At 62.6% G+C, this 56,289-nt stretch carries 52 protein-coding genes and 1 tRNA gene (1 of these 53 only partly in view); 24 read left to right on the forward strand and 29 right to left on the reverse strand.

Annotation, left to right across the window (positions count from 1 at the left end; translation table 11 throughout):
* Window positions 1–1,185 precede the first annotated feature (1,185 nt).
* From GA0061098_RS22410 to GA0061098_RS22420, 3 genes are all read right to left on the reverse strand, one after another.
* A complete protein-coding gene (locus tag GA0061098_RS22410; protein ID WP_245323483.1) occupies window positions 1,186–1,707 on the reverse strand; it encodes a hypothetical protein in 522 nt (173 codons plus the stop codon).
* A gap of 8 nt (window positions 1,708–1,715) precedes the next feature.
* Complete coding sequence (locus GA0061098_RS22415) at window positions 1,716–1,970, reverse strand: hypothetical protein (protein ID WP_430649271.1); 255 nt, start codon at window positions 1,968–1,970, stop codon at window positions 1,716–1,718.
* 147 nt (window positions 1,971–2,117) lie between these two features.
* On the reverse strand, window positions 2,118–2,495 hold the full coding sequence (locus tag GA0061098_RS22420) for a hypothetical protein (RefSeq protein ID WP_091961176.1): 378 nt from the start codon (window positions 2,493–2,495) through the stop codon (window positions 2,118–2,120).
* Between the two features lie 812 nt (window positions 2,496–3,307).
* Here GA0061098_RS22420 and GA0061098_RS22425 point away from each other — a divergent pair.
* From GA0061098_RS22425 to GA0061098_RS22450, 5 genes are all read left to right on the forward strand, one after another.
* Window positions 3,308–3,883 carry a hypothetical protein gene (locus GA0061098_RS22425; RefSeq protein WP_129590910.1) on the forward strand — a complete coding sequence of 192 codons (576 nt, stop codon included), beginning with the start codon at window positions 3,308–3,310 and terminating at the stop codon, window positions 3,881–3,883.
* A 644-nt stretch (window positions 3,884–4,527) separates the two neighbouring features.
* Entirely contained in the window at window positions 4,528–5,103 is a 576-nt protein-coding gene (locus GA0061098_RS22435) for a tyrosine-type recombinase/integrase (protein ID WP_091961185.1), read from the forward strand.
* A gap of 128 nt (window positions 5,104–5,231) precedes the next feature.
* On the forward strand, window positions 5,232–6,185 hold the full coding sequence (locus GA0061098_RS45660) for a hypothetical protein (protein ID WP_091961861.1): 954 nt from the start codon (window positions 5,232–5,234) through the stop codon (window positions 6,183–6,185).
* Between the two features lie 218 nt (window positions 6,186–6,403).
* Complete coding sequence (locus GA0061098_RS22445) at window positions 6,404–6,973, forward strand: hypothetical protein (protein ID WP_129590911.1); 570 nt, start codon at window positions 6,404–6,406, stop codon at window positions 6,971–6,973.
* 120 nt (window positions 6,974–7,093) lie between these two features.
* Complete coding sequence (locus GA0061098_RS22450) at window positions 7,094–7,429, forward strand: DUF3768 domain-containing protein (RefSeq protein WP_091961192.1); 336 nt, start codon at window positions 7,094–7,096, stop codon at window positions 7,427–7,429.
* Window positions 7,430–7,455: 26 nt separating this feature from the next.
* Here GA0061098_RS22450 and GA0061098_RS22455 read toward each other — a convergent pair whose 3' ends face one another.
* A complete protein-coding gene (locus GA0061098_RS22455; protein ID WP_208610671.1) occupies window positions 7,456–7,686 on the reverse strand; it encodes a helix-turn-helix domain-containing protein in 231 nt (76 codons plus the stop codon).
* 101 nt (window positions 7,687–7,787) lie between these two features.
* Between GA0061098_RS22455 and GA0061098_RS22460 the strand changes: the two genes are divergently transcribed.
* From GA0061098_RS22460 to GA0061098_RS22470, 3 genes are all read left to right on the forward strand, one after another.
* A complete protein-coding gene (locus GA0061098_RS22460) occupies window positions 7,788–8,420 on the forward strand; it encodes a DUF4339 domain-containing protein (RefSeq protein ID WP_165637534.1) in 633 nt (210 codons plus the stop codon).
* Between the two features lie 127 nt (window positions 8,421–8,547).
* Window positions 8,548–9,444: a dienelactone hydrolase family protein gene (locus GA0061098_RS22465; RefSeq protein WP_091961203.1), complete on the forward strand. Its 897-nt coding sequence runs from the start codon at window positions 8,548–8,550 to the stop codon at window positions 9,442–9,444.
* A 25-nt stretch (window positions 9,445–9,469) separates the two neighbouring features.
* Window positions 9,470–9,811, forward strand: coding sequence for a hypothetical protein (locus tag GA0061098_RS22470; RefSeq protein WP_091961208.1), 342 nt, complete (start codon window positions 9,470–9,472; stop codon window positions 9,809–9,811).
* 535 nt (window positions 9,812–10,346) lie between these two features.
* Here the strand turns inward: GA0061098_RS22470 and GA0061098_RS22480 are convergent.
* Together GA0061098_RS22480 and GA0061098_RS22485 are read right to left on the reverse strand one after the other, a co-directional pair.
* Window positions 10,347–10,736 (reverse strand): hypothetical protein, encoded by a 390-nt coding sequence (locus tag GA0061098_RS22480; RefSeq protein ID WP_091961215.1) that lies wholly within the window; start codon window positions 10,734–10,736, stop codon window positions 10,347–10,349.
* 141 nt (window positions 10,737–10,877) lie between these two features.
* Window positions 10,878–11,813 (reverse strand): hypothetical protein, encoded by a 936-nt coding sequence (locus GA0061098_RS22485; protein ID WP_129590912.1) that lies wholly within the window; start codon window positions 11,811–11,813, stop codon window positions 10,878–10,880.
* Between the two features lie 299 nt (window positions 11,814–12,112).
* Between GA0061098_RS22485 and GA0061098_RS22490 the strand changes: the two genes are divergently transcribed.
* The 3 genes from GA0061098_RS22490 (at window position 12,113) to GA0061098_RS22505 (ending at window position 16,350) form a co-directional block, all read left to right on the forward strand.
* Entirely contained in the window at window positions 12,113–13,024 is a 912-nt protein-coding gene (locus GA0061098_RS22490) for a hypothetical protein (protein WP_129590913.1), read from the forward strand.
* A gap of 139 nt (window positions 13,025–13,163) precedes the next feature.
* Window positions 13,164–14,771 (forward strand): DUF927 domain-containing protein, encoded by a 1,608-nt coding sequence (locus GA0061098_RS22495; RefSeq protein ID WP_165637535.1) that lies wholly within the window; start codon window positions 13,164–13,166, stop codon window positions 14,769–14,771.
* Between the two features lie 556 nt (window positions 14,772–15,327).
* Complete coding sequence (locus tag GA0061098_RS22505) at window positions 15,328–16,350, forward strand: tyrosine-type recombinase/integrase (protein ID WP_165637536.1); 1,023 nt, start codon at window positions 15,328–15,330, stop codon at window positions 16,348–16,350.
* A gap of 61 nt (window positions 16,351–16,411) precedes the next feature.
* Here the strand turns inward: GA0061098_RS22505 and GA0061098_RS22510 are convergent.
* The 5 genes from GA0061098_RS22510 to GA0061098_RS22535 all read right to left on the reverse strand — a co-directional run bounded on the left by GA0061098_RS22510 (window position 16,412) and on the right by GA0061098_RS22535 (window position 22,127).
* Window positions 16,412–16,487 (reverse strand) — tRNA-Lys (locus GA0061098_RS22510).
* Window positions 16,488–16,644: 157 nt separating this feature from the next.
* The gene (locus tag GA0061098_RS22515; protein WP_104466088.1) at window positions 16,645–17,265 is read right to left on the reverse strand and encodes a Spy/CpxP family protein refolding chaperone; all 621 of its coding nucleotides are present in this window, start codon (window positions 17,263–17,265) and stop codon (window positions 16,645–16,647) included.
* 237 nt (window positions 17,266–17,502) lie between these two features.
* Window positions 17,503–18,507, reverse strand: a complete 1,005-nt coding sequence (locus GA0061098_RS22520) for a TRAP transporter substrate-binding protein (RefSeq protein ID WP_091961235.1) — start codon at window positions 18,505–18,507, stop codon at window positions 17,503–17,505.
* Between the two features lie 241 nt (window positions 18,508–18,748).
* Entirely contained in the window at window positions 18,749–20,311 is a 1,563-nt protein-coding gene (locus GA0061098_RS22525) for a 2-isopropylmalate synthase (protein ID WP_091961239.1), read from the reverse strand.
* 1,552 nt (window positions 20,312–21,863) lie between these two features.
* Window positions 21,864–22,127 (reverse strand): hypothetical protein, encoded by a 264-nt coding sequence (locus GA0061098_RS22535; protein WP_091961871.1) that lies wholly within the window; start codon window positions 22,125–22,127, stop codon window positions 21,864–21,866.
* 297 nt (window positions 22,128–22,424) lie between these two features.
* On the opposite strand from GA0061098_RS22535, the gene GA0061098_RS22540 reads away from it, so the two are divergent.
* The 4 genes from GA0061098_RS22540 (at window position 22,425) to GA0061098_RS22555 (ending at window position 29,212) form a co-directional block, all read left to right on the forward strand.
* Window positions 22,425–23,678: an SMP-30/gluconolactonase/LRE family protein gene (locus GA0061098_RS22540; RefSeq protein ID WP_091961244.1), complete on the forward strand. Its 1,254-nt coding sequence runs from the start codon at window positions 22,425–22,427 to the stop codon at window positions 23,676–23,678.
* Between the two features lie 214 nt (window positions 23,679–23,892).
* Complete coding sequence (locus GA0061098_RS22545) at window positions 23,893–25,077, forward strand: calcium-binding protein (protein ID WP_165637538.1); 1,185 nt, start codon at window positions 23,893–23,895, stop codon at window positions 25,075–25,077.
* A 155-nt stretch (window positions 25,078–25,232) separates the two neighbouring features.
* Complete coding sequence (gene uvrA, locus GA0061098_RS22550; RefSeq protein WP_091961252.1) at window positions 25,233–27,743, forward strand: excinuclease ABC subunit UvrA; 2,511 nt, start codon at window positions 25,233–25,235, stop codon at window positions 27,741–27,743.
* A gap of 158 nt (window positions 27,744–27,901) precedes the next feature.
* Complete coding sequence (locus tag GA0061098_RS22555) at window positions 27,902–29,212, forward strand: ABC transporter substrate-binding protein (protein WP_091961256.1); 1,311 nt, start codon at window positions 27,902–27,904, stop codon at window positions 29,210–29,212.
* Window positions 29,213–29,258: 46 nt separating this feature from the next.
* Here GA0061098_RS22555 and GA0061098_RS22560 read toward each other — a convergent pair whose 3' ends face one another.
* The 8 genes from GA0061098_RS22560 to GA0061098_RS22595 form a co-directional block, all read right to left on the reverse strand.
* A complete protein-coding gene (locus GA0061098_RS22560) occupies window positions 29,259–30,428 on the reverse strand; it encodes a Gfo/Idh/MocA family protein (RefSeq protein WP_091961259.1) in 1,170 nt (389 codons plus the stop codon).
* Window positions 30,429–30,471: 43 nt separating this feature from the next.
* On the reverse strand, window positions 30,472–30,786 hold the full coding sequence (locus GA0061098_RS22565) for a septal ring lytic transglycosylase RlpA family protein (RefSeq protein ID WP_091961261.1): 315 nt from the start codon (window positions 30,784–30,786) through the stop codon (window positions 30,472–30,474).
* A 103-nt stretch (window positions 30,787–30,889) separates the two neighbouring features.
* Window positions 30,890–31,735, reverse strand: a complete 846-nt coding sequence (locus GA0061098_RS22570) for a CmcJ/NvfI family oxidoreductase (protein ID WP_091961265.1) — start codon at window positions 31,733–31,735, stop codon at window positions 30,890–30,892.
* A gap of 284 nt (window positions 31,736–32,019) precedes the next feature.
* On the reverse strand, window positions 32,020–33,120 hold the full coding sequence (locus GA0061098_RS22575) for an LLM class flavin-dependent oxidoreductase (protein ID WP_091961269.1): 1,101 nt from the start codon (window positions 33,118–33,120) through the stop codon (window positions 32,020–32,022).
* A 21-nt stretch (window positions 33,121–33,141) separates the two neighbouring features.
* Window positions 33,142–34,314 carry an acyl-CoA dehydrogenase family protein gene (locus GA0061098_RS22580; RefSeq protein ID WP_091961274.1) on the reverse strand — a complete coding sequence of 391 codons (1,173 nt, stop codon included), beginning with the start codon at window positions 34,312–34,314 and terminating at the stop codon, window positions 33,142–33,144.
* Complete coding sequence (locus GA0061098_RS22585; protein ID WP_091961279.1) at window positions 34,308–35,105, reverse strand: ABC transporter ATP-binding protein; 798 nt, start codon at window positions 35,103–35,105, stop codon at window positions 34,308–34,310. Before GA0061098_RS22585 ends, GA0061098_RS22580 begins: the two co-directional genes overlap by 7 nt.
* Window positions 35,099–36,121 carry an ABC transporter permease gene (locus GA0061098_RS22590; protein WP_091961283.1) on the reverse strand — a complete coding sequence of 341 codons (1,023 nt, stop codon included), beginning with the start codon at window positions 36,119–36,121 and terminating at the stop codon, window positions 35,099–35,101. The genes GA0061098_RS22585 and GA0061098_RS22590 overlap by 7 nt, the downstream gene beginning before the upstream one ends.
* Complete coding sequence (locus GA0061098_RS22595; RefSeq protein WP_091961875.1) at window positions 36,099–37,199, reverse strand: ABC transporter substrate-binding protein; 1,101 nt, start codon at window positions 37,197–37,199, stop codon at window positions 36,099–36,101. The genes GA0061098_RS22590 and GA0061098_RS22595 overlap by 23 nt, the downstream gene beginning before the upstream one ends.
* Window positions 37,200–37,687: 488 nt before the next feature.
* On the opposite strand from GA0061098_RS22595, the gene GA0061098_RS22600 reads away from it, so the two are divergent.
* On the forward strand, window positions 37,688–38,668 hold the full coding sequence (locus GA0061098_RS22600) for an ABC transporter substrate-binding protein (RefSeq protein WP_091961879.1): 981 nt from the start codon (window positions 37,688–37,690) through the stop codon (window positions 38,666–38,668).
* 351 nt (window positions 38,669–39,019) lie between these two features.
* On the opposite strand, the gene GA0061098_RS22605 is transcribed toward GA0061098_RS22600, so the two are convergent.
* Window positions 39,020–39,472: a hypothetical protein gene (locus GA0061098_RS22605; RefSeq protein ID WP_091961288.1), complete on the reverse strand. Its 453-nt coding sequence runs from the start codon at window positions 39,470–39,472 to the stop codon at window positions 39,020–39,022.
* Between the two features lie 372 nt (window positions 39,473–39,844).
* Between GA0061098_RS22605 and glgC the strand changes: the two genes are divergently transcribed.
* Genes glgC through GA0061098_RS22620 form a run of 3 tightly spaced genes read left to right on the forward strand, consistent with a single transcriptional unit; the run spans window position 39,845 to window position 42,857 of the window.
* A complete protein-coding gene (gene glgC / locus GA0061098_RS22610) occupies window positions 39,845–41,107 on the forward strand; it encodes a glucose-1-phosphate adenylyltransferase (protein ID WP_091961292.1) in 1,263 nt (420 codons plus the stop codon).
* Window positions 41,104–42,558 (forward strand): glycogen synthase GlgA, encoded by a 1,455-nt coding sequence (glgA, locus tag GA0061098_RS22615; RefSeq protein ID WP_091961296.1) that lies wholly within the window; start codon window positions 41,104–41,106, stop codon window positions 42,556–42,558. The genes glgC and glgA overlap by 4 nt, the downstream gene beginning before the upstream one ends.
* 38 nt (window positions 42,559–42,596) lie before the next feature.
* Window positions 42,597–42,857, forward strand: a complete 261-nt coding sequence (locus tag GA0061098_RS22620) for a SemiSWEET transporter (protein WP_028145410.1) — start codon at window positions 42,597–42,599, stop codon at window positions 42,855–42,857.
* Between the two features lie 120 nt (window positions 42,858–42,977).
* Here the strand turns inward: GA0061098_RS22620 and GA0061098_RS22625 are convergent, their stop codons facing one another.
* Window positions 42,978–43,772 (reverse strand): DODA-type extradiol aromatic ring-opening family dioxygenase, encoded by a 795-nt coding sequence (locus tag GA0061098_RS22625; RefSeq protein ID WP_091961301.1) that lies wholly within the window; start codon window positions 43,770–43,772, stop codon window positions 42,978–42,980.
* A gap of 148 nt (window positions 43,773–43,920) precedes the next feature.
* On the opposite strand from GA0061098_RS22625, the gene GA0061098_RS22630 reads away from it, so the two are divergent.
* Window positions 43,921–44,100: a hypothetical protein gene (locus GA0061098_RS22630; RefSeq protein ID WP_028145412.1), complete on the forward strand. Its 180-nt coding sequence runs from the start codon at window positions 43,921–43,923 to the stop codon at window positions 44,098–44,100.
* 7 nt (window positions 44,101–44,107) lie between these two features.
* Here GA0061098_RS22630 and GA0061098_RS22635 read toward each other — a convergent pair whose 3' ends face one another.
* Together GA0061098_RS22635 and GA0061098_RS22640 are read right to left on the reverse strand one after the other, a co-directional pair.
* Window positions 44,108–45,595 carry a carboxylesterase/lipase family protein gene (locus tag GA0061098_RS22635; RefSeq protein ID WP_091961305.1) on the reverse strand — a complete coding sequence of 496 codons (1,488 nt, stop codon included), beginning with the start codon at window positions 45,593–45,595 and terminating at the stop codon, window positions 44,108–44,110.
* 81 nt (window positions 45,596–45,676) lie between these two features.
* Window positions 45,677–45,925, reverse strand: a complete 249-nt coding sequence (locus tag GA0061098_RS22640) for a hypothetical protein (RefSeq protein ID WP_091961310.1) — start codon at window positions 45,923–45,925, stop codon at window positions 45,677–45,679.
* A 189-nt stretch (window positions 45,926–46,114) separates the two neighbouring features.
* Between GA0061098_RS22640 and GA0061098_RS22645 the strand changes: the two genes are divergently transcribed.
* Window positions 46,115–48,802, forward strand: coding sequence for a flavin-containing monooxygenase (locus tag GA0061098_RS22645; protein ID WP_091961314.1), 2,688 nt, complete (start codon window positions 46,115–46,117; stop codon window positions 48,800–48,802).
* 86 nt (window positions 48,803–48,888) lie between these two features.
* On the opposite strand, the gene GA0061098_RS22650 is transcribed toward GA0061098_RS22645, so the two are convergent.
* On the reverse strand, window positions 48,889–50,277 hold the full coding sequence (locus tag GA0061098_RS22650) for an MFS transporter (RefSeq protein WP_091961316.1): 1,389 nt from the start codon (window positions 50,275–50,277) through the stop codon (window positions 48,889–48,891).
* A gap of 60 nt (window positions 50,278–50,337) precedes the next feature.
* On the opposite strand from GA0061098_RS22650, the gene GA0061098_RS22655 reads away from it, so the two are divergent.
* From GA0061098_RS22655 to GA0061098_RS22665, 3 genes are all read left to right on the forward strand, one after another.
* Complete coding sequence (locus tag GA0061098_RS22655) at window positions 50,338–51,303, forward strand: LysR substrate-binding domain-containing protein (RefSeq protein ID WP_245323488.1); 966 nt, start codon at window positions 50,338–50,340, stop codon at window positions 51,301–51,303.
* A 139-nt stretch (window positions 51,304–51,442) separates the two neighbouring features.
* Window positions 51,443–51,715, forward strand: coding sequence for a hypothetical protein (locus GA0061098_RS22660; RefSeq protein ID WP_091961319.1), 273 nt, complete (start codon window positions 51,443–51,445; stop codon window positions 51,713–51,715).
* A gap of 86 nt (window positions 51,716–51,801) precedes the next feature.
* Window positions 51,802–52,146: a hypothetical protein gene (locus GA0061098_RS22665; RefSeq protein WP_091961321.1), complete on the forward strand. Its 345-nt coding sequence runs from the start codon at window positions 51,802–51,804 to the stop codon at window positions 52,144–52,146.
* On the opposite strand, the gene GA0061098_RS45125 is transcribed toward GA0061098_RS22665, so the two are convergent.
* The 5 genes from GA0061098_RS45125 to GA0061098_RS22685 form a co-directional block, all read right to left on the reverse strand.
* The gene (locus GA0061098_RS45125) at window positions 52,118–52,273 is read right to left on the reverse strand and encodes a hypothetical protein (protein ID WP_165637539.1); all 156 of its coding nucleotides are present in this window, start codon (window positions 52,271–52,273) and stop codon (window positions 52,118–52,120) included. The genes GA0061098_RS22665 and GA0061098_RS45125 overlap by 29 nt on opposite strands.
* A gap of 104 nt (window positions 52,274–52,377) precedes the next feature.
* Window positions 52,378–52,896 (reverse strand): septal ring lytic transglycosylase RlpA family protein, encoded by a 519-nt coding sequence (locus GA0061098_RS22670; RefSeq protein ID WP_091961324.1) that lies wholly within the window; start codon window positions 52,894–52,896, stop codon window positions 52,378–52,380.
* A 166-nt stretch (window positions 52,897–53,062) separates the two neighbouring features.
* Entirely contained in the window at window positions 53,063–54,226 is a 1,164-nt protein-coding gene (locus GA0061098_RS22675) for a serine hydrolase domain-containing protein (protein WP_091961326.1), read from the reverse strand.
* Window positions 54,227–54,396: 170 nt separating this feature from the next.
* The gene (locus tag GA0061098_RS22680) at window positions 54,397–55,647 is read right to left on the reverse strand and encodes a DUF1501 domain-containing protein (protein ID WP_091961328.1); all 1,251 of its coding nucleotides are present in this window, start codon (window positions 55,645–55,647) and stop codon (window positions 54,397–54,399) included.
* A 2-nt stretch (window positions 55,648–55,649) separates the two neighbouring features.
* Window positions 55,650–56,289 carry the end of a DUF1800 domain-containing protein gene (locus tag GA0061098_RS22685; RefSeq protein WP_091961331.1) on the reverse strand. It continues 833 nt past the right edge of the window, so only the last 640 of its 1,473 coding nucleotides appear in the window; the start codon falls outside the window, past its right edge; the stop codon is at window positions 55,650–55,652.

Here is a 56,289-nt window from a genome sequence, read left to right on the forward strand (position 1 = left end):
TGGATAAAGCCGAAGCCCTTTTGGGTGTTAAACCACTTCACTGTACCTGTGTTCATCAGGTCTTCCTTTCGTATGCGCGCAGGACCTGGCGCACGGAGTTGCGGCCAGTCGTCCGGTTAGTCGATGTTGGACAATGTCTGAAACGTGCGCGCCGTCAGGATCTGAGGCGAAAGCGGAACAGTTGTTCGGCCAGTATCGATACCACAGCCAATACACCAGCAGTTGAGAGACTTCAAGAAGAAAGCCAGCGGTGCATCACACGGTGCTGCACGAATGCGCTGTGACGATGCCGACGAGGTGGCATTACGAGAACCGGCCCATCGCCTAACGCGCGTCGGACGATGGGCCGTTCCGGGTGGATGACGAAAAACCTAGAGGGGTCCAGGTATCGCGCCACAGACCGATATCTCAATCAACGGAGTGCCGAGTCGTTCCTGTCAGAAGCGCCAGACGCAAATTTACACGCCTCTCGGCCTGGTTGGCCTCCGAGAGCTTGTCTCTCACGTAGCTGCGCAACTTCCCCGATCTCTGCCTGCAAGTCGGTTTCCGAGATGCCCTGCTCCTTTGCTGCCGCGACAAGACGGCTGGTAAGCTCGGCCTCGTCCTGAGAGGCTTCAGGAGCCCCGAACTGCTCTGCGGGGTGAACGCTGTTTTCGACCCAGAAGTCGATGAACTCGCGTGTCTTTGCTCACCCTCCCGGCGTCTGTCGACCGCAGGGTAATGTTCACAGACGGATCGAGCAAGACGGCCTTGAATGGACTCGCAGGTCTTTCGGGCAGTGGAGCGATTGTCCAAGATGATCGGAGGTCCTTCAATCCGCTGTTCGATTGGGAGCGCCTATAAGTCCGCTTGTGGCCCGCTGCAGACCAAGCTGCCGGGCTCTTCGGCGGTCAGCTTTTGACCCAAAGCCGACTTCAGCAGCGAAAAGCGGGCGTGTCTCCTGCGGCTTCACCAAGGATACGCAAGGCGCGAAGACGCGTCAGTCTTACGCCTCTCTCTAAGCAAAGATTGGCTCGTCTTTCGGAACGCAAGGTTGCCTCACTTCTAGACGTTGCTTCTCAATTTTAATGTGGACACGGCTGTCCGGCTGCGCCCCACACCGCCATATCTTTGACGTGTCCTCAAAGCTCCCCGGGGGCGTGGCGCGTCCTTTTCCAGGGGACCAACCTCGAGGGATGAAGCCGTTCAGCGAGGCATCGTGGCGCAAATGCTCGACAAGACCAGCGGCGTCGCGACCACCATTGCGCGCTTGGGGTCCTTCATCTGCGCGCAAATCTCCGTGCCGCTCTTGCCGAACCAGATGAAGGCAACAGGGGCAAGTTGCCAGTCGATGCCCGCACGCGGCGGCGACGGCGACGGCTCGTTCGCCTGGGTCGAGGTCATGTGACAGGTCGAGCACGGCACCGCCTCGGCGCCGATGCGGCTTTCGCCGCCGTGGATGTTCATGCCGTGCACTCGCGGCTTGGTCTCGCCCGCCGGCGTCCAGATCGGTATGGCCTTGGCATCGACATGGCAGTTGGTACACCGTGGATGCGTCACCACGGCCTCGATCCGCTTCCAGGCCGCGAGCCCATCGATGCGGCTGACGCTGCCGGGCGGAAGCAGATCCTTGGCCGCCAACTTGACCTCGTCCTTGGCCGCGACGATGCCCGTGACGACGGATACAGCCACGCCGGCGAGGACCAACGCAATGAGAGATATTTTCATGGCCTGACTCACACGAAATCGATGAACTTGTTGAACGGCATCTCACGGATCCGGAGCCCGGTCGCCGCGAAGATCGCATTGAGCGCGGGCGCAGCCGGCGGGACAGGCGGCTCTCCGACGCCCCTGACCTTGGGATCGTTTTCCAGCCCTCGCACTTCGATTAGCGGACATTGGTACATGCGCATCGCTTCGTGGTGATTGTAATTGGTCTGCTGCACCGCGCCCTTGGTGTAGGTGAGTTCGCAATTGATGGCATGCCGCAACTCGCTGCGAGAACGCGCGTGATTGGCGTCCCTTTCGCCGGTGCATTGCTGGATCGGCTGCCTGCCTGATGCAGCACTGGTAAGGTTTGGTCGCAAACGGGGGCAGTTTGTTGACTGATAAGGAGACTCTCATTTTCTTATCAGTCCCTAGCGGCGATTAACGACGCTCCGCAATTTTTCGAGATGGTCTTCGAAAGCTGAAACACTTTCGACCGTATCGAGGCAGCTCAGCGGCTCGTCTTCACTCGCCACCATTCGTGAATACATCTGCAATGCTCGGAGAGCATCGTACACGCTCTTTCTGTCCGCTTTATCGAGCTTTCCTTTTAGCGCGCGCCCTCTCAACTTTCTCAAGAGACTGGTCGCTTCCATACTCATATCGGGGAAGGCAGCGATTTGGTCGGCTAAACCAAACAGCCAATTGGAACTCATCTCGAAATGAACCCTCGCATTTGTGATTTCGAACGCAAGAACCTCGTTTGAGATCGATGCTCGCTGTGAAAGCTTATTTCTGTTGTTTTTCATGGTCGCGTTTTCCTATCTAGATCATTGAGGGGATGCGCATAACGGTTAGGCCGAACACTTTACAGGATCCGAAAACGTACGATTGCGCGGCTGCCGCGCTACCTTGGCTCGAACCTGAAAGCCACTCCTCAAAACACACCGAATTGACTGAAACGATGTGCGGACTCTCAACGCGAACCACGCGCGCTTTGTGCATTTTGAGATCAAAGCTGACGCCCTTCAGTCGCTTCTGATGAACACACCAATCAAAGGAGTCGACCGCAACTGATAAGGAAATTCTGATTTCCTTATCAGTTGAGGCGGCGTGCCCCCCCTTTCCCGAAACATCAATATTCTTCCACCTCGCGCCACCTTATCCGCCGTCGCCATCGAGACGGTCAACGCGCACTCGGCGCAACCGTCAGCTCTCTGAAGGTAACTATAAAGAGGCAGGCTTGACGGCCTGCCCCAGAAGGCTCTCGACGCTCGGCTGAACTATCCGACCGTTAGGGCGCGATCGGTCGTTTCAACGATGTAGTCAAGGAAGAAGACGAAGACTTCGACGATGACGATCTTCATGATGATAATGACGAAGAATGAACTTCGAGGAGTGAAGAGGGCTCCCGTGTCCCCCGTATCCGTAGCAACAAGGGCAACGTTTCGGGCCAAGATAGGGACTGATAAGGAAACAGAATTTCATTATTAGTCTGACCTGTAAGTCTCGTCAGCCCAGTCAACGGATCGATCTAACTTGTAAACGAGTTGTGCTGCGGTCGTCGCACCGAGCTGTGATCTGCCTGTTTCTGGGCAGGCAAGAAATCGAGGAGAGAACTATGAAAGACCAAAATATGGAAATCGAGCTTGATAAATGCGTGCAAGAGCAAAAGGAGATTTTCGGCGTAACGTCCGCTCTTGTAGTTGAGTATCCGGGCACGCGCTCCGGAAGTCGGCTTTGCGACTATAAGCTGACCTTCTACGATCCCGATCAAAAGGAGAAGCAGAAGGAAACGCGTGGGTACCGTGAGATGAGACGAAGTCGAGGAAAGTTCGTTCCGCCAATCGCGAATGGCGCGCTTAGAGACGAATTGATAATATTGGCGGGTGCTGAAATGAGTGCTTCCGATGTTGTGCACACCCTTCGAAACTTTGCGGACCAAATAGAACGGCGCGGCTTATGGATCGGGAAGTACAAAGATGTGCTCCTCCACAATCAGTTCGCCCCAAGTCATACCGAGCTTGACCTGTTGTTTTTCCGCCACGAGCGCCGCAGCCGCTCGCTCTCCTACTTGATCGGAGCCGAGCATGCCGAGCCCCCATTTCACCAAGAGTTCACGCGTACCACTGAAGCTCGAGAATTCGTCTCCTCCAGAATTCGCGTTTGCGTAAACGTCGGCATCGACCCTTTCTGACTCAATACGGTCCTCAAGTACTTCTCCTAAACGGATGGCTCCTTGAGCGCTCGGCTCAGCTTGTCCTCAGCTCGATCCGCCTCCTCTTGAGCCTTAGCGACTGCCTTCCGGGCTCGCGCGACGTTGGCCGTGGCAATGGCAGCAATTGCTTGAGCCTCGGAGAAGTCGTCGTCTAACTCTCGTCTGGTCTTCGACGTAGTTTTGATTGACGTGATTTTTTGCTGCTGTTTGTCTGACGCTTCCATTCGCGCCATTCATTTTTTGAATTCTCACCCATTACAGATCTCCGGAGGTTCAGAGCATCGCCTCTGCCCGAGGCAATGGTCTCGGTCGTGTCCTTTACAAGTTCATTTACCGCCGTTTTTCTGAGTATCCTCCAGCCTCCATCAGAAAGTGACTGAACTGCAACTTACGTTCGCCACGCACTTACGTTCGCCACGCTAGCTACGCGGCAGCGCGCAATCTGTGCACGTTGCGCTGCACGGCTTGCACATGCCAAACCGAAGCCGGCGCTGCACCGCCTGCGAACCGCCAAATCTCAAAGAACTTCCAGTGAAAACCTTATCAGTCAGAGACGTGCGAGATTTCTCCTTGCGCGCAGCGTCGAACTCTTTAGAATCTGACTGCAATTGGTTTTGCGTGAGATGGCTGGCAAGCAAGCGAAGACACTTTCGACTGATCATATCGACGATCTCTTGTTTTTCGCCGCGCGCTCTCGCCACCCGCTTCGCAACCGTCTCATCGTCTTACTGTCGGTCAAGGCAGGTCTTCGCGCCGCCGAGATCGCCAAATTGACATGGACCATGTTGTTGGACCCAAGCGGCGAGGTCGGCAGCACGCTTGAAGTTCGCGACGAGATCGCAAAGAAGCGCAGCGGCCGCTCAATTCCAATTCATCCTGAGCTCCGAGATGCCCTCGTCGAGGCGCGTCGGCTGTGCAAGGGGCAAGGCCCGCTCATTCGATCCGAGCGTGGCGGCGCAATGACACCGATGAGCATCGTTGTCTGGTTTAGCCGCGCTTATGAGGAACTCGGGTTCAAGGGATGCTCGTCGCACTCGGGGCGTCGAACTTTCATTACGCGAGCGGCTCGCTCGGTTCACAAGGCAGGCGGTTCGCTGCGAGATGTTCAACTGCTAGCTGGTCACCGATCCATCCAGACGACCCAGCGCTATATCGACGGCGATAGTGACGCTCAACGGAGGCTAGTATCTCTTATCTAGCAACCAACGTTTCGGGTCTGCGCTCAGCGAGGGCCCCCTCCGGCAAAATGTCAGTCGCGGCGAAAGCCTTCGATCCGCTGGGCCGGGCTGAGAGCTTGATCCGGACCGTTTGCGCGGTCGCTGGCTCGATGTCGTTCCTTGAGGAGATCGACGACGAGGCTCGGCACGCAGGCTTGGTTCGAGCTGTCGCCCTCGCCGACACGCCGCCGATTTTCGATTGGCTCGTTACGACGTTTAGCTTCCAAGGCATCTCCGACCGTGTCGCGCGCGGCTACATCCACAAGCATGGCACCGCGTCCTGGTCGGCGATTGGAGCGAGCGAAAATAACGCTCCCTCTTGCCCGAAGTTGCGCAGCTACTGGCATTTCGAAGGCTGCCGATACGACAAGACCAGTTTTACCTGCGCGGAACCCGATCACATCGATGCGTGCGCCCTGCCCCGGCCACACCTTCGCAACGGCCGACTGAATCAAACCGCGTACTCGCTCTACTTGTTCGTCCGCGACCTCGCCAACGACGATCTGGTGGGCTGGATCGACAGCCAACTGGACGGCGCAAAAGGTACGACCAGGGTCGAGCTGGAAGCGGCGCGTCAGGAAGCCTTGATCGGCCCCCTGCGAAACGTTTACGGCGTCTCCGACAAGATATTGATGATGACGCTCTCGACGCTGCTGATCGGCGCGCGCGAGCAACGGCCGACATGGCTTGAAACCGGTACCGCAATGATCGCGGTAGACACGCTGGTTCATAACTTTTTGCATCGCACGGGCATTTTACAGGACTGCGGTAGCTCTCACGCTTATGGCGCCGCTTGTTATGGCCCGGGTGGCTGTGCGGAGATCATTAGGACCGTAGCCGGCCGGATCGATACGCGCACCTTGAACCCTGCATTCCCGCAGAGGTTCGCCAGGTTCGTGCAGAATGCGATTTGGAGGCTCTGCTCTCTCGACGGTCTCAACTTGTGTAATGGCAACCGAATTGACGACCGTCGAGCCTGCCAAATCGGCTACTGCCACCTGCACCAAAGGTGCGGCCGAATACCGTTAAAACTCACAAAAATAGACGTAAAAACAATTACTTAGATCGCATTTTGGCTCAGATTTCGCTTGAGGCATCATGACGCTTCGCCTATACTCGCTCTACAAGGTCTAACAACGACTTTGCAATTTATAGTGGAGAAATCGGTGATTAAGTTGCCTCGGCGAGCAAATGGCCCGCCACCGTGGCCAAGCCACAACATCGCTAGAACTGCATACAGCGGGGCCTTTTCAGGCCCCGTATGCTTTTGAGGAGGAGAAATATGGGAAAGCAGCCAGAGAAGAAAGCGGCCACCACACCAGACAAGCTCTTTGTCTTCGGTCTTGATGAGGAAGGAAAGCCACGGGGTGCTCGGTTTCCGGAGTTCAACGAAAAAGTCGCTAGCGCTGCGGCGCAAATGAAGCTGGCGTCCGTGCACCCGGCCTCGCCAGCAGTCACCGAGATCGGCATGAAGCTGCCTGTGGGGAGACTATACGCTAGCGGCAAGGCATTCGTGCCACCGATCCGGCGGGACTTGCTGGGCAAGCTCAAAGCCGCGCTCGAATTGCCTGGCGACGGAAGCAAGGTTCAACAGCCCGCGCCGGCGCCATCCTCCGAAAAGGCAAAGGCAGGCGGCGTTGTTGCTGCTGGCCTACCGCGAACGTGGGAGAGCATCGCCGTCGGCCAACTGGTGCTCGTCGAGGACGATGACCCCGGGTTTGGGTGGTGGCCTTGCCTGGTAACCAAGCGGGAGGACCAGGTTTTGACCCTTCAGCTTCGCGACTACCCGGACAAGGGCACCTACGTCCGGCACATCGCCCAGGTGGGACTCGTAAACCCCGGTCCAGAATAAGCTGCACGCCTAGCGCCAAGCCCGGACCACGGCCCGGGCTTCGACCACCTGCCCTGCCTGACGCTCAGCAGACGCGAGCCAGGCCCACCCACCAACCAACAGACATTATGGAGAACAACCATGTCCCCGCACACGGACACGGACCGGATACGCATGCTCAACGACGAGCTTCGTAAGCACCTTCTCGGCGGCGGCGCCGTCATCACGGCCGGTATCGCCGAGCTGGGCCCGGAGGCCGTGGAACGCCTTGTCAAGACGATTGCCGTCTTTGACGACTTTCACCACGCCAACGATCCCCACGAGGAGCATGACTTTGGTGCCTTTGACTTTGACGGCACCGCCGTGATGTTCAAGATCGACTATTTTGATAAGTCGCTGAACTTCCATTCACCTGATCCCGCAGACCCAGCCGCCACCGAGCGGATCATCACGATCATGAGGGCAGACGAGTACTAGGGTCTTAACAATCCCCGACAATACCTTCACTGTTCGCTCACGAGTTTGACGAGCGACACCGACAAAGCTTCAGCAATTTGAGCCATTGCCAAAAGGCTGGGGTTACGCCGCCCTCGCTCAATTCCGCCGATGTAGGTCAAATCCAAGTCGGCTTCGAACGCCAATTTCTCTTGGGTCATTCGGCGCTGCTGACGAATACGCCGGACATTCTTGCCAACAATGACGCGCCAATCCTGCATTGCTGGATGGAGCATCATCGGGCATATAGTCTCTAGGGACTATATTCCCTATTGAGCAAGAATCTGGGATCGAAGCGAGTGCAACTTCCAACACCTTTCCTGGAAAGAGAAACACCAAAGTGACTGAAGATCTCTCTGCACCACCGCCGCTGCCGGATCTTGGAGCCGCCAGCCAGCTAGGGCCAAACGAGTGGCACTACGTTGTAAACGGCGCTAGGCGAGGCCCGACGACCGCGACGACCATCAAGGACCTCTTGAACAAGAAAGAGATCGAGACCGACACTCAGGTTTGGCGAAAGGGTATGCCTGAATGGAAACCCCTCCGAGAGAGCGACCTCGGTGAACTTGTAGCTTCCGAGCCACCTGCCATTTCGTCCAAGCACATTGGCAACGGTTACGTCTGGACATTGGCCCTCTTGCCAATCGTCTTGGGGGTGATCGAGGCCCTGGTGAGCGCAAGCAACCAGGACGCTGCTGCCCGCTCACTAGCTCTCGGTATTCCGTATCACGCGAGCAGGGGACTGCCGTTCCAGCTGCCCGTTGTCATTAACGGTCTTCTGGGCTGGCTGGATGATCGCAGGTTGCAGCAAGCGGGCTATGGCTCTAGGGCAACCCGCATCACAGCCGTGCTGCTCACGCCGGTCTACCTCTTCCTAAGGGCGAAACGTTTGAAGCAGCGCCCCTATTACGCAGTCGCCTGGATCCTGAGCCTGATCGTCGGCTTCCTGATCTACGCGTCGGTTGAAAGCTGACTCCATTGCCAGGCTGGGTTCAGCGCTGAACCCAGCAATCTCACTCCAATACTCGCTACAGTTCTAAACGATCAGCGTGCGCCTCGTTGACATCCCGTCGACGAGGCCAACCTATGGCTCGAAACATATGAAATCCACATTCCCGGTGATGTTGCTTTTGTTCTCCGCTGCGGCATCCGCCGAAGAAGTCAAGATCAAGTGGAAAGGCGACTACGCTCATAATTCGGACAAGCGGTGGTCGAAGGACAACCCCTACGACAGCGGCTTCTCCAAGAACTTCAAGAACGGCACTCCGCAGGAGTTCGGCGAAGTCAAGAAGGACGGCGAGTTGAATGCGTTCATCTACTCGCCAAAGGACATGAAGGGTCCGGTGCCGTTCGTCGTCGTCATGCACGGCTGCGACGGCATGGTCACTTCCGAGAAGGAATGGACGCAACACGTCGCGGCCGAACTCAACAAGGCGGGCATCGGCGTGCTGGTGCTCGACAGCTACACCACTCGGCTGGTGGACGAAAGCTGCGGTCTGCCTGATCAGCACTGGGGTCGCCGTCGCGCTGACGACGCCTACTCCGCGCTAGATTACCTGATCGAGAAGAAGATCGCGACCGAAGTCTACGTTATGGGCTACAGCAACGGCGGCTTGGCGAGCCTGATGGCGATGACCAAGAAGCAGGCCGACCACCCGAAGCGTTTCGCGGCTGGCTTCCCGATTGCGCCGAACTGCTACAGCGTGATCACCAAGTACGGCGACTACTACGCCCCAGTGATCGTATTTGTCGGCGACAAGGACGACGCGAACCCGCCCGCGCCGTGCCACGAGATGATGAAGAAGAAACGTGCAACGCCGATCCAGTTGATCGAGTATAAGGATGCGAACCATGGTTTTGTGCTCAACCAGCCGTCAAAGGTCGGCGCGCATGGCTGGGCTCTCACCTACAACCCGATAGCGGAGAAGGACATGATGCAAACCATTATCGCCGCGATCAAAACTAAGCGATTTGGCACGGGCATCGAATCCAGATGATCCGTGACCCAGCCACAGACTCCAAATGGCCCAGAGATCAGAACCGGCCGGCTTCGACCAAGTCTTTGTCCTTGGTTTAAACCACCGAGGACATCCACGGGGCGCTCGATTCAGTGTCCTGAAGGACAGCATCGTCTCCGCGGCAATGGACATGAATTGCCGCATCCTGATACGACAGCCCGCAGATGTGACCGCACTGGCCAGCAAACTGCCGCTGGGGTACGTGCTCGGCACCGGGAAGACGGTCAGGTTGTTGATTCCGAGAATTGGATTCGATCTTTACAGTCAGATTTTGGAAGTTTCGCGCGTTGCCAGCATTGACGAAGAAACCAGCATCGCCGCCGCTTTTTCGATGACCGTGCATTGAGTTTTTCTACCGGCAAGTTCGCAAAAGACATGACTTGGGAGCGCTCCAACAGCTACGATCGATTGCTAATGTTGAGACAGATATTAATAGAGGGGTCCGTGCGGTGCTTTTCGGCCGTTCTGCCTGACACGGACCGCGAGCAAAAGAGTCGCTGGGTAAGAGCCCTAGAATTCATCTACTCCCAAGATGTCCCGGCGACCAGACTCCGGAAAGTCGCGCGACGGCACGATGGGTTCGTCAGATATGCGCGGGCAGTTGCGCAGGTCGAAAGGAAGCGGAGGCGGTCGCCTCTCGATTGTCCAGTGCGCGATTGGGCCGACGGTAACGCTTCCCCGAAGAAGTAAAACCCAGTGGGAAGTCCGAACGCTCCGCACTGATCGACAACGCCGAGACTATAGCGGCGTTGTCGCTTGTGATGGAACACTACACCAGATACTTGCCTACAAAATCCATCATATTCCCCGCTTCATCGACCACGTCAACGCGGCCGTCTGACCCATCGAACTGACAGAAGCCATCATCTTTCCCGCGGTAGTCAAGCAGTCCCAGTGCTGCGCATCCGGAAGAGACGAAGAACATGATCGATCACCTCGTTGATCACCTTACCGTTTAAATCCAAACGCTTTGAAAATTCTTCGATAAGCGTCGAAATGGCTACCGGCGCTTCGATCCGCTCGATCTCGTCCGGCACTCCATGGTTCTGCACGCCAAAGCTCGTTTCGAGATGACGCGAGGGCCGCCAGCGGCGCACTTTTCTCCCGCCGTACTTTTCGCCTCTTGCGATGTCGTGACCTGCAAGGCACCTCGTGATGAAGTGCATCCTTTGAGGTTTCGGTAAGGTCGCGAACTCGGGATCGTGCATTAGTAAACTGAGATCGAGAGTTCGGGCGATCTCAGCGATAATAGCGTCGAACTTAACGTCCATTGAATTTCTCCTTGTTGGCCGCAACGTCGCGGCTGGACAAGGATGGTTTACAAGTTCGCGCGAGCGCCTCTCTCGCTAGCGTCCTCATCGCCCTCCAGGAGACCCGGCGAGGGCAATTCGTGCGGAGAGTTGGTGGTCAATTCAACGCCGAGCCATACTTATCCGCCCCTTCCTTCTTCGAACTGGACCGGGGATGCAGCTTATGAGCGTCGCGGTCTCATCTTTTGACGCCACACGCTTGGCGGTTTTGAGTAGTCTGGCGCCGTCACCGCCAGCCACGGCGAGCCGGTCCAGGTGCAAGTGTTTCATCGTATGAAAGATCATGATCCTATCGCCATGCCGAAGACCCGACTTTCCCTGCTTGAATTGCTGCAACACGACGCCGTCCGCGTCCGTAATCGGTCGGCCTAGGTCGTCTTCGCGGTCGCGGACTGAAACGCGGTAAGCTTTGCATGGCGATTTCACAATGTAAGCCACACTTTTCGGTAATCGCCCCTGCTTTATTTTGCGAGCGTGAGTGGCATCCAAGCCATCGGCGATGGCCGCGTACCGACCCGCCTCAACCAACTTTCGCAAACGCTTCTTCAGCTCTTTGCGCGCAACACCCCACACCATGGCGTGCAGGTGCCAGAACATGCAGCGCTTGCCCGCGTACCGCACACCATGTTGCAGATTCACGTAATAGGCCGGTTCAATCATTCCAAGATAGGAATACCCTCTTAGACCGAACCTTAGCCGGTTCTTGATGAATTCTAGGTCAGCGTCGGTCAGCCGGTCCTCTGGAGACCGCGCGCAGGCGATGTCCATGAGCGAGACAAAGTAGACATCCTGGTTGTGTGTCGCGCCATCTCCGCCATCGCAGAAGAACCGCGACACCTCCCGGCTGACGGCCTCCCCCCAGGTCCGACGAGAGAAGGAATTGACCGCCAAGAGATCATGTCGGAATTTAGGGCTAGGCAGTTGCCGATCCCCTCGAGAAAGCGTGTGCCGTTTGCGCGACTCCAGAAAAGCCAGCCGCAGGGCTGATCGCTCACGCGATTGCCAATCCTCGATCTTGGTGTTGCTGTAGAAGGTCATAGTCATCTCCAGTGTGGTGTTGGAGATGCTTTACAAGTTGTCGCGTCACGCAGATTTGGTCGTAGACGGTTCAAACAGTCCAATTTGAGGCTGCAGGACGTCTATTGGTCGATTGGTGTGTTCAAGCAGCAAGCAAGATCTAGGACGCCAAAGAATGCCAATTGCCGAGCATTTACTGCTTCGCGCAGGACCACAGGGCGAAGTCCTCACCCGGTGGACCGTGTAGTCCGTGCAATCGGGCGAGGCATCTTGTCCGTTTGGCCAATGGATGTGCAATCTGTGCACAGCCAAAGTCGTCATTGCGAGTTCTACTCGATCTGCGCAATCCTGTTGAGAAACTCGAATCACTGCACGGAATGCACGGTCTCTATCCGCCCATGGCAGCTAAAACCTCGGTTCGCAAATTCGATCCATCCGACGCCATCGCTGTCATTACCGGCTATCGACGGCAACAATTTCCCCTGGAGCGCGAGTTGGCTTTCTTGGGCTTCGTCGCGTGGATGCTGTTTCCGATGAAAGCTCAATTGGTTCAAACAGCGCAGATCATCGGCGCGGCGAATTACTTTATCCATCTTCCGAAGGCACGCCGAGCCAGTCTCGTTCGCGCGAATCCCTATTTTTCCCAGGAGCTGTTCGCAAAAACTCTGTTGACGTTTCCCTTGGGTGACACGTTCAGTATGGAATTTGAATCGGCGTTCAATGAACTCGCGAACATAAACGAATTGATCGAGTTCTTTATGATATGCCCAATTGAGAAAAGGCCATCCTTGCTGAAGGCGCTCCATTTCATTGAAAAGGGAGGATTTGTACCAGCCGATGTTAACGAGAGCGACCGGAATGCATACAAACGATCTCGTTCCACGTTGAAGGTCAGCTGGGTGAACTACGCTATAGCCGGCCCGTTCATCTGGTCCGCAATGCAAACCAATTACGAGTTCATTACCCGCCTTTCCCCGGACCTGAAAACGACAATCGACAGGGTCGAAAAGTTCTTAGCAAAAAAGCACGAGGTCATGGAATTCTTTGAACTGGCTCGCTTCTGTCAGGTCCGACTGATTCCTCGTTTGGACGAGAGGAGCCGATCTCGATTTCGTTTTCTCGAGTTTCCACCCAACGTCACGCTAGTGGACGTCGAGCTTTCGGAACTAGATTCCGCGCAAACAACCATTCTGAAAGACTACAGACCTCCAAAGTTGATTGATAAAGACTAGAGACCACCAAAGTAGGCCAGCAAACTGGCGGCCTAGACCAGCAAACTCCTGGCTCATTACGCTCCCCCCGTCAAACCGGTAGTCTCGGGCCTTCGAAATCGGCCGTGCATCGTGTGCAGGCTTAGCCCAGGAGACTCATTTGCCAACTTTGAAGAAAGTCGCTTTGATTGAGGATCTGTCCGACGGACAGTTCTTTCAGCGATATACGTTCACGAGGGAGGATGACAGCGAGGGAATTGTGGAATTGCGCCCCGCCGAAGCTGACAGGTGGCGGTCGTTTCGTGATCAATTGCGCAATAGGAACGCTCATCCTTCACTGCTGAGTAAATCGACGGTCGAAGCAGCAGTTGCAACAGCTCCAGAAGTGCGGTCCGCTTATGCTGCCGCCACAGGTTGGCGCCCTGGCCGCAGGACCTTTGTGCTGCCAGATCGGGTGATTGGAACCAACACGAAAAACATCTGCGGCCTGCCGCCCAGGATCCATCGACCGCGACCGCGAGGCACACCTATGAGTTGGCTGAAAGCGGTGGGACCACTCGCCACGAAATCGTCGGGCATGATGCTGACCATTTCCTGTTCATTCGCAGCGCCCCTCTTGCGAATTGCTGGCGAGCAGTCATTTGGACTTTGTCTGGCGGGAAAGACCGGAGGAGGGAAAACGACGGCGACCCTGGTCGGTTCTTCAGTTTGCGGACCTGGCCAAATCGACGAGTTGCCCACCTGGAACGCTACACTCGCTGGCCTCGAGCCCGCCCTGCGCTCACACAACGACTGCCTGATGGTCGTCGATGATCTTAACAAGATGCCAGTTGCATCTGACAAGGAGAAACACCACAGCACGAGAAACTTTGCGCACAACCTCGGCACCGGTTCGACGAAACTACGCAGCCCCACATTTGACGAAACCTCGGACAACGGCGAGCAATACCGGGTGATCTCGTTGACATCCGCCGAGACCACCATAGCGCAGCTTTCGGCCAAGTGCGGCGAGCAAAGAGGCGGCGATGCTCGTCGCCTAATCGACGTACCTATTTACTTGGATGGTCTCGATCACATCTTTGATCGAGCGATAAACGCTGACCAGCTCGGCCAAGCGAAATTGCAGCAATTGTTCGCGTCGGTGCACACCGCGTGTGCCAAAGATCACGGTCAGGTCTTCGCACAGTATGTTGGGTTCCTGATCAGGTCTCGGACAGTGCTTCAGGACAAGATCACCAGGCACGTGAACCGGTTCAGAGCGAATGCCGCCGGCAAGGTCGATGGCATCGTTTACGCCGACATTATACGAAAATTCGGTCTGATCTACGCGGGCGGCGCACTTGCCATCGAAGGCATTGGCCTTCCCTGGAAAAGGGCAGAACTCTTGGACGCAATCGCCAAATGCTGCGAAGCAGCTCTCGACACGCTTTCGGCTGAGCAGCGAACCCTCGACGCCGGCTGGAAATCGCTCAAGGTGCGGCTGATGAGCTTACCTAGGGCTTCCACAATCGAGCACAGTGAATATAAATCGATCGATGGGTATGTCGAACCGGAGCGCGATCGATATCGTTGCATAATGAAAACCGACAAATTCAATCGCATTTTCGTCAATGCCCTGCAGCGCAAGCTCGTGCTCGACGAATTAGCCCGACGAAACTGGATTACTCGATCAAGGTCGAACGAAAACCAGGGACAATTCATTTGGCCTGACAGCGTTCGAAGGCGCTCACTCGAAATCAACTGGGCTCGTCGGGCGGGTAGTGCATAAGAGTCAATACGGGCAGCACGGCAAGCAGAATGCTTGCCGATCACGCCTTTGACTTCACTGCCGCTCTGGTGTAATCTACTGTTAACACACGGTTATCCGGTGTTTAGATCCTTTTCTCCCACTCAGTCTTAAGACGAGTTACGTGAAACAATCGCCGTTGGTACCGGCGACTGGCACGTCAAAATGGAGTCGGACTCTGCTGACAACGCGCGCAAAGCTCGTCTGACGGACGAACATTCGCCCGCTTCTGATCGTCGCACATATCGTGGAAGCACCAGTGCGGCTATCCGCTTCTCAAACTCGAACACAACCCAGGGCGTCGACCCGACGCCCTGCCGACCGCTCACGCCTCGGTTGCTGAGCAGGCAGCAAGCAGCTGCCTACTGCAACCTATCGCCGAGCGCTTTTTCCGCTTGGGTGCGATTCGGCAAGCTGCCTTCACCGCTCGCTGGCACAACGCGCTGGGATCTCAAAGCTATCGATATCGCGTTAGACGCAATGAGTGGCCTGCAACCGGAGCAAGAATCATCAGCTTTAGACGAATGGAGAGCAAACCGTGCGCGTCGTTCTTAAGGGAATTCACAGGGTCAAGCGTAAGCTCGCCAATGGTGAAACGAAGGTGCATTTTTACGCGTGGCGCGGTGGCCCCGCTATCGAGGCCAAGCCAGGCTCACCCGAATTCGTTCGAGAGTATAACGACGCACACGCAAGCCTTCGGCAACCACGCGCAGGCACGTTCATGACGATCATCGCACAATACAAGACCGCACCGGAGTTCACGGGCTTAGCGACTTCGACCCGCCGCGCGTACCTCGCCTATATCAAGCTGATCGAAGAGGAGTTCGGTGACCTTCCGGTGGCAGCTCTGGCCGATCGTCGCGTGCGTGGTGAATTTAAGACCTGGCGCGACTCGTTCGCTGACACACCTCGCAAGGCCGACTACGCCTGGACGACGTTGGCGCGTGTCATGTCGTTCGCGAAGGACCGCGGCATCATCGCGACCAACCCATGCGAACGTGGCGGCCGCCTCTACGTAGCAGACCGCAAGGACAAGATCTGGACCGAGCAAGACATTGCTGCGGTTCTCGCGGTCGCCTCCAGCGAGATCCAGCTGGCGTTGATCTTGGCACTCTGGAGCGGGCAACGGCAGGGAGACCTTCTGCGCCTCCCCTGGTCGGCCTACGAGAGCCCCTACATTCGCCTTCGCCAGTCGAAAGGTGGCCGCCGAGTCGCGATGCCCGCTGGCGCCCCCTTGAGGATCCTGCTCGATGGGACGAACCGCCGGGGGCCGCTTATCCTGACGAACACACTGGGCCGCCCCTGGACCTCCGATGGCTTTCGGACGTCATGGGGAAAGGCTTGCGAGCGCGCCGGCATCGAAGGCCTGACCTTTCATGATCTGCGCGGCACAGCGGTGGTTCGCCTTGCTATCGCTGGCGCCAGTGTGCCTCAGATCGCTGCGGTCACCGGTCACTCGTTGAAGGACGTCGAGGCTATTCTCGATGCGCACTATCTCGGTCGCGACATTCAGCTCGCAGAAGCTGCGGTGCTGAAGCTCGAAGCGAGAACAAAACTGTAAACGGTGGTGTAAACGGCGCTGGTTTTGCCGCTTGATCAAACCGCTAAGTGCTTGATTTATATGGTGGGCGCACCAGGGCTCGAACCTGGGACCCGCTGATTAAGAGTCAGCTGCTCTACCAACTGAGCTATGCGCCCGAAAGGCGGTTAGTGCCTTGCGAGGTCGGTCGTTTAGCAAAGCGATCCGGGTCTGGCAAGCGATGCAATGAAGGTTTTTCCACAGTCCCCAGAAAGCGAAAAGCCGCTGGATTCCAGCGGCTTCTCCAGGGTTAATGCCAGCGAAATCCCGCCCCGTTCAGAGCCGGCCCTCGCGATCGCGGCCCTCGCCGCCGTCGCGGTCGAAACGGTCACGATGGAAGTGCTCCATGCTGCGCTCCATCATGCGGTCCATGCCGCGTTCCATGAAGTGGCGGTGCGGGCCGTCTTCGCCGCCGCCGAACGGGCCGCGGTGGCGGGTCAGCACGGCGAGGCGCCGCTTCTGGCCCTCGTCCAGGGTCTTGTAGAGCGGGTCGGCGGCATCGGCGATCTTCTTCAGGGCCGCCGAGGTCGCGCCCATGTCCTCGGCGCGCTGGCGCAGGCGGGCGACCGGATCCTCCGGCCTGTCGGCGTCCTTGTCAGCATTCCTGCCGGCATCGCCGGGACCGGCATTCATCCGCGCATTGGCGCGGTCGATGCGCAGCTTGGCGAATTCGCGCACGGCAGCCTCGACCGGCGGCCACAGCTTCTCCTGGTCGGCGTTGAGCTTCAGCCCGGCATGGACGGCGGCGATCCGCGCGTCGACAAAAGCGGCGCGGTCTTCCGGGTTCATGCGGATGTGGCGGATGTGCTCCATCCACGGGCGATGATATTGGGCATAGACCGCGCCCGAGCCGGCAATGCTGAGCACGGCGATGGCGGCGATGGTGAACTTCTTCATCCGGACCTCCTCTGGAAGGATGTCCATGAAGATGGGCCCGACGCGGCTGACCCGCAACTTACAACTTGGACAGGAAGCGCGCCCTTACCAGGACTGCAACGCCCGATTTTACCTCCAGCCGCAATCTGACATCATTCGCAACAAAAAGGCTTCCGTGCAGGCCGCACGGAAGCCTTCGTTCATCGTTCGGGTCGATCAGTTCGTCGTGCTCAGTTCGTCGAGCTCAATTCGTGGTGCTCAATTCGTGGTGCTCTTGGCTTCCTTGAGGAATTCGTCGATCAGCGGCTGGCCGATGCGGCCTGCGGCGTCCTTGTAGACCGGCTCCATCGCCTTGCGCATCGCCTCGTCCTGCTCGCCGGTGAGCTTGATGATCTCGCTCTTGCCGCTCTTCTTGATCTCGGCGAGCGCGTCGTCGTTTTCCTTCTGCGACTGCGCGTTGCTGAAGTCGGTCGCTTCCTTCATCGCCTTGGTGAGCGGGTCGCGGATGTCGGCCGGCAGATCGTCCCAGAACTTCTTGTTCACGATCACGACGTACCCGATGTAGCCGTGATTGGTCTCGGTGATGTACTTCTGCACCTCGTGCATCTTCTGGGTATAGATGTTCGACCAGGTGTTCTCCTGGCCGTCGACCACGCCGGTCTGGAGCGCCTGGTAGACTTCAGAGAACGCCATCACCTGCGGCAGCGAGCTGAGCGCCTTGAACTGCGCCTGCAGCACGCGCGAGGACTGGATGCGGAACTTGACGCCCTGATAGTCGGCAGGCGTGATCAGCTTCTTGTTGGCGCTCATCTGCTTGAAGCCGTTGTCCCAATAGGCAAGGCCGGTGATGCCCTTGGCGTCCAGCAGCTTGAGCAGCCGCGTGCCGAGCGGTCCTTCCGTCACCTTCCGCAGCGTCTTCAGGTCGGGCAGGATGTAGGGCAGATCGAACACTTCGAACTCGCGAATGCCGAGCGGTCCGAACTTGGAGTTCGACGGCGCCAGCATCTGCACGCTGCCAAGCTGGAGCGCCTCGAGCTCTTCCTTGTCCTTGTACAGCGTCGAGTTCGGGTAGACCTCGACCTTGACCTTGCCGCCGGTGTACTTCTCGGCGAGCTCCTTGAACTTCTCCGCCCCCTTGCCCTTCGGCGTGTCGGTGGCGACGACGTGGCTGAACTTGATGATGATCGGCGATTGGGCCGATGCCGGCCCGGCAAATCCGAGTGCCAGTGCCGCGATGGACGCGGCTATCGCGAAGGTGCGCATAATCTCTCCCTGTTATTATCTAAGCCGCCCGGCGCGCGGGCGGCCAATCCTTATGCCGACAGCATCAATAGCGGCTGAGAGACGCAGCCGCTATTGGCCCTTAGCAGGGCAGGTATTCATCATAAATGCCGTCATTCCGGGGCGATGCGAAGCATCGAACCCCGGTGCGCAACTGCGCACCTGAGAATCTCGAGATTCCGGGTCGCCTCTTTGAGGCGCCCGGAATGACAAACTACGCTTGTCAGCTCGCCGCCGCCGTCGTCACGGTGTCGCGCTGGCGCTTCATGACGATCTTGTTGAGCGCGCCGAGATAGGCTTTGGCGGAAGCCACCAGCGTGTCCGGATCCGCCGCGCGTGCCGTCATCGCGCGTCCCTCCTGCGACAGCCGCACCGACACTTCGGCCTGCGCGTCCGTGCCTTCGGTCACCGCGTGGACCTGATACAGTTCCAGCTTGGCCTCGTGCGGGACCAGGCGCTTGATGCAGTTGAACACCGCGTCCACCGGACCGTTGCCCTCGGCCTCCTCGATCTTGATCTGGCCGTCGACGTCCAGCTTCATGGTCGCGCGCTGCGGACCATGGGTGCCGGCGATCACGGTCAGCGAGGTCAGCTTGATGCGGTCGTGCGAGGCCGCCATCTCCTCGTCGACCAGCGCCTCGATGTCCTCGTCGTAGATGTCCTTCTTGCGGTCGGCCAGCGCCTTCATCCGCGTGAACGCGTCTTCCAGCTGATTCGGGCCGAGCTTGTAGCCCATCTCCTCCAGCTTGTGCACGAAGGCGTGCCGGCCGGAATGCTTGCCGAGCACCAGCGAGGACTGCTTCAGGCCAACCATCTCGGGCCGCATGATCTCGTAGGTGGATGCGTCCTTCAGCACGCCGTCCTGGTGGATGCCGCTCTCATGCGCGAACGCGTTCCGGCCGACGATCGCCTTGTTGTACTGCACCGGGAACGAGGTCGCCGCCGAGACCACCTTCGAGGCCCGGGTGAGCTGCGTGGTGTCGATCTTGTTCCAGTACGGGAATTTGTCGTTGCGCACGTTGATCGCCATCACGATCTCTTCGAGCGCAGCATTGCCGGCACGCTCGCCGATGCCGTTGATGGTGCACTCGACCTGGCGCGCGCCGCCGACGACGCCGGCCAGCGAGTTCGCGACCGCCATGCCGAGGTCGTTATGGCAGTGCACGGAGAATACAGCCTTGTCCGAGTTCGGCACGCGTTCGATCAGCGTCTTCATGAAGTGGGTGTATTCCTCCGGCACCGTGTAGCCGACGGTATCGGGGATATTCACCGTGGTCGCACCGGCCTTGATGACGGCCTCGACGATGCGGCACAGGTAGTCCATCTCGCTGCGGGTGCCGTCCTCTGCCGACCATTCGACGTCGTCGATCTGGTTGCGGGCGCGGGCGACCATGGCGACCGAGGTCTCGAGCACTTCTTCCGGCGTCTTGTTCAACTTCACCCGCATGTGCAGCGGCGAGGTCGCGATCACGGTGTGGACGCGGCCGCGCTTGGCGAACTTCACCGCTTCGGCGCAGCGATCGATGTCGGCCGGATGGGCGCGGGACAGGCCGGCGATGACGGCATTCTTGGAGCGGCGGGCGATCTCGCTCACCGCTTCGAAGTCACCTTGCGAGGTGATCGGGAAGCCGGCTTCGATGACGTCGACGCCCATATCGTCCAGCAACTCGGCGACCTCGAGCTTCTCCTCGAAGGTCATGGTGGCGCCGGGGCACTGCTCGCCGTCGCGCAAGGTGGTGTCGAAAATGATGACGCGGTCCTTGTCGGACTTGTTCGCGGTGGCCATTGCAAATTTCCTTTTGAGCTTTTGCGCCGTCAGTCTGCTGGGCGCTTGAGGTGTCCGGTGATCTCGACCAACCCCTGAGCGCCCAGGCGCGTCGCGCCCAGCCGGCCCTCAGGGGCAAGTAAGAAGGAGGCCGCCAATAAGGAGGGTGGGCAGCAGCGCGGCCGGGATCGTGGCGGCGGCCAGAGCCACCTCCCCCGAAATCCCATCGATTTGGCCGCGAATCAGCATTGCCAGACCCTTTTGAGCCCCAAATCCTCGGGCAAAACCGTTGACGGTTGGTTGCCGGGAGGCTCAGTGACCCGTTTCTAGACGAGAAATAGCAGCAACTGCAACGCCAAAAGATGGTCAGGGGGCCTGACCTGGTTGGCGCGCTGGCCTGGTTGGGCAAGGCTCCGTGTCCCGGACGCGCTGCAACGCAAAGCGTCGCAGCGCAGAGCCGGGGCCCAGGGGCGGCACGGCACGCGGCGAGATGGCCCCGGATCTGCAGCGCAGCGTCGAAACGGACGATGCTTCGCATCGCCGGGAACGCTGCGCAGCGTCCGGGGCGCGAGCGCGGTGTAGGGCGCGCGCTTTCTCCACGTCGTCATTGCGATGCTCCAGTGCACATCCCAGCGGCGGTGCCGTAGGGTGGGCAAAGGCGCATAGCGCCGTGCCCACGATCTCTCTCCATGAGCGACAAGGCGTGGGCACGCTGCGCTTTGCCCACCCTACGAGACTAGTTTGTGGCACGCAGCTCAATCGCACACGCAGCTTTGCGTCCTCGCGGCGCGTTTCGCCCGAGCTTTGCTTCGTCTCGCTACCCTCTCATCCAAGAGGGCGCAGGGAAGACCGGGTGCCGGCTCGCACCCGCGGTCCGCTGCGCGAAACGCACGCGCAAAGGAGACCGCACAGCAGCATACGGGTGTGGCCGATCACTCGGCCTTCCCTGCGCAATGGTTGGACGGCTTATGCCGTGATCTCCCGGGAGCCGAACTTTCCTTCTGGCCTCCCTCGCCCCGCGAATTGGATGATGCAGTCCGCCCGGTTGGGCTCGCTCGCACCTTCGCAGACAGCTTAACCGTAGCAACGACGGCCAGGACCACACGGTTTTGCCGTACGCACGGCCCGCCATTTCGCCGCAGTTTTTCCAGCCCTGTCGACGGAGCCGGAAACTTGCAGACGAGACGAAGCCTAGCAGCGCCGCTCATCCGCACGAAGCCTCGGGCTCACAGGGACTACCCGCCCTGCCCGTACCTCTCGTGCCGACGCTGCCGCGTCCACCGCAAGCCCGGCTCGCGATGCGTGACGACACATGATCGCCCCTCTTGGATGAGCCGGGATGGGCGACGCATACGCCGAAACCGAATTTCGATAAAGTAGAATATTTTTGCGAGCGTGGATTGACAGAGCGCGACACAGGCACGATCGCGTAGCCCGGATGGAGCCAACGGGTCGGCGCGAAGCGCCGCCCGATGACAGGCTCCGCGTAATCCGGGACAGTGCAAAATGCCGGGCGATCGGCCCCGGATTTCGCTTCGCTTCATCCGGGCTACTGGCACTTCCGAACTTCGCCCTATCCCGCGCGGCGGGCGCGGGCCCTGCTTTCCCAGCGGTTCAGCATCTGGCCGAGCTCGCCGGCGACCACGGGGATGGCCGTGATGGCGCTGGGGATCTCGTTGGTGTTGGCGGGCGCCTTGGCGGGAAGCCAATCCGGCTCGGTATATTCGCGCCAGCGGCGGGCTTCGGCGCGTCTTTTGTTGGAGATGAATTCACGCGTGAAATAGCCGGCCGCGAACGCGATTCCCAGCAACACGATCAATACGATGACGCCAGCCACAATCAACTCCGTCCATCGCCCCCGGACGGGTTCTGCGTGGCAATCAGCGCAAAATCAAGGCTTGAACTGCGCCGAACGCGCTGCCTGCCATGCTTTGCCGCAAGCAAATTTTTGTTCAAATCCGCGGAACATTTTCGCGCCTTGCAAACGGCGCAAGACGGACGCGAAGTGCATTCGAATATGACAGGATTGAGACCCGCGCAATCCGATTCCCCCCTCGCAACCGGCGCCGGACCGCATTAACCTCCAGTTGCTCGGCCGGATCAACCGGCCAGCGAACATCATTGGGAGGACGCGATGACACGCCAAGAGGCTCGTGACCACACGGCTCGTGACCACGAGCAGCGTGACCAGGATGCTGCGCTTTCACGACGAACACTTGTCCGGGGGCTTGCGCTCGGCGCTGCGGCGACCGTGACGGGGGCCGGCTCCGCGCTGGCCCAGACCGGACCCGCCGCACCGCCGACCACCATCACCACCCCGCCGCGCGATTTCGGCCCGCACGGCGCGCCGACCACCTATTTCTGGGACCCCGACATCATCGCGGTCGATCCCTCCTTCAACGATCTCGCGCAGCCCAACACCGCGATCAAGCGTCTCTACACCGGCCTGCTGTGGGCCGAGGGTCCGGCGTGGAGCGCGCAAGGAAGGTATCTGCTCTGGAGCGACATTCCCAACAACCGGCAGATGCGCTGGAGCGAGGATGACGGCCGCGTCAGCGTGTTTCGCACGCCGTCCAACAATTCCAACGGCAACTCCTTCGACTTCCAGGGCCGCCAGCTCTCCTGCGAGCATTTGACCCGCCGGGTGACGCGCTACGAGCATGACGGCACCGCCACCGTGCTCGCGGACTCCTATCAAGGCAAGAAGCTGAACTCGCCGAACGACATCGCCGCGCATCCCGACGGCAGCTACTGGTTCACCGATCCACCCTATGGCGGTCAGCTCTATGAAGGCGAGCCGGATGCGGCGGGCGGCCCGAGCAATGCAGGCGGCAAGCTCAATCCGCGGATCGGACAGCCGGCCGGCTTCCAGCCGGGCAAGCGCGAGCTGCCGACCAATTGCTATCGCATCGACCCCTCCGGCCGCATCGACCTCGTCGTTACCGAAGACCAGGTGCCCGATCCGAACGGACTGTGCTTCTCGCCGGATTACAAGAAGCTCTACGTCGCCTCCACCGGCAAGGGCCCGGGCGATACGGGTCCGGGCGGCAAGGGCGAGATCTTCGTGTTCGACGTCGGCAGCGACAACAAGCTGTCGAATCCCAAGAAGTTCAGCGATTGCGTGATCGACGGCGTGAAGTGCGGGCCGGACGGCGTGCGCTGCGACGTCAACGGCAATGTCTGGGCCTCGAGCAATGCCGGCCGCGCCGTCGGCTATAACGGCGTGACGGTATGGTCACCGGAGGGCAAGCTGCTCGGCCGCATCCGCCTGCCGGAAGTCTGCGGCAACATCACCTTCGGCGGCCCCAAGCGCAACCGCCTGTTCATGGCCGCGAGCCAGTCGCTCTACGCGGTGTTCACGGCGACGCAAGGCGCGGGGCCCGGCTGAGCCGCACATCCGTGATCAAGCGCGCCGGCGTGAAGCGCCGGCGCGAACTTTCCTTTTGTGACAGCACCACGACACGTTGGTCGCAGTTACCCGGTCGTCGGGCAAATCTCCGCCATCAATTCAACGAAGATAGGTCGCGCAGCAGAACCGCGGCGCGGCGTGGAAGCATGACACTCTCTCCGGCCGCGCTCGAGCATGAATTGGGAGTTGAACGATGCGCCGTATGCCAAACGACACGATCATCGTCAGCGTTGGAAGCCAGGAGCTCGTGATCGCGTTCGGAGACCCCGGTTTACCGGTCGACGGCCATGGCGGTAACGACATCATGATCGCAACAGTCGATGACGGGCCCAGCAGCCTGCTGTTTGTCGGTGACGAGTCGATCCTGGAGGGCCAATCGCATGGCGGCAACGACCTTCTCGTCGCCACCGTTCAGGGTCGCTTGCCCTATACGACCTTTGACGGCGACGCGCAGATCATGTCCGGCCAAGCCCGCGGCGGCAACGACGTGCTGCATGTCGAGGCCTCGAATGCGATCTATGCGAGCGTCTATCTCTCGGGCGACGCCGAAATCGCCATGACTGGGGATACCAAGGGCGGCAACGACCTCATCACGGCAGAGATGGGCGACAGATCGTATGGTGCGTTCAGCGGCGATTCCGGATCGCTCATGAGCGGCAACTCCCAAGGCGGCAACGACATCGTCAGCGTGGTCCAGGCCGGCTTCTCTGGCAACGCGTCGATATCTGGTGATGCCTTGGTGACCATGAGCGGCGATGCACGCGGCGGCCGGGACATCCTCATCTATACACTCGGCGTCGATGCGCGGTCCGGCGGCGCATCACTGCTCGGCGATAGCGGCTACATGAGCGACAATGCCCGTGGCGGGGACGACATCCTGATCGCGGCCGTCGACGGCAATCCCGATTCGACCTCCATCGCGCTCGTCGGCGATGCTTCGCTGATGTCCGGCAACGCACAGGGTGGCAATGATATTCTCTACGGGAGCGATCGCGGCGATTGGCTGTATGGCGATGCACGCATCTACACTCCCGCCGTGGGCGGCTCGATCACCGGCGGCAGGGATCTGCTGAACGGCGGAGGCGGCAACGATCAGCTCTGGGGCGGACCGAGCAACGATCTGTTCGTGTTCGGGGCAGGCTCGGGCCAGGACGTGATCAACGATTTCGATCAGGGCAACAAGGCGGCGGGCAGCACGACACCCGAGTACGACGTGATCGACGTGAGGGCCTATGGCTTTGCGGACTGGGCCGCGCTGAAGAGCCTGATCAGCGACGACAGCGCCGGCAATGCGGTGATCCAGCTGACGGCCAACGACACCATCACGCTGGACGGCATCCATGCCGCCGATCTCAACGCCAGGGATTTCATCGTCTGAGGCGCGGCTTGCCGCCGCAACCCAAATCCTCGCAAGGCCCCTCGCCGTCATCGCGGCCGGCCTTGGCTTTGTGCAGAACGCCACTAGGCCCACTGGCCTCGAAGGACCCATCCTGCGATCTTGCCGTTAATTCCGACGCGGCCTGGAGAAGCAAGATGGACGATCGACCAAGACGACCCGACGGCCTGATGCAGGACGACGGCTTCGTGCGGGTGCGCGGCGCGCGCGAGCACAATCTCAGGAACGTCGACGTTCGCATTCCACGCAACGCCCTCGTCGTGTTCACGGGCGTGTCGGGGTCCGGGAAATCCTCGCTCGCCTTTGGAACGATCTACGCCGAGGCGCAGCGGCGCTATCTGGAATCGGTGTCGCCCTATGCGCGGCGCCTCTTCCACCAGATGCAGATCCCTGAAGTCGACGACATCGAGGGCCTGCCGCCCGCCGTGGCACTTCAGCAGCAGCGCGGCGCGCCGACGACGAGGTCGTCAGTCGGCAGCGTGACCACCATCTCGAACCTGCTGAGGATGCTCTATTCCCGCGCCGGCGATTACCCGCGGGGACAGCCGATGCTCTATGCGGAGGCGTTCTCGCCGAACACGCCGGAGGGGGCCTGTCCGACCTGCCACGGCATCGGCCGGATGCTCGACGTCACCGAGAAATCGATGGTGCCCGACGACACCAAGACGATCCGCGAGCGCGCCGTCGCGGCCTGGCCGAGTGCCTGGCAAGGGCAGAACCTCCGGGACATCCTGACGACGCTGGGCTACGACGTGGACAAGCCGTGGCACGAGCTGCCGAAAAAGGACCGCGACTGGATCCTGTTCACCGAGGAGCAGCCGACCGTTCCTGTTTATGCCGGCTACGACGCCGCCGAGGTCAAACGGGCGCTGCGCCGCAAGGAGGAGCCGAGCTACCAAGGCACGTTCACCGGCGCCAAGCGCTACGTGATGCAGACCTACGCCAAGTCCGAGAGCGCGATGATGAAGCGCCGCGTCGCGCAATTCATGATCACCCAGGATTGTCCGACCTGCCACGGCACCCGGCTCAAGCCCGAGGCACTCAAGGTCAGGTTCGCCGGGCTCAATATCGCCGAGATGTCGCATTTACAGCTCAAGCAATTGCAGGAAGTGGTCAAGCCGTTCGCAAAGACTTCGACGGACAAGACGGAGAAGACCGTCGTCGCCAAGCGTATCTGCGAGGATCTGTCGGCGCGGCTCGCCGTCCTGCTCGATCTCGGCCTTGGCTATCTCGCCTGCGAGCGCAGCACGCCGACGCTGTCACCGGGCGAATTGCAACGGCTGCGCCTTGCGACGCAGGTCCGCTCGAACCTGTTCGGCGTCGTCTACGTGCTCGACGAGCCGTCAGCAGGCCTGCATCCCGCCGACACCGAGGCGCTGCTGCGGGCGCTGGACCGGCTGAAGCACGCCGGCAACTCGATCTTCGTGGTCGAGCACGAGATCGAGGTGATCAGCCACGCCGACTGGCTGGTGGATGTCGGCCCCGACGCCGGCGACGGCGGCGGGCTCATCCTCTACAGCGGGCCGCCGGAAGGGCTCGGTGACATCGAGCAATCGCGAACCGCGCATTACCTCGGACGTCCGCGCAAGAAGCTGCCGACGGCGCGCCGCGAGCCGAAGGGCCATCTGAAGCTCAGGGGCGTATCCCGCAACAACCTTCGTGGTCTCGACGTCGATATTCCGCTCGGAATCCTCACCAGCATCACCGGCGTGTCCGGCTCCGGCAAATCGAGCCTGATCAGCCAGTTCCTCGTCGAGGCCGTCGCCGCGCATCTCGGCCATACGCTTGCCGCTGACGCCGATGACGACAGCTTGGCCCCGACGGTCGAGACGTTGGGCGGCAGGATCGTTGCCGGCCTTGACCAGGTCAATCGCCTCGTCGTCGTCGATCAGAAGCCGATCGGCCGCACGCCGCGGTCCAATCTTGCGACCTATACCGGCCTGTTCGACCATGTCCGAAAACTGTTCGCGGCAACGCCGCAGGCAAAGTCCCGCCGCTACGATGCCGGACGCTTCTCGTTCAATGTCGCGAAAGGACGATGCGCGACCTGCGAGGGCGAAGGCTTCGTCTGTGTCGAGCTGCTGTTCCTGCCCAGCGTCTACGCCCCCTGCCCGACCTGCAAGGGCGCCCGCTACAACGACAAGACGCTCGAGGTGACAATCCGCGGAAAATCCATCGCGGATGTGCTGGCGATGCGCGTCGACGAGGCCTTTGAGTTCTTCGAGGGCGATGCCGCGCTGAACCGGTCGCTGTCGGTGGTCCGCGAGGTCGGCCTCGGCTATATCCGCCTCGGCCAGTCCGCCACCGAATTATCCGGTGGCGAAGCCCAGCGCATCAAGCTGGCGACCGAGCTGATGCGTCCGCAACGGGGCCATACGCTCTATGTGCTGGACGAGCCGACCACCGGGCTGCATCCACGGGACGTCGAGCGGCTGATCGCCCAGCTCGAGCGGATCGTGGACGCCGGCAACAGCGTGGTCGTGGTCGAGCACGACATGGACGTCGTCTCGCACAGCGACTGGATCATCGATCTCGGCCCCGGTGCCGGCGACGAGGGCGGCCGCATCGTCGCATCGGGAACGCCGGATCAGGTTGCCAAGGCCAGCGGCAAGACCGCGCATTATCTCTCGCGGCGCTTGAAGCAGTAGCGCTCGGTCTCGCCAAGCCTCACCGTCATTTCGCAATTGCGTTCTATGGCGCAGCTGACAGACCCGACTTTCGCCATGTTGACTTTCCGCCGTCCCGCTCCCCATACTTCGCAAAAAAATAACAACCAGTCATAAGAACGGTTTTGAGGGAGGATAGGATGCCGACTTCACGCAGGCAGCTGCTGAAGGGTACGGCGGCTGCCGCCGCCACACTCAGCCTCGATTGGACGCGGGCCCAGGCGCAGGCCGAGAATTTGCGCATCGGCCTGATCTACGACCTCACCGGCCCGTTCGCCGCCGGCGGCTCGGTCGCCTCCTCGGTCGGCGCACAGATCGCCATCGACCTCGTCAACGAGAAGGGCGGCATCGGCGGCAAGACCAAGATCGTGCCGGTCGCGGCGGACTCCCAGAGCAAGGCCGACGTCGCCATCAACGAGGCCGAGCGGCTGATCAGCCAGGAAAAGATCGACATCATCAACGGCGTCTATTCCAGTGCGCATGCGGTGCCGATGGCGGCGAAGGTCGAGCAGCAGAAGAAGATCCTCTGGATCACGACCGCGGTCTCGACCGCCGTGTTCAAGGACAAGAATTTGCAATACGTGTTTCGCGCGCAGATCCATTCCGACCAGTACGGCCAGGCCTTTGCCGGCTTCATCGCCGAGCATGCGAAAGCCAAGCTCGGCATGGAGGCGAAGGACGTCAAGGTCGCGCTGATCCACGAGGACGGCCCCTATGGCGTCGGCGTCGCCGCTGCCGACGAGGCCTATGCCAAGCAGGCCGGCATCCAGGTCGTGCTGCGCGAAGGCTATTCGGCTTCCGCGCCCGACCTCTCGGTGCTCGTGACGAAGATCAAGCGCGCCAAGGCCGATGTGATCTCGCATGCCGGCTACAACCCCGATATCACCCTGTTCCTGCGCCAGGCCCGCGAAAGCGGCCTGCGCTTCAAGATGCTGTTCGGGGCCGGCGCCGGCTACAGCCAGCTCGACAAGCTGCGCGCGACCTTCGGTCCCGACATCGACAATTTCTGCAACATCGATCCGGTGCCGGCGCAGCTGCTCGATGCGGCGAAACTCGCGCCGGGCATGGGCGAGCTGATCAAGACCATGGTCTCGCGCTACCAGACCAAGACCGGCGCCACCGACGTGCCGCCGCACTGCTCGATGGGCTTCAACCAGACCTGGGTGCTGCTCAACAACGTGCTGCCTGTCGCCAAGGAGAAGTACGGCAGCTTCGAGCCGGAGGCGATCCGCAAGGCCGCGCTCGACGTCGACATTCCCGCCGGCGGCACCATCCAGGGCTATGGCGTCAAATTCTTCCCGCCGGGCACGCCGCTGTCCGGCCAGAACGAACGCTCGACGCCGGTGGTGATGCAGAACGCGGGCGAGCACATCTCGGTGGTGTGGCCGACCAACATCCGCACGCAAGACCCGGTATTCCCGCTGCCGAAGGGATCGACCTACGGGACGTAGGGCGGCTTGCTCCCACCCTCCCTTGGAGGGTGGGAGGAAGCATGCTCTACAACACCACCCTCCGCCCCTCCTCCGCGGCCCAATACCCCGCGTAGTTCACCTTGATCGTCTCATAGGCCAGCGCGAGGTCGGACACCGGCTGCCGCCCCGTCGCCACGCATTCCATGAAGTCCTGGATCTCCTGCAGATAGCCGCGCGTCCATTCCTCCTCGAGGCAGACATATTGCCAGCCGGTTTTGCGGTCGACCTTTTCGGTGATGTAGACGCTGGCGAGCTTCTCCTCGGACGTCTGGTAGCTCATCAGATGGTTGTTCGGGGTGATGTTGGCGAACAGCGAGCCGCCTGACGTGTACGTCTCGACCAGATTGCGCACGCCGCCCATGATCATGTCGCCGGAGAACACGGTCGCCTTGGTGCCGTCCGAGAAGGTCGCGGTCAGCGTGCCCCAGTCCTCGACATCGACCGGATTGGCCTTGATGTAGGTGCGCTCCTCCGGCTTGAGGCCGGCTGTGACGTTGCCGACATCGCCGGTGACGCTGGCCACGCGGATACTCTCGCCGCGCGCCTTCGCTTCGACCTGCTTGAGGTAGAGCACGGCGGAGAGCGGATGGCAGCCCATGCGGATCAGCGAGCCGCCTCCGGTCATCGCCCATTGCGCGGCATGGGCCGCGTGCGAGCCGGAATGACTCTCCTCGCCCTTCATAAAGAGGATCTTGTCCTTGGTCGCCTTGATGATCTCCGCGGTCTTGGTCACCGCGGGCGCGTAGATCCAATCCTCGGCATACATGAAGAGTTTTCCGGTGCGCTCGATCGCGGCGCGCGTCTTGTCCATCTCCTCCAGCACGCGCTCATACATCAGCGCCTTCGGCACGTGCTTGCCGATCGGCTGCTTGTCGCCGTCGCGGCCGAAATAGCCGGCGAACGGCTTTTCGCAGATCACGTGCTTGCCGGCCTGCATCGCCGCGACGATCATTTCGGCATGAAGATTGGGCGGCGTGCAGATGTCGATGACGTCGATCTCGCGGTCGGCGATCAACTCGGCAAAGCTGCGATAGACCCGCGGGATGGTGTGACGGCCAGCGAATTCGACGACATGGTCGCCGCGTGCGGCCACCGCCGCGACTTCGACGTCCACGCCATAGACGCGCCGGAACGCATACATGTGCAGCTCCGATACGAAGCCGCAGCCGACGAGTCCGACCCTGATCCCAGCCATAGTGCCCCCTTGCTTTGGGCGGCACTATAGCGCGCTGGCTGGCCTATTCCACGGAGACTCGCACCACGCCGGCACTCATCATGCCGAGCGCGCGGGCGGCCGGCACCGAGAGATCGACGATACGGCCGCGGATGAACGGGCCGCGATCGTTGACGCGACACTGGATCGAGCGGCTGCCATAGGAGACCCTCAGCACGCTGCCAAACGGGCGCGTGCGGTGTGCACAGGTCAGTTCGCCGCCTTTGCCGGCTTTTGCGTAGCCGTAATAGGAGGCGAGCCCGCTTTCGGCATGGGCAACAGAAAATGGTGAAAACGAGAAAGTAGCGAGACAAAACAATAGCGTCGGCTGCGCGCGCACGGCACCGCTCCGGGTTGGCCCAGACCCGTCCCGCAAACGTCAGTTTGTTCCCTTCAGTTCCTGGAACTGCCGGGTCGGATCCCGGCAGTTCCATCACACATTGTTACTGTTTGTGAAAAACCAGCGTGCGCACCTCGATGCTTTCACGCGGCGCGGCATCATCAGGCGTGGTCGGATCGACGAAGGCGGTGTGCGGCCCGAAGCGGGTGCGGCCGTCGGTTGCGGAATCGTAGCACTTCAGCAGCAGCGCCTCGTCCGGTGTCATCTCCGGAAAATAGAACCAGCGATGATCTGGATTGTATTTCACCGAATAGGTCTCGCCGCGGCGGCTGGGATAGATCAGGTCGGACGCCACGAGATCGCCGGGCGCAACCGTGGTGCCGTCGGCCATCGCCAGCGGTGAATCGCGCAAGGGACCGCGGATCGGCCGCCAGAGATTGATCACCTGCACGCGGCCCTTCAGCAGCTCTTCGGCTTCGTCAGGCAGATGCTCGCGCACGCGGTTGGCGCCGGAGACCGCGGTCTGGTCGACATGGACGCGCGTGGCCGGCTGGCGCGGGCCGCCGCCGCGAATGTCGGCGGCGCCTTCGACGCGCTTGCGCACGGTATGGTCGAAGATGACGACGCGGTCCGCCTTGAGCGTCGCGCGCAGGAACGCCTCGACGGCGGGATAGTAGACCGCCCTCACCTCTGCGTCGTCGTAGAAGTCTTTCACCTGGGTTGGATGACGCACCAGCGCAAAGCCCTCACGGTCGAGCGAGAAGTTTTGCGCGATCAGCCGCGCATCGAAGATCGGCACTTGATGCGGCTCCGGCAGCGACGTGCTCTTGGGCTCGCCCGGCGGCGGGTCGAAAGCGTAGGTGCGCGGTTTTCCCGCGGTCGGCGCGAGATAGTTCAGTTCGGCAGTGACGAAGGGAAGCGATTCGATTCTCGTTTCTTGCAGGCCCATGGCCGGTCTCCCGATGTGGTCGTCGGATTGATTTTTGACGGGGTGCGAAGCGGCGCAAGGGAGGCGGTGCAAATAGCAATGGGGATGTTGTCGGCGGCGTGAAGCGCAGAACGAACGTGTCGAGGATGGCTATCGGGCTAGAAGGCGCACCCTCGTTTCACGGATGCTTGAGCGTCCTGTGAGTTCTCGTGCCCCATCTCTCCGAGAGCATCCTGCGTGGCATGGGTCCCGGCTCTGCGGAGCAGCGTTGCACGCTGCACCGCGTCCGGGACACGAGAGGCGGATCATTCCGCGGCCTGGCCGCGAACGGCCTGACGCCTGGCAACCAGCTCGCGCGTCAGCGGGATCAGCTCGCGGCCATACTCGATCGCGTCGATCAAGGGATCGAATCCGCGGATCAGGAAATGGCTGATGCCGAGATCGTAATAATCGCCGAAGACTTCGGCGACCTGCTCGGGCGTACCGACCAGCGCGGTGGTGTTGCTGTTGGCGCCGGTGAGCTTTGCGATCTCGGTCCACAGCCGCTTGTCGATGCGGCTGCCCTGGTCGGCGAGCGCGAGCAGGCGCCGCGCACCGGCGGTGGCGTGGCCATCGGCGGGCTTGCGATAGCCGGTCTTGTCCTGCAGCGCGGTGGCACGCGCCAGAATCTCCTCCGCCTTCTCCCAGGCCAGCTTCTCCGTGGGCGCAATGATCGGGCGCACCGAGAGGCTGAAGCGCGGCGTCGGCCGGCCCTGCCGGACCGCGGCGTTGTGGACGCGCGCGGTCACGTCACGCACCTGCGCGTAGGACTCGCCCCACAGCGCAAAGGTGTCGGCGTGCTTGCCGGCAACATCGATCGCCGCATCCGAGGCCCCGCCGAAATAGACGCGGATGCCTTCGGGGCGATACGGCTTCACCTGCGAGAAGGCGTTCTCGACCTGGTAGTACCTGCCCTTGTAGGTGAACGGCTTCTCGCTGGTCCATTCCAGCTTGAGGATATCGAGAAACTCGGAAGTGCGGGCGTAGCGCTCGTCCTTGTCGTCGAGCGTGTTGCCGTCCTGCCTGAGCTCGGGGGCATTGCCGCCGGTGATGACGTGGAGCGCAACCCTGCCGCGGGAAAACTGGTCGAGCGCTGCGAATTGCCGCGCCAGCAATGTCGGGGCAGTGAAGCCCGGCCGCTGCGCGATCAGCACGTTGAGGCGGGAGGTCACGTTGAGGACGTGCTGCGCCACCTGGAGCGCGTCGGGCGAGGTCGAATGAAATGCCAGCAGCGCGCGATCGAAGCCGGCATTCTCATGCGCCTTCGCCACCGTCTCGATGTGGGTGGGGTTGAGGACCGGTCCCTCGCGGACGACGGTCTCGGACGAATTGTTGTTGCTGATGAAGCCGATGAACTCGATCGACATGATCGTCTCCCTGTTGATCTCTTAGAGCCCGAGCGCAGCGCGGCCGAGGCCGATACGCGTGGAATCGTCCTGCGGCGTGTGCACCCGGCCGCACAGCACGTCGCGATAGTGCCGCTCCAGCGGATTGGTGCGGGACAGGCCGTGATTGCCGGTGAGTGACAGTGCATCCTCGACCACGGCGACGGCGTTGTTTGTGACGGTGAGCTTGATGACGTTAGATTCGGCCGCGGAGAGCGCGACACCGTCGTCGAAATCGCCAGCGAAGGAGGCGATCAGCCGCGCATCGACCGCGAGCCGCGCCTCGATGGCGCCGAGCATCTCCTGCGCGCGGGCCAGGGTCGCGAGCGGCGCGCCGAGGCTGGCGGGCACGCGCTGCTTCAGGAACGTGATCAACCAGTCGCGCGCGGCGCGGGCGACGCCGTCATAGATCGCCGCGACGAAGACCGTGTGGACGGCGGCCTGTGCAACGTCGGGCGCGCGCCAATCCTGGGGCTTGCGCACATCGACCTCGGCATCGAGCGGGATCACGACGTCGTCGAAGATGACGTCATGGCTGCCGCTGGCGCGCAGGCCGTGATGATCCCAGGTCTCGACGATGCGCGTGCCCGGCAGGCCCGCCGGCACCAGGAATTGTCCGACGCGCGGCTCGGCCTCATCCGTCCGCGCCCAGACCAGGTACCATTTCAGGATCGGCGAGCCTGTCGAATAGATTTTGTGGCCGGAGAGGCGCCAGCCGGTCTCGGTACGCCGTGCGATCGTCGACGGCAGGCCGCCGCGGGCGGGTGAGCCGAGCTCGGGCTCGACCCGCAGCGCGTTGACGAGCGCGAGGCCGTCGACGCTCTCACGCGCAAGCTTGCGCGACAGCCGCACCGGCCAGGTCGGGCTGCGCGCCATGACGAGATGGTTGATGTAGTGCATCGAGAGCACAAGCGCGGTCGACGGGTCGGCCTTGCCGATGACGCCGAGGACGCGCGCGGTGTACCTTGCGCCCGCGCCTGCCCCGCCATGGATTGCCGGCACCGTCAGCGACAGCAAGCCCGCTTCGGACAGCTCGCGAAAATTCTCGAAGGGAAAGCTGCCGGTGCGGTCATGCTCGGCTGCGCGTGCTGCGAAACCTTCGGCCAATGCTTCGGCCCGCGCGACGTAGTCGGGCTCGCTCTGGGCCGTGCGCCCTTTGGCTGCGGATGTCACCATGTGGCGTCCAGCCCCAGCAGGCCGAGGATCTGGCGGCGGAGGTCCGCCAAATAGGGATCGCCGCGATGGCGCGGATAGGGCCGATCGACGCGGATGTCGGCCTTCACGCGGGCGGGACGATCGCTGAAGACGATGACGCGGTTGGCGAGCACCAGCGCTTCCTCGGCGTCGTGGGTCACGAGCAGCGTGGTAAAACCCTTGCGCTGCCAGAGTGAGACGAGCTCCGCCTGCATCGTGATGCGGGTCAGCGAGTCGAGCTTGCCGAGCGGCTCGTCGAGGATCAGGATCTTGGGATCGTTGACCAGCGCGCGGGCGAGCGCGACGCGCTGCGCCATGCCGCCGGAGAGCTGGTGCGGATAGGCGTTGCGGAACGAGGCCAGCCCCACGAGATCGAGTGCGTCGTCGACGCGGTGACGCTGACTCTTCAAAATGCCCTGGGCCTCGAGGCCCAGGGCGACGTTGTCCCAGACCGACCGCCAGGGAAACAGCGTCGGATCCTGGAACACGACCACGCGCGAGGGATGCGGGCTTCTGATGCGGCTTTCATCCTCCCGCAATCTTCCCGCCCGGGGTTTGTCGAGGCCGGCGACGAGGCGCAGCAAGGTCGACTTGCCGCAACCGGAGGGACCGAGCAGCGCGACGAATTCGCCCGGCTCCACGGAGATGCTGACATCGCTGAGCACGGGCAGCTCCGTACCGTCGATGTCGAAGGCGTGGCTGACCTGCTCGATGTCGAGCGCGGCGCCGGCCGCCGGATGCGTGACGGCTTCGGCGAGAGCTGCGGTTACCATTTCACAGTCCCCTTCTGCCAGACCAGCAGCCGATCGCGGATTGCAAACAGCAGCGTGATCGCGCCGGAGCAGAGCAGCGACATCACGATCAGTGCCGCATACATGTTGGCGTAGGCGGCCCAGCCCTGCGCCCATTGCAGGTACCAACCGAGCCCGGCCTTGACGCCGATCATCTCGGCGACGACGAGCACGGCGAAGGACGAGCCCAGCCCCATGAACAGTCCGACGAAGACGTGCGGCAGCGCGGCGGGGATCGCGACCTTCAGCACCAGGAAGGACGGCTTGGCGCCCAGCGTGCGCGCGACGTCGTAATAGGCATTGCTGACGCTCGCGACGCCCGACCAGGTCAGCACGGTGACGGGAAAGCCCGTTGCCAGCGCGATGAGGAAGGTCGAGGCGCTCCAGCTCGACGGGAAGGTGAAGAAGGCGATCGGCAGCCAGGCCGTTGCCGGCAACGGGCCGATGAAGCGCAGCACCGGATGCACCCAATAGCCGACCGCGCGCGACCAACCGATCGAGACGCCGGTCAGGAAGCCGACCGTGACCCCGATCAGATAGCCGCCGAGCTGGAGCTTGACCGAGGCGAAGACGCTGTCGAGCAGCTTTGGCAAATCGTCGGTATAGACCTCGATGATAGACTGCGGCGGCGGGAAGAACGGCAGCGGCAGCCAGGCGAACTTTGCCGTCGCGACCTCCCACAGCGTCAGGAAGGCGCCGAGCGCGACCAGCCAGGGCGCGCGCTTGCGCAGGGCCCTGCCCGCCGATCCCAGATAATCGGCACCGACGGTGCCGAACAGCGCGATGGCCGCGATGACGAAGGCGGCGATGCCGAGCGAATGCGTGCGCGACCAGTCGCCGACATCCTCCCACCACAGGCAGGACAGGCCGAAGGCGATCCAGGCGATGCTGGCGAGCACGCCGACGCCGGATTCCCTCGCCCAGTTCGCCAGCAGCGGCGTGCGGGAAAGACGCGGCGCGCCGGAGGCGAGCCCGTCAGACAGCGAATACGTCGACATAGATGCGCTCCGCGAATTTGGCCGTATCGGTGCTCGGCTTGAAGACCTGCACGCTCTTGAGATCGTCGGCATAGGCCTTGAGCTCGCGCTTCAGCACATCGCCGACGGGATGATGATGGTGGGTGTGGTAGCGCACCATGCCCTCGATATCGGCGAGCGTGGCCGCCTTCGGCGCGTAAGGCTGGAACGATTTTGCGGCGGCCGTCGCATTCTGCGAGCTGAACATCGCGGCATCGAGCAGCGCCTGCGTGATGGCGCGCGCGACCTGCGGCTCCTCCCGCACCAGGCTGCCGCGCAGGCCCAGGATGCAGCAGCTCTTTTCGCGAAATTCGCCGTCCAGATTGGAGGCGACTTCCTTGTACTGGGTGTCCTTGAGCCAGAGATAGGCCAGCGGATCGGAGGACAGGAACGCCTGCACCTCGCCCTTCTCCACGGCGACGTTAAGGAGGTTGCCGGGATAGGCGCGCCAGTCGACATCCTTGTTGGGATCGATACCGAGCTTGGCGAGCTGGATCGAGAAAAAGTTCTTGTCGGGACCGGCGAGATCGCCGACCGCGACGATCTTGCCCTTGAGATCGGCGAGCCTGGCGACGCCGGAATCGGCGCGCGACAGTACGCGCATGCAACCGCCGTGGGTGCCGGCGGCGATCTTGACGTCAAAGCCCTGCTCCAGCGGCTTCAGCCAGCGCAGCGCCATGCCGAGGCCGGCATCGCTCTTTCCCGTCGCGATCGCCTCGAGCAACTGGTCAGTCGAGCCGGAATAGTTGACGAGCTCGACGTCGAGATTGTGCTTCTGGAAGAAGCCGTGCTCGATCGCAACAGGCACGGGCGCGAGGCAGACGGCGCCGGCGTTCCACGACAGTTTCAGCTTGCGCGGCGCGCCGGTGAGCGCGGGTGCGTCCGAGGCCGTCCGGCACAGCGGAAATTCCGAGAAGTCGATGCCGGATGCAATCCCGCGCGGCGCAAAAGCCTGCGCGCCCAGCGCGCCGAGTGGCGCGGCGAAAGCTGCCGCAAGCCCCGCCTGGAGCAGATGGCGCCGGTCGAGCCCCCGTCCGCCGCGCTTGTCGTCGCTGTTCATCAGTCCCCACTCCTGCGCTGGCACGACTCCGCTATGTGCGCAACGCTTCACGTTGCGCATGGTCCGTACGGAGCTGCGTTGAGAGAAAATTATTCCGTCGGCGTTTGTCGCGCCGCGTTGATGCGATGCGCAAATCATGCGGCGCACTCGCCGCATCGTCAATGAAATGGAATTTCGAATGTGATGCGAAGCGAGGTCATTCTCTCCATCGGCGCGCGCGAGAACGATGAAACGATTTTCGTGAATGCGGTTGCTCCCGGCGATCGCCACGAGCGCACATCTGCTTAGATCCCGTGCATCTTTCTCTCGCAAGAACGTCGTGTTCTCGCGCGCAAGGATTCAATGAAACGTCCTTGCCCGATGCGCGCGCAATACGGTTGGCCATTTCATTGACTGCACTTCGCGCGGTCATAGACTTGATCGTCTCGCTGCATCGCTCGCTCACGCGTCGTGAGCCAAAGTCACAAGCAAGCAACAAGACAGGCTATATGAGCATCAACTCCCACGATCATTCCATTACCCGCCGGCTCGCCGCATCGCTATTCGCCGCCGCCATCACGCTGTCGACGACTGCCGCGTCGTTCGCCGCGGACACCGTCGTGCTGCGCGTCGGCGACCAGAAGGGCGGCAACCGCTCGCTGCTCGAAATCTCCGGTTATGCGAAGGACCTGCCCTACAGAATCGAATGGTCGGAATTCCCCGCGGCGGCACCGATCCTGGAAGCGCTCAACGCCGGTGCGCTCGACGTCGGCTACACCGGCGATCTCTCTTTCCTCTCGGTCTACGCCGCCGGCGCGCCGATCAAGGCGATCGGCGGCACCAGGTCGGATGCGAAGACGCAAGCCATCCTGGTGCGTCAGGACTCGCCGATCAAATCGGCCGCCGACCTTAGGGGTAAACGCCTCGCCGGCACCCGCGGCGGCTGGGGCCAGTTCCTGATCGACGCGACGCTGGAGAAGGCGCAGATCAAGCTCGAGGATGCGACCTTCGCGCCGCTCGGCCCCGTCGATGCCAAGATCGCGCTGGTCGCCGGCTCGATCGACGCCTGGGCGGTGTGGGAGCCCTACGTCTCGTTCGCCACGCTGAAGGACAGGGCTCGCGTGATCGCCGACGGCGAGGGCCTGACGCCGACCATCACCTTCATCGTCGCCTCCGACAACGCCATCGCCACCAAGCGCGCGGCGGTGCAGGACTTGGTGCAGCGGCTGAACAAGGCGCGGCTGTGGTCGCTGGATCACGTTTCCGAATATGCCAGGAACACCGCCGAGCTGACCAAATTGCCGGAAGACGTGCTGCTGTCAGCCTATACCGCGCAGCGTACCAGCCCGATCGTGATCGACGAGAACGTGGTGAAGGAGGTGCAGGAAGCCTCCGACCGCTCGACGCGTTACGGCATCCTGCCCAAGAAGCTCGACGTCAGCAAAGCCGTCGACCGCAGCTTCACGGCTGCGGCGGCGGGATCGAATTGACTCCCCAATGGATGAACTCAACGCCCCAACAAAGGTGCGTTCCCTCCCCCCTTGTGGGGGAGGGTTAGGGAGGGGGGTAGCCCAAGAAGAGGTGCGAGTGATGACGCACAGAGGACGGGCGCGACGGAGAGAATCCCCGTGTGGCACCCCCTCCCTGCCCCTCCCCCACAAGGGGGGAGGGAACGGAGAGAGCGCAGCTATTGTCCGAACTCAATTCGACTTCGATCCTTCGCGCTCTAAACGCTGGCAGGCCTCGCTTCAAGCCCGGCCCGCTGCATCTCGCCGCGATCGTGCTCATGCATTTCGCCTGCATGAGCCTGATCGTGTGGCTCTCGCTCTAGCTTCGCGCGATCACCAATATCCGCGATAATAAGGCCGGTAGTACGCGCGAGGCCGGTAATAGCCATAGCGGTAGCCGTAGTACGGACGGGGACGGTAATAGGAACGATATCCATAACCGTAACCCGGACCATAGGCGTAACCCGGTCCATAGCCGCCATAATAGGCAGGCGCATAGCCATAGCCGCCGTAATACGGGCCGCCGCCGTAATAGCCGTAGCCATAAGGCGCGCTGCTGGCGATGGCGCCGCCGATGATCGCGCCGGCCGCAAGGCCGCCAAGACCCCAGCCCCAGCCCCCGCCCCAGCCTCGGCCGCGCCAATGCACCTGCGCGACATCGTCACCAACAGCGGCCTTCATGGTCGCGACGTTGGTCGGCAGCGGGGCCGCTGCCGCCTGTTGAATTTGGCCGGCCATGACCACGCCGGCGACCGAACAGGCAATTGCCGTTTTCCAGATCCTCATCGACTTGCTCCCTGTCTGACGTCTTGCTTGGAAAAGGATCGCAGCAGCATGATCGGGCATCTTTGCGCCAAGTCAAAGCCCGGATTTTCAAAGCCCGGATTTGCGTGCGGCGCACAAGCCTCGTCCAAGCATCGTCCATGCCTCGCTACGAGCCGGCTGCCGGCATGCAAGGCGGACCAACGAGCCCGCTCTGCCCGACGTGACACCGGCGCGATGCCGGAGCCCCGCGGCCAAGCATTAAGCTTCTCGCCTGCGCAACCAACAACCTACTTCACGATTGACTATTCGTACCGCTACTATCGGTTCCAATGGCGCGAGGCTTCTCGCGACAAATAGCCTCGGCCTGCGCCGGGTGTGAGTGGGAGGAATGACATGAGTGCCGCGAGACCCGAGCCGCTTGCCCGTCAGGCGCTGGCGTTCGTCCTGGCTGGCGGACGCGGCAGCCGGCTCCTGGAGCTGACCGATCGCCGCGCCAAGCCGGCCGTCTATTTCGGCGGCAAGTCCCGCATCATCGATTTCGCGCTGTCGAATGCCGTCAATTCGGGCATCCGCCGCATCGCAGTCGCCACCCAGTACAAGGCGCACAGCCTGATCCGGCACCTTCAGATGGGCTGGAACTTCTTCCGCCCCGAGCGAAACGAGAGCTTCGACATCCTCCCCGCGAGCCAGCGGGTCTCCGAGAACATGTGGTATGTCGGCACGGCGGATGCGGTCTACCAGAACATCGACATCATCGAATCCCACGCCTGCCGCTTCATCGTGGTGCTGGCCGGCGACCACATCTACAAGATGGACTACGAGGTGATGCTGCGCCAGCACGTCGACAGCGGCGCCGACGTCACCGTCGGTTGCCTGGAGATGCCGCGGACGGAATCCTCGGGCTTCGGCATCATGCATATCGACGAGAACGGCTGGATTCAGGAGTTCCTGGAGAAGCCGAAGGATCCGCCGCCGATGCCGGGCAAGCCGGACGTCTCGCTCGCCAGCATGGGCATCTACGTGTTCGACGCGAAGTTCCTGTTCGAGGAGCTCAAGCGCGACGCCGATGACCCGAACTCGAACCACGATTTCGGCAAGGACATCATTCCCTACCTCGTCAAGAACGGCCGCGCGATGGCGCACCAATATTCCACCTCCTGCGTGCGTTCCGGCAGCGACCCCCGCGCCTATTGGCGCGACGTCGGCACGGTCGATGCTTATTGGGCCGCCAATATCGACCTCACTGACGTCGTGCCCGAGCTCGATTTGTTCGACAGCTCCTGGCCGATCTGGTCCTATGCGGAGATCACGCCGCCGGCGAAATTCGTTCATGACGAGGAGAGCCGGCGCGGCCAGGCCGTGAGCTCGCTGGTCTCGGGCGGCTGCATCATCTCCGGCGCCTCGCTGCGCCGATCGCTGCTGTTCACCGGCGTGCGCATCAACTCCTATGCCAATGTCGAGAACGCCGTGATCATGCCCTATGTCAGTGTCGGCCGCGGCGCTCGCCTGAAGAACGTCGTGATCGACCGCGGCGTCGAGATTCCGGAAGGACTCGTGATCGGCGAGGACCCGGCGTTCGATGCCAAGCGCTTTCGCACCACCGAGCAGGGGATTTCGCTCGTCACTCAGCCGATGATCGACAGGCTCAATACATGAGGCCTGTTCGCGTCCTCGCGGTCGCTTCTGAAGTCTATCCCATCGTCAAGACCGGCGGCCTCGCGGATGTCGCCGGCGCGCTGCCGATCGCGCTGAAGGCGCATGGCGTCGAGATGCGCACCTTGATGCCGGGCTATCCCGACGTGACGCGGATCGTATCGAACGCGGAGGAGATCCGGAGCTGGCCGGATTATTTCGGCGGGCCGGGCCGGCTACTCGCCGGCTCCCATGACGGGCTCGACCTGTTCGTGCTCGACGTGCCGCATCTCTATGCGCGGCCGGGCAATCCCTATGTCACCACCGAGGGCGTCGACTGGCCGGACAATGGCGTGCGCTTCGCCGCACTGTCGCGCATCGCCGCCGATATCGGCCACGGCCTCGTCCCCGCCTTCGTGCCCGATGTCGTGCACGCCCATGACTGGCAGGCCGGGCTCGCGCCGGCCTATCTGCACTATGACAATCGCCCGCGACCCGGCACCGTGATGACCATCCACAACATGGCCTATCAGGGCAAGTTCGCTCCCGAGCTGATCGGTGCGATCGGCCTGCCCTGGCACGCGTTCAACGTCAACGAAATCGAATATTTCGGCGGCATCAGCTTTTTGAAGGCGGGCCTGCAATACGCCGATCGTATCTCGACAGTGTCGCCGACCTACGCGCAGGAAATCCAGAGCGACGAAGGCGGCATGGGGTTCGGCGGCCTGCTGCGCGCACGCGCGAACGTGCTGAGCGGCATCCTCAACGGCATCGACATCTCGGTTTGGAATCCGCAGGACGATGCGCACATCGCCTACCGCTACGGCGCCGAGGACCTGACGTTCCGGGCCGCGAACAAGGCGGTGCTTCAGCAGCAGTTCAATCTCGATTCCTCCGACGAAGCGCCGCTGCTCGGCGTCATCAGCCGGCTGTCCTGGCAGAAGGGGCTCGATCTGCTGCTCGAGGCCATTCCGACCATTCTGGCCGAAGGCATGCAGCTCGCGCTGCTCGGCAGCGGCGACCGCGATCTCCAGGATCGCTATCAGGCCGCAGCCCGCGCCAATCCCGGTCGGATCGGCGTCGTGATCGGCTATGACGAGATCCTGGCGCACCTGCTGCAGGCCGGCTCGGACGCGCTGATCGTGCCCTCGCGCTTCGAGCCGTGCGGCCTGACCCAGCTCTGCGCACTTCGCTACGGCGCCGTTCCGATCGTCTCACGCGTCGGCGGGCTCGAGGACACCATCGTCGATATCAGCGAGGCCGACGCCGCCAACCGCGATGCCACCGGTTTCAAGTTCGCACCCGTGACGGCGGAGGCCCTCGCCGGCACGCTGCGCAAGGCCAACACCGCCTTCCACGACAAGCCGACCTGGCGCCAACTGCAACGACACGGCCTTGCGACCGACGTCTCCTGGCGCAACCGCGCCGGCGACTATGCCGCGCTCTATCGCGGGCTCATGGCGGAGCGCGCCTGAGGCAATGACCATCGTCGAATCCATGCTATAGAGCCGGCATGGACCCGTTCGTGATCAAGCTGATCGGCTTTGCCGCCGCCACCTGCACCACCGTGGCCTATGCGCCGCAAGCCATCAAGGTGTGGAAGACCCGCTCCACCGGCGACATCTCGCTCGGCATGTTCCTGGTCATGGTGCTGGGCCTCGCGCTCTGGCTGATCTACGGCCTGCTCTCGGGCGATGCGCCACTGGTCGCCGCCAACGCCATCACCATGCTGCTCGCCGGCGGCATTTTGTTCATGAAGCTGAAATACGGGTGAGCTTGCGCGATGCGTAGGGCGGATTAGCTCCCGGCTGCGCGAAGCGCAGTCGCGGGCGTAATCCGCCACCTTCATTGCCGCACGACGGCGGATTACGCTTCGCTAATCCGCCCTACGGAATCAACAGAATACGTAGGACGCCATCGCGACGCCTGCGACCTCGTCGACGAAGACGCGCTTGCCGATATCGCTGCCGGCGGCGCCGGCGGCCACCATCAGCGGCAGCAGATGGTCCTCGCGCGGATGCGCCAGGCGCGCGCTCGGTGCGTTCTCCCAATCGACCAGCATCGCGTTGCGGCGGGCCGGATCGGGGTTGCTGATCGCCTCGTTCAGATAGGCCTCGAAATCAACCGAGACCGGCTTGGACTCCGGCCGGTTGAAGCCGCGCATGTTGTGATAGGTCAGCCCGCTGCCGACGATCAGAATGCCTTCATCGCGCAGCGAGGCAATCGCCTCGCCGACCCTGACGTGCTCGGCCGCATCGTATGCAGACTTCAGCGACAGCAGCACGATCGGCATGTCGGCGTTCGGATACATCAGGCCGAGCGGCACGAAGGTGCCGTGGTCAAAACCCTGGTTGGGATCCTCCCGGCATTCCAGGCCGGCGCGCGTGAGCAGCGCCTTCACCTCGGTCGCGAGCTCGGGCCGGCCCGGCGCCGGATATTTGAGGTGATAGGTATGCTCGGGGAAACCGTAATAGTCGTACACCATCGGCGGCTGCGCCGAGGTCGAGACGGTGAAGGCATCGGCCTCCCAATGGCCGGTGATGACGAGCACGGCCTTCGGCCTCTCCGGGAGAAGCTGCGGCAACCGGCCGAACTCTTCGGCGGTTCTGGCATATTGCACCCGCCGGTCCTCCATGAAGGGCCAGGGGCCGCCGCCATGCGACAGGAACAGGGTCGGAAATCGCGTCATGGGGCTCGTCTCATCGGCACTCTGCGCGTGCCCGCGCGTTCGGCGGCGAGCATAGGCAAACCGGCATGGTTAGCAAGTCGTTAACGATTTGCCGCCCAAAATCCCGGCGTGGCCGAAGCAGTCGGCCTGAAGACAAGTGAGACGTGAGATGAAGAAGTTTGCGCTGGGGGACGTCGTCAACAGTGACAAGGGCCGCCGCGGCATCGTTCGCGCCGCCTTCAAGTCGCGCGAAGGCCAGCAGTTCTACGCCGTCGAGAAGGACGGCGCGATGGACTATCTGGAGGAAGGCCGGCTGACGCCGGCGCCCCGCGTCGAGCTCGCCGCTTAAGTCCAGCTCATTTTTTACTCTCGCCTGCGATCCGGTCGAGACGCTCCGACCAGGGTTCGTCTCCGCTCGCGATGTGATCGTTCGCGATCAGCAGCAGGCGATCGCGGCCAGCGACGGAATCCCAATGCGGCAGACCGGGACCGTTGGGATCGCCGCTTCTGGCGAAGTTGATCCAATAGGACCGCATGCGGCTCGCGGCCTCGCGATCAGCCCGCGAGAAGATGCCCGCTCCCGGCACGCCTTCTGCGCCGAAGATGAATTGCAGCTCGCGCCCGTGCCCAGGCCCAGGATTGACGCGACGCGCCTCGGGCAAATAGGCGAAGCGATAGCGAAAGGTCGCCGCGCCGCTTGCGGCATGCAGGCGCGCCAGCAGTCTTGCGGGCTCGGAAAAAACTTTGTCGGTGTAGAATCTTGCCGCAATATCCGAAGGCCTGGCGAGAGAAGGCTTGGCGAGATCGGGATAGAGCTTGCGCAGCTCATCGCTTGTGAGGCCTGACGCTTCAAGCTCCTCCTTGGCATCGAACTCGCCGTCGAAACCCGTCTCGTCGTCGTTCGAGCCGATGATGAGGGGAATGCGGCTTTGATGTCCGGCCGCAAAACCTGCAGCGATATTCTCGGTCACCAGAGCTCCATCCATCATCGGCGCGAAGCCGAACCGCGATTGCTCCAGCAGACGGCTCTCGGCGGCAAGCAGGCGTCGCGGTTCAGCTGCGCGCAAATCCGCCTGCGGTCCGAGCGCTGCCACGAATTGCCGGCCCATCGCCTGCGCGTCCTGCGCCGAGCGCAGAGGCGCGCGACCGGGCACCGATTGCAGAATGGCCTTTTGGAACAGACCACGCGACTGCGCAGACAGCATCAGCAGCGCGATCGATGTCGCGCCTGCGTCGCTGCCAAACAAGGTGACGTTGTGCGGATCACCGCCGAAGGCTGCGATGTTGTCATGAACCCAATGCAGCGCGGCGATCTGGTCCATCAGGCCGTAATTGCCGGAACCGCCGTCCGTCAGCGCGGGATCAGCGAGCCAGCCGAGCGCGCCGAGGCGATAATTTGCGGTCACCACGATGAGGCCAGCCTGCGCCAGCCTGGCACCGTCGAACAGCCGCTCATTCGCGGTGCCACTGATGAATCCGCCGCCATGGATAAACATCATCACCGGCAGCGGGCCGTCGACCCCGAAGGGGCGGAACACGTTCAGCGTCAGGCAATCCTCGCTCGCATCAGGCAAGGACGGCTGAAGGCACGGCGCGCCGTAATCGTAGGCGGTGTGCATCTCCGAACTTTCGGGCGTCGGCTGCGGCGGTCGCCAGCGCAATGCACCGACCGGCGGCGCCGCATAGGCCAGTCCCTTGAACGAGGCCACCTCACCTTCGACGGCGCCGAGAATCTGTCCTTCACGCGTCAGCGCGAATGGAAACTGTCCGACCGGCTGCGCCACGGCCGAGCCGGCGCAACACAGGACAATGGAGGCCGCAAGAAGCGCGAGCAGGGATCGCATCTTCGGTGCATCTCGATACGCGGAACGGTTTCCTGCAGGTTACGTCCGCCGCCATCGGCGGGGCAAGCCTGCCGGCTCGCACTAACCGCGCTTTGCGAGAATCTCCGCCAGCGCGTGCCGCGCGACGATGCCCAGCTCGCCGAGCGTGGAGTGCCCGGCCCGCGCCGCTTCGATCAGGCGTTCGGCGATGAACCTGCGGCTGTCGTGATCGCCGCCATGCGGCAATTGCCTACACGTCTGCTCCAGGACGACGTCCATGTTCGCTTTGGTCCGCTCACTCAACTCTGTCATGACGTCCGGCCGGTACGCGTGGCTTGTAACCGCAAGCATACACAGGCGGATCGGGCATGATTAGCCCGGGCTATCACGGCCATTGTGCATCGCGGTGCGTGTAGTGCCGCAACATTCACGCGGCCACGATGACGCCGCAAACGCCTACCCAAGATTGCGCTTGCCGTGATGACAAGCCGTGCATGTAGCGATAGCCTGCCGGCAAAACAAAACATACGGGAGGATGCCATGCCAGATGCGATGGTTGCCACACGTGCCTCCGATGAGCGCGGAACCGCTCAGCAGGTCGATGTCGCCGTGGTCGGCGCCGGATTTGCCGGCCTTTATCTTCTGCATCGCCTGCGCAAGGCCGGCCTCTCGGCGGTCGGCCTCGAAGAGGCCGGCGACGTCGGCGGCACCTGGTACTGGAACCGCTATCCGGGCGCGCGCTGCGACATCCAGACCATCGACTACAGCTATACGTTCGATCCGGAGCTCGAGACGGCCTGGACCTGGTCGGAGAAATACGCGACCCAGCCCGAAATCCTGCGCTATCTCGGCTTCGTCGCGGACCGCTACGACCTCAGGGGCGACATCCGCTTCAGGACCAAGGTCACCGAAGCCAAGTGGGACGAGAAGGCCGAGCGCTGGCAGCTCACCACGGACAATGGCGCGCCGGTCTCCTGCCGCCATTACATCATGGCCACCGGCTGCCTCTCGGCGCCGAAGCCGCCGGAGATCGACGGCGTCAAGGATTTCAAGGGCGAAGTCTATTTCACCGGACGCTGGCCGCATGGCGGCGTCAACCTCGCTGGAAAACGCGTCGCCGTGATCGGCACCGGCTCGTCGGCCATCCAGTCGATCCCGCTGATCGCCGAGCAGGCCGCGCATCTGACCGTGTTCCAGCGCACGCCGAATTTCGCACTGCCTGCCCATAACGGCCCGGCGCCATCGGACCGCATGAGCCTTTTGCAAGCAGATCGCCCGGCCTATCGCGAGCAGGCGCGCCAGTCGATGGCGGGCGTGCCCTATCCGCAGCAGACGGTCGTGAGCTGGCAATTGAGCGATGCCGAGCGTCGCGAGCGGTTCGAACGTGCCTGGGCCGCCGGCGACCTCGTCCACATCCTGACCCAGCTCTGGGCCGACCAGGCCGTCGACGTCGACGGCAACAAGATCGTCCAGGACCTGATCCGCGAGAAGATCCGGGCGGCAGTCAAGGACCCCGAGACAGCGGCGGCGCTCACGCCGCACGATCACCCCTTCGGCGCCAAGCGCCCCTGCCTCGATACCAACTACTACGCCACTTACAACCGGCCGAATGTCACGCTGGTCAATCTGCGCCAGGAGCCGATCAAGGCCATCACGGCGAGTGGCATCTCCACGAACGGCCGCAGCATCGACGTCGACGTCATCGTGTTCGCGACCGGGTTCGACGCTATGACCGGCGCGATCCGCGCGGTGCATCCGATCACCGGGCGCGGCGGCAAGTCGCTGACCGATGTCTGGGCGCAGGGGCCGCAGACCTATCTCGGGCTCACCGTCGAAGGCTTTCCCAACTTCTTCATGATCACCGGGCCCGGCAGCCCGTCGGTGCTGTCGAACATGGCGGTGTCGATCGAGCAGCATGTCGACTGGGTGGTCGACCGGCTGGCCGCGCTGCGCGATGCCGGCTTCACCACGATCGAGCCGACCGAGACCGCGCAGGCCGGCTGGAACAGGCACATGGCGGACTGTTCGATGGTGACGCTGCATCGGCTCGCCAACACCTGGTACACGGGCGCCAACGTCCCCGGCAAGGTGCAGGGCCTGATGCCCTATACCGGCGGCGTCGGCCCCTATCGCAGCATCTGCGACGAGGTGGTCAGCCGCGGCATGCTCGGCTTCAAGCTCACCGGCCCTGGCGGCACAGAGCAATGCAATGACGGCGAGGTGGTGCGGCTGCAGCCGGACGTGCGGCTGGTGATGAACCTGCTCGCATCGCTGAACCTGCCGCCGATCGAGTCGATGGGCGCAATCGGCGCGCGCGAGTTCGTCAACGAGTTCAACAAAGGCCGCCCCGCCGGACGGCCGATCGGCGACATCGTCGATGGCACCCTGCCCGTCACCGACGGCGCGTTGCCCTACCGCGTCTACAAGCCGGCGACACCGGGACCGCATCCGGTCGTGGTCTATTTCCACGGCGGCGGCTGGGTGCTCGGCGACGAGCAGTCGGACGAGCCGTTCTGCCGCGACATGGTGCGACGGACCGGCATGACGTTCGTCAGCGTCGGCTATCGCCACGCCCCCGAGCATCGCTTCCCGACCGCGGCCGAAGACGGCTATGCGGCCACGCGCTGGATCGCCGAACACGCCGCGGAGCTCGGCGGCAAGCCGGGCCCGGTGCTGGTGGCGGGCTGGAGCGCCGGCGGCAACATCGCCGCCGTCACCTGCCAGCTCGCGCGCGACCGCGGCGGGCCGGAGATCGCCGGCCAGCTGCTGATCTGCCCGGCCACCGACTGCACCTTCGATCGCCCGTCCTATAACGACAATGCGACCGGCTACTTCCTGACGCGATCGCTGATGTACTGGTTCTGGGACCTCTACTGCTCGCCGGCGGACCGCACCGATCCACGCGCCTCGCCACTCCGCGGCAAGGTCGAAAGGCTGCCGCCGGCCTTCGTGGCGACCTGCGAGTTCGATCCCTTGCGCGACGAAGGCATCGCCTATGCCGAGGCGATGGCGGCCGCAGGCGTCCCGGTCGAGCAGCTCAAGGCGCACGGCCATTTCCACTCGTCCTTCACCATGGTCGATGTGGTGATCACAGGCGTCTCGGGCCGGGTGCAGATGGCGGAAGCCTTGCGGCGCTTCGCCGGGCTGCCGCCGGAGGTCAGCCGCGGCGACGAGGACAGTCACGGCGACGCCAGCCCGGGGAACAAAATCGCGGCGGCCGCGAGTTGAGCCGAAACGAAGCGGCCGGGAACCGTTTCCCGGCCGGCGTGGCGATTGGTGTGGCCCCGTCAGCCGGCTGTATCTGCCAGATACAGCTACGGCTGATGGTCAGGCAGCAACATCGATGCGGCGATGAGGCCGCCTGCTGATCCAAAAGCGGCAACAAGCCAGGGCCAGGCGTAATCGGCAGGCGTCCCTTCGTCCGATAGCATCGCACCGAGCGTTGCGATGCCGAGCGCAAATCCGGCCTGCCTCATGACCACGGTGACTGCCGAAGCCATACCCGTTTGGGCCGGAGGCACCAACGCAACGACAGCGCTCGACAGTTGCGGATGCGCGAGGACTGCGCCAATCCCGGTCAACAGCATTCCGGTTGCCGCCGCAGCGAGAACGACTTGCGCGTTCGGGAGCCAGCCGCTCGCCGCTAGCACCAGAATGAGATCGCCTGCCAGCAGCGCCAGCATCGCCGTCGCGAACAGCCGGCGCCAGCCCCAGCGTTTTGCCAGGCGAGCACCATAGGGCGGCAGCAGAAGCATCGGCAAGGTCGCGAAGAGCATTGCGAAGCCAACGGACGGGCCTGGCCAGCCGAACGCTGCACTCAGGAACGGAGGCAGATAGACGAGGACCGCCCAGTATCCAACAGAAACGGCAATCAGCAGCGAGGAAATGCCGACCATGACCGGCCGAATGAACACAGCGGGGTCGAAAATCGGCACGGGCCGGCGCCGCTGCTGCATCACGAAGATGGCGAGCAGACACGCGCTCAGCCCGAGGCCCGCTGCAATCCGGGCCGGCATTGCACCTCCCGTCAGCAGGCTCTCGATTGCAATACCAAGCGCAAACGTGAGAAGCACGACGCCGCTCCAGTCCAGCGGGCGGCCGGCAGGATCACGCGACTCTGCGACCAGCCGCGGAACGGCCAGAAGCGCGAGCAGACAAAGCGGGATATTGGCCAGGAAGATCCAGCGCCATCCGAACCAGGCCGAGACAAGTCCCCCGAGCGTTGGTCCGAGCGCCATGGCGATGCCTGAGAGCACACCCATGAACGCAAAGGCGCGGGCGCGCTCGTCAGGCCGAGCATAGGCACTCGCAAGCAGCGCAATGCCTCCAGTGATAACGAACGCCGCGCCAAGGCCTTGAATTGCACGGGCGGCCCACAGAATTGGACCGCCCGCCGCAAAGCCGCAAATGATCGATCCGACCAGGAACACGGCGTTGCCGCCAAGCAGAGCGCGTCGGCGTCCATACTTGTCGGCCAGCGCGCCGGCAGCGAGCAGCCCACCGGTAAATGCCAGACTATAGGCATCCATCACCCAGGCATAGGCAGCGCCGCCGAAACCGAGTTCGGCGGCCATAGCCGGCATCGCAACAACAACCGCGGTTACGTCGAATTGCGTCAGAAAAGCCGCCATGCCGAGCACCATCGCTGGCAGCAGGTCGTGCCAACGGCGTCGGGGCTGCATATCGGGTTCAGGCGTGATCATCGTTGTCCCATCGTGAAAGCGTCTGGTACCGATATGCATGCCAGGGCGAGGCCTGCGCCAATGCGATGTATTCACATCGGCATGAAAATATTTCATGATGATGCAATGCGCTCATTTCCTCCCTTCGACGGGCTGATTGCGTTCGAGGCCGCCTTGAGACATGCGAGCGTCACGCGCGCTTCCGCAGAGCTCGGGCTCACGCAGAGCGCGGTCAGTCATCGGCTTCGCAAACTCGAGGACTTCGTCGGGACGCCCCTCCTCATTCGGCAGCCGAGCGGCTTATGCGCCACGCCCGCCGGTATTGCCCTCTCGAACGAGTTGGCCGGTTTGCTCGACAGGATGGCGGATTTTCGTGCGCTCTGTCGCGCCGCTGCTCCGCCTCCGGCCTTGAAAGTCGGCGTCGGTGCAGCGCTTGCCGACTATTGGCTCGTGCGCCGCTTGCCCGATTTTGCGCAGACGCATCCCGGCATACCGGTTGAGCTGGCCGTACGTGAAGCCGACGCACACGCGAGGTCGAACGATCTTGACGTCGCGGTGCTGTGGCAACCAGCGGCGGGCTTGAGGCCAACGTCCATGCAACGTTTGCTATTTCGCGAGCATGTTTACCCCGTCTGCCACCCACGCCTGCTGCCTGGCCAGCGACCACTGACCGACGTGACGCGCCTCAAATCGTTGCCGCTCCTGCACAAGGGCCGGGCCGGCGAAGACCGTGGGGTCGAGTGGTCATGGACCACCTGGTTCGAACGATTGGGCCTCGGCCGCCCGCCCCCCGCCGAGATACGTTTTGCAACGATAGCTACCGCCATAGCCGCCGCCCTCGCCGGCAACGGGATCGTGCTCGCGCGTTCGCTGCTGGTCCAGGATGCGCTCAAGGACGGGAGGCTGGTACGGGTGCTTCCGCAATCGTGGGACTTGCCGTCGAGCAAGGCTCAAATCGTGCGCTGGCCCCCGGCAATGGCCAAAGATCCCCGCGTGAAGGCGTTTGTCCGCTGGATATTGCAAACTCCGAAGATTCCCAACGATTGAGCCTTACGCCGTAGCGGGTCAGCCGGGAACCATTTCCCGGTCATCGCGTTGGGTGCCTGTGGCATTGAGATGCAGCGACAGGTATGGGCCCCGGCACGCAAATCCGCGTGCTGGGGTGCTTTTTGCGTGAGGTGGGGCGATGGGGGACGCGGTTGCGGATTCAAAAGTCGATTTCGATGCGCTTGCGGCCCTGCATAAATGGCCGTCGCTGGCAAACGAGCGCCGACCGGACCGGGAATCATATCAGATAAGCGAAGGCACTCTCGACGAGTGCATCTCTGCGTTCATGGGGAAGCCGGCGACGACCCGGCATCTCTATGAGATCCGGACAGCGGCGCAGCCGCCGCTCGTGACCGGCATCCTTTCGCCCGAACACGTCATCGAGCTCTCGCGCTGGAGAGAATTTCTCTGACGGCGCTTCACCTGCAGGCGCGTTAGGAACCTTCTGCCGGTTTCTCCCGTTGGTGGAAATCGGAAGTCAAGGCGCGAGTGTCTCCCATGCTTGAAGCTGGCGTACCACCCCCGGTCGTGCCCTATGGCGCAGACCAGACCCTGTTCGTGGTGATCGATCGCCTCGACCAGGCGACGGAGATTCGCATCGAACGAAGCGATCTCGAAGCCACTATCGGCGAGCTCGTCGCCGGCTGCTTCAACGACCCCATCAAGGTGATTTCGTTCAACACGCTCGAACATTGGATGAAGGACATCTCGACTGATGTCGCCGGCGCGATAAAGGCACGCTGCGACATCTATGGCATAGAGCTACCCGACTATCTCAGCGACTTCATCGATAGCCATAGCATGAATGCGGGAGTTATGCGCGCCGATATTTGCCGGCGATGACTTCGATCTCGCGACGGCGCTCGTCGGCGAAGGCCTGGAGCCTTTCGATCGTCAGCGTATCTGTGATCCGTTTGGCGAGTCGCTCGGCGCGCGCGGCTTGATCTTCGAGATACTGGATCGTGTTCAAGCGCCCGCCTCCCTCAACAGCCCCAAATTGTTCGGACAGACATGGTGCTTGAGAAGCCGCTAACACCCAGTTAAGCGCGGCGGGCCGAACGCGATGTCTCGAACTCATTGCACGACGTCGAGCCGGACATTGGTGATGCCCCTATCGACCATGCCGAGCGCCTCGGCCGCGGAAGGCGAGACGTCGACGACGCGTCCGCGGATATAGGGACCGCGATCGTTGACCCTGACGGTCACGAAACGGCCGGAGGAAACGTCGGTGACGCGCAGCTTGGTGCCGAATGGCAGGGTCGGATGGGCCGCGGTCAATTCGTTCTTGTCGAACTTCTCGCCGCTCGCCGTCTCCGTATCCGAATAGAAGCTGGCAACGCCGTGCGAGGCCGCTTGCTTTGCATCGCCATCGGGAATGCGCACCCGGCTGACCGGCCTTGGATGCAGCGCCGCCACCCGGTGCGGCCGCTCGACCGCGGCCTGCCGGCCGGTGGCCGCGAGATCGGCCTTCTGGCGGCCGACCGGCGATTGCGCGCAGGCGGCGAGTGAGGCGGCCCCGACGATGGCCAGCAGCAGCCGGCTCGAGGTTGCCAGCGAAATCCTGGCAGTTTCGGCACGTGCAATGCAAGACATGATGCGCCCTCCGAACTCCCCGGAGTTTCGGTGGGCAATGAGGGCAGAAGCTTGTCAGAACAAAAGCGGGCCTGGGGCCGCCGCCGTTTCGCGTCAACTGTGACGATTCCATCACAGTGACGCGTCCTGAATCGGGACTGAAGCTACCCCAGTGGCCGGCTCCAGCTCAGGCCGGAGGCGGGATCGCGCGCAACACGTCCCGGAAGACGCCGAACTGCAATCGAAACGCTTGCGAGCTGTAGTCCTGATAGTAACCCGCAGTCACTGCGACGACGAGATCGAGCTCCGGGACGATGCGGATCGACTGCCCGCCGCGGCCCAGCGCACCGATCCAGCTGATCTTGCGGTCATTGAGGCGCGTTTGGCCGCGCCACCACAGATATCCGTAGGATTGAGCGTCGTTCGCCTTGATCTTTTCTGCCGTCGAAGCCTCGATCCACGCCTTGGAGACGATCTGGCGGCCGTTCCAGCGACCGCCCGCAAGCACGAGCTGGCCGATCTTGGCCATGTCGCGCGGTCGCAAGCGCAATCCTCCTCCGGCATCGGTATCCCCCCTGTACCGGCCCCACGCCGTGCCGGTGATACCCAGAGGCTCGAACAAATTCTCGCGCGCGAATTCATCGAGAGGACGTCCCGTCGCCTTGCGGATGATGGCCGACACCAGCGTGAGCGCGCCGGTGTTGTAGAAGAACTCCTGCCCCGCCGCGGCGGTCACGGGAAGACCGAGAACGTAGCGACACGGATCCCATGCCATATGCATGCGCGTCTCGTCATTGTCGTCGTCTCCCGTCGCGGGTGTCGCCTCGACCCACTTCAGGCCCATCGACATGGTGAGCACATGCACCAGCCGGATGCGGTCCTTTTCGGGAGAACGCAAGTCGGACAGTTCGGGGAAGAAGCTGAAGATCGGTTCGTCGACGCCGCGTATCAGCCCGCGATCGATCGCAATCCCGACGACGAGTGATGCAACGCTCTTCGAAACAGACTTCATATTGTGCAACGTATCGGCATCGAAGGCGATGGTTTCCACCCGGCGGCCGTAGATGTAGCCGGGTATCTCATCGGCGCCCTTGAAGTAACGCTCGAACGCCAGCTTGCCGTCGCGGGCGACCAGCACCGCATGGATATTGGCATCGCTCGTGGCGAGCCGGTCGGCCGTCCCGCACAGCGCCTCGCGATTGACGAGACTGTCGCCAGCGACGGAGCCGCCCGGCCAGCCGTCGCCCCGTTCGGGCGGAACACCGCAGCCGTCGGCTGCGTTCGCGCGGACCGCGGAGAGCGGCGCCAGTGCGGCGCCGCCGAGCAGCGAAATGAACTGGCGCCGCCTCATGCGAGCCTCATCCCTGTTGCGGCGCAGAGCCAGCTTCGGCGCCGGCGTATCGGGGCTGCGCGTTCTCTCTGAGGATGCGCGCGAATTCACGCCAATAGAGCCTTCGCCAGTTCGTCGTCAAGCTGGCGAGAAAATCGAGCTCTCTTTGCGTCAGCGTGCACATCGCGGCTTCAGGCCACAAGGCCCCCCATGGGTTTGACGTCGGCGCTGCCGGGGAAAACCACATCCGCCAGCACCTTCTCCTCGACACGCAGGTGATCTCTCAGCAGGCCCTTCAGCACGGCGCGCAGATCGGTGGTCGGCTTGAGATCGCGATCCTCGAACAGTTGCGCCGGCTTCAGCCCCGGCCAGTCCGCGATCACGCGGCCGCCGGCGAGCCCGCCGCCGATCAGGAATGCGACCGTGCCGGTGCCGTGATCGGTGCCTTGCGTTCCGTTGATGCGCGCGGTGCGCCCGAACTCGGTGACCACGGCGACCACGGTCTCGCCCCAGGCGTCGCCCATGTTGCTCTCGATTGCGGCGAAGGCGCCGTCGAGCGCGCCGAGCAGATTGTAGAGCTGGCCCGAGGCCGCCCCTTCGGCGATGTGCGTATCCCAACCGACGAAGCCCATGGCGCCGACGCGCGGACCGTCGGGCTTGGCGAGATAGCGCGCGGCGGTGCCGGCGGCGTCGGCGAAATAGGCGCGCACGCGCGCAATGCCCGGCGGTGCCAGGGTCGGATCGTCCGACATGGCATCGCCCGCGCTGGGTGTCCCGCTGAGCGAAGCGAGCTTCATGCGCGCCTGCAGCACGGTCGCGAGCTTCGGGTCGGTGTGCTGGTAGAGATCGAGCAGGCGGGTCTGCGTGTCCTCGCTCGCCGGGAGCAATTTCTGCGGCACCCATGTCATGACCGGCGCCGAGCCGCGCACCACCAGCGGTGTCACCGAGCCGATCCCGAGCGCGCGGCTGCCGCGCGGATCGACGCGGCCGCCCGATTCCAGCGCGAGCAGCGCACGGTTCAGCCATCCGGAGCTGGTCATACCGGGCTTGACGAGCCCGCTCTCCAGCACGTCCTGGCCATCGAAATGCGAGCGCTCGCGATAGGGCGTCGCAACGGCATGCACGATCGCCGCCTTGCCGCTCTTGTAGAGCCGGTGCAAATTCGGCATCGCCGGATTGAGCGCGAAGAAGGCATCGAGCGGCAGCGCCGGCGGCTTGCCGTCCAGCAGCAGCGCGCGATCGCCGCGCAAGGAGATCCAGTCGGGATCGCCGACCGGCGCGACGGCACCGAGGCCGTCGAGCGCGCCGCGCAGCACGATGACGAGCAGGCGCGGATCGCGGCCTTCGGCGCGCGCGATCCTGGGCATCTGGCTCCATGCGAACAGCGCACCGGAGCCGACCAGAAGCTCGCGTCGCGTGGGCAAATGATTGACGACGCCCATGCTCACCTCCTCTGAAAATCCGCCGACATGAACAGCAGCGCCAGCGCCTGCTGCCGGCTCTCGGCGCGGCCGACCGCCTGCTTCACCTCGGGGGCGATCTGCGATGCAAAGACGTCCTCGATGATGACTTGCGGATCGGCCATGCCGGTGATGCGCTCCGCGAAATTGTTGGCGACGTCGAGCCGCCGGCCGACGCCGTCGATCCAGCTTGCTTCATCGTCCGGATAACCCTTGGGCGCGGGCGGACGCCACAGCGCCTCGCCCAGCAGCTCCTGGCCGCCGGTGAAGCGGACGGGATCGACCTGCGTGATGCCGGTTGCACGCACCATGCCGACGACCCATTCGCCGGGACGCTTGAGCTTTGACGGCGGCGCGCGCCACGCCTCGTCCGACGACACCATCAGCGTCGCGACCTGCTTGAGATTGCCGTCGCCGTCGCGGAACGCCTTCGCCATCTGCTCGACCAGGGCCGGCGGCGGTTCGTCGGCGACGAAATGGCGCGCGAGCTTGGTCGCGACATGGGTCGCTGTTGCCGGATGCGCAGCGAGATCGCGCAGCACGGCGCGCCCCTGCTCGACGTCGTCCTGCTCATAGCGCTTGCCGAGCACGGTCTGTCCGCCGGGCTCGTGCAGCCGCGGATTG

The organism is Bradyrhizobium shewense, from assembly GCF_900094605.1.
GTDB lineage: Bacteria > Pseudomonadota > Alphaproteobacteria > Rhizobiales > Xanthobacteraceae > Bradyrhizobium > Bradyrhizobium shewense.

What these genes read in the sequence shown, in the direction of transcription:
- GA0061098_RS22410 (WP_245323483.1), bottom strand. Translation starts at nt 1,707, where the DNA reads ATGAAAATATCTCTCATTGCGTTGGTCCTCGCCGGCGTGGCTGTATCC.
- GA0061098_RS22420 (WP_091961176.1), bottom strand. Translation starts at nt 2,495, where the DNA reads ATGAAAAACAACAGAAATAAGCTTTCACAGCGAGCATCGATCTCAAAC.
- GA0061098_RS22425 (WP_129590910.1), top strand. Translation starts at nt 3,308, where the DNA reads ATGAAAGACCAAAATATGGAAATCGAGCTTGATAAATGCGTGCAAGAG.
- GA0061098_RS22435 (WP_091961185.1), top strand. Translation starts at nt 4,528, where the DNA reads ATGGCTGGCAAGCAAGCGAAGACACTTTCGACTGATCATATCGACGAT.
- GA0061098_RS45660 (WP_091961861.1), top strand. Translation starts at nt 5,232, where the DNA reads ATGTCGTTCCTTGAGGAGATCGACGACGAGGCTCGGCACGCAGGCTTG.
- GA0061098_RS22445 (WP_129590911.1), top strand. Translation starts at nt 6,404, where the DNA reads ATGGGAAAGCAGCCAGAGAAGAAAGCGGCCACCACACCAGACAAGCTC.
- GA0061098_RS22450 (WP_091961192.1), top strand. Translation starts at nt 7,094, where the DNA reads ATGTCCCCGCACACGGACACGGACCGGATACGCATGCTCAACGACGAG.
- GA0061098_RS22455 (WP_208610671.1), bottom strand. Translation starts at nt 7,686, where the DNA reads ATGATGCTCCATCCAGCAATGCAGGATTGGCGCGTCATTGTTGGCAAG.
- GA0061098_RS22465 (WP_091961203.1), top strand. Translation starts at nt 8,548, where the DNA reads ATGAAATCCACATTCCCGGTGATGTTGCTTTTGTTCTCCGCTGCGGCA.
- GA0061098_RS22470 (WP_091961208.1), top strand. Translation starts at nt 9,470, where the DNA reads ATGGCCCAGAGATCAGAACCGGCCGGCTTCGACCAAGTCTTTGTCCTT.
- GA0061098_RS22480 (WP_091961215.1), bottom strand. Translation starts at nt 10,736, where the DNA reads ATGGACGTTAAGTTCGACGCTATTATCGCTGAGATCGCCCGAACTCTC.
- GA0061098_RS22485 (WP_129590912.1), bottom strand. Translation starts at nt 11,813, where the DNA reads ATGACCTTCTACAGCAACACCAAGATCGAGGATTGGCAATCGCGTGAG.
- GA0061098_RS22515 (WP_104466088.1), bottom strand. Translation starts at nt 17,265, where the DNA reads ATGAAGAAGTTCACCATCGCCGCCATCGCCGTGCTCAGCATTGCCGGC.
- GA0061098_RS22520 (WP_091961235.1), bottom strand. Translation starts at nt 18,507, where the DNA reads ATGCGCACCTTCGCGATAGCCGCGTCCATCGCGGCACTGGCACTCGGA.
- GA0061098_RS22525 (WP_091961239.1), bottom strand. Translation starts at nt 20,311, where the DNA reads ATGGCCACCGCGAACAAGTCCGACAAGGACCGCGTCATCATTTTCGAC.
- GA0061098_RS22540 (WP_091961244.1), top strand. Translation starts at nt 22,425, where the DNA reads ATGACACGCCAAGAGGCTCGTGACCACACGGCTCGTGACCACGAGCAG.
- GA0061098_RS22545 (WP_165637538.1), top strand. Translation starts at nt 23,893, where the DNA reads ATGCGCCGTATGCCAAACGACACGATCATCGTCAGCGTTGGAAGCCAG.
- uvrA (WP_091961252.1), top strand. Translation starts at nt 25,233, where the DNA reads ATGGACGATCGACCAAGACGACCCGACGGCCTGATGCAGGACGACGGC.
- GA0061098_RS22555 (WP_091961256.1), top strand. Translation starts at nt 27,902, where the DNA reads ATGCCGACTTCACGCAGGCAGCTGCTGAAGGGTACGGCGGCTGCCGCC.
- GA0061098_RS22560 (WP_091961259.1), bottom strand. Translation starts at nt 30,428, where the DNA reads ATGGCTGGGATCAGGGTCGGACTCGTCGGCTGCGGCTTCGTATCGGAG.
- GA0061098_RS22570 (WP_091961265.1), bottom strand. Translation starts at nt 31,735, where the DNA reads ATGGGCCTGCAAGAAACGAGAATCGAATCGCTTCCCTTCGTCACTGCC.
- GA0061098_RS22575 (WP_091961269.1), bottom strand. Translation starts at nt 33,120, where the DNA reads ATGTCGATCGAGTTCATCGGCTTCATCAGCAACAACAATTCGTCCGAG.
- GA0061098_RS22580 (WP_091961274.1), bottom strand. Translation starts at nt 34,314, where the DNA reads ATGGTGACATCCGCAGCCAAAGGGCGCACGGCCCAGAGCGAGCCCGAC.
- GA0061098_RS22585 (WP_091961279.1), bottom strand. Translation starts at nt 35,105, where the DNA reads ATGGTAACCGCAGCTCTCGCCGAAGCCGTCACGCATCCGGCGGCCGGC.
- GA0061098_RS22590 (WP_091961283.1), bottom strand. Translation starts at nt 36,121, where the DNA reads ATGTCGACGTATTCGCTGTCTGACGGGCTCGCCTCCGGCGCGCCGCGT.
- GA0061098_RS22595 (WP_091961875.1), bottom strand. Translation starts at nt 37,199, where the DNA reads ATGAACAGCGACGACAAGCGCGGCGGACGGGGGCTCGACCGGCGCCAT.
- GA0061098_RS22600 (WP_091961879.1), top strand. Translation starts at nt 37,688, where the DNA reads ATGAGCATCAACTCCCACGATCATTCCATTACCCGCCGGCTCGCCGCA.
- GA0061098_RS22605 (WP_091961288.1), bottom strand. Translation starts at nt 39,472, where the DNA reads ATGAGGATCTGGAAAACGGCAATTGCCTGTTCGGTCGCCGGCGTGGTC.
- glgC (WP_091961292.1), top strand. Translation starts at nt 39,845, where the DNA reads ATGAGTGCCGCGAGACCCGAGCCGCTTGCCCGTCAGGCGCTGGCGTTC.
- glgA (WP_091961296.1), top strand. Translation starts at nt 41,104, where the DNA reads ATGAGGCCTGTTCGCGTCCTCGCGGTCGCTTCTGAAGTCTATCCCATC.
- GA0061098_RS22620 (WP_028145410.1), top strand. Translation starts at nt 42,597, where the DNA reads ATGGACCCGTTCGTGATCAAGCTGATCGGCTTTGCCGCCGCCACCTGC.
- GA0061098_RS22625 (WP_091961301.1), bottom strand. Translation starts at nt 43,772, where the DNA reads ATGACGCGATTTCCGACCCTGTTCCTGTCGCATGGCGGCGGCCCCTGG.
- GA0061098_RS22630 (WP_028145412.1), top strand. Translation starts at nt 43,921, where the DNA reads ATGAAGAAGTTTGCGCTGGGGGACGTCGTCAACAGTGACAAGGGCCGC.
- GA0061098_RS22635 (WP_091961305.1), bottom strand. Translation starts at nt 45,595, where the DNA reads ATGCGATCCCTGCTCGCGCTTCTTGCGGCCTCCATTGTCCTGTGTTGC.
- GA0061098_RS22640 (WP_091961310.1), bottom strand. Translation starts at nt 45,925, where the DNA reads ATGCTTGCGGTTACAAGCCACGCGTACCGGCCGGACGTCATGACAGAG.
- GA0061098_RS22645 (WP_091961314.1), top strand. Translation starts at nt 46,115, where the DNA reads ATGCCAGATGCGATGGTTGCCACACGTGCCTCCGATGAGCGCGGAACC.
- GA0061098_RS22650 (WP_091961316.1), bottom strand. Translation starts at nt 50,277, where the DNA reads ATGATCACGCCTGAACCCGATATGCAGCCCCGACGCCGTTGGCACGAC.
- GA0061098_RS22655 (WP_245323488.1), top strand. Translation starts at nt 50,338, where the DNA reads ATGCGATGTATTCACATCGGCATGAAAATATTTCATGATGATGCAATG.
- GA0061098_RS22660 (WP_091961319.1), top strand. Translation starts at nt 51,443, where the DNA reads ATGGGGGACGCGGTTGCGGATTCAAAAGTCGATTTCGATGCGCTTGCG.
- GA0061098_RS22665 (WP_091961321.1), top strand. Translation starts at nt 51,802, where the DNA reads ATGCTTGAAGCTGGCGTACCACCCCCGGTCGTGCCCTATGGCGCAGAC.
- GA0061098_RS22670 (WP_091961324.1), bottom strand. Translation starts at nt 52,896, where the DNA reads ATGTCTTGCATTGCACGTGCCGAAACTGCCAGGATTTCGCTGGCAACC.
- GA0061098_RS22675 (WP_091961326.1), bottom strand. Translation starts at nt 54,226, where the DNA reads ATGAGGCGGCGCCAGTTCATTTCGCTGCTCGGCGGCGCCGCACTGGCG.
- GA0061098_RS22680 (WP_091961328.1), bottom strand. Translation starts at nt 55,647, where the DNA reads ATGGGCGTCGTCAATCATTTGCCCACGCGACGCGAGCTTCTGGTCGGC.